At 65.3% G+C, this 42,125-nt stretch carries 31 protein-coding genes; 10 read left to right on the top strand and 21 right to left on the bottom strand.

The genetic code is table 11. The features are described 5' to 3' along the window. The 3 genes from CEY05_RS30335 to CEY05_RS30345 all read right to left on the bottom strand — a co-directional run. On the bottom strand, positions 1–3,280 hold a 3,280-nt coding region (locus CEY05_RS30335), incomplete at its 3' end, for a retention module-containing protein (RefSeq protein WP_088601251.1). 370 nt (positions 3,281–3,650) lie between these two features. Continuing rightward, positions 3,651–5,099 carry a short-chain fatty acid transporter gene (locus CEY05_RS30340; RefSeq protein ID WP_088601252.1) on the bottom strand — a complete coding sequence of 483 codons (1,449 nt, stop codon included), beginning with the start codon at positions 5,097–5,099 and terminating at the stop codon, positions 3,651–3,653. 50 nt (positions 5,100–5,149) lie between these two features. Beyond that, the gene (locus CEY05_RS30345; protein ID WP_088601253.1) at positions 5,150–8,800 is read right to left on the bottom strand and encodes a molybdopterin-dependent oxidoreductase; all 3,651 of its coding nucleotides are present in this window, start codon (positions 8,798–8,800) and stop codon (positions 5,150–5,152) included. Positions 8,801–8,963: 163 nt separating this feature from the next. On the opposite strand from CEY05_RS30345, the gene CEY05_RS30350 reads away from it, so the two are divergent. Further along, positions 8,964–9,881, top strand: a complete 918-nt coding sequence (locus CEY05_RS30350; protein WP_088601254.1) for a LysR family transcriptional regulator — start codon at positions 8,964–8,966, stop codon at positions 9,879–9,881. A gap of 285 nt (positions 9,882–10,166) precedes the next feature. Beyond that, positions 10,167–10,763, top strand: a complete 597-nt coding sequence (locus CEY05_RS30355) for a hypothetical protein (protein WP_088601255.1) — start codon at positions 10,167–10,169, stop codon at positions 10,761–10,763. A gap of 169 nt (positions 10,764–10,932) precedes the next feature. On the opposite strand, the gene CEY05_RS30360 is transcribed toward CEY05_RS30355, so the two are convergent. The 12 genes from CEY05_RS30360 to CEY05_RS30415 all read right to left on the bottom strand — a co-directional run bounded on the left by CEY05_RS30360 (position 10,933) and on the right by CEY05_RS30415 (position 24,996). Beyond that, positions 10,933–13,209, bottom strand: coding sequence for a phosphocholine-specific phospholipase C (locus CEY05_RS30360; protein WP_088601256.1), 2,277 nt, complete (start codon positions 13,207–13,209; stop codon positions 10,933–10,935). A 459-nt stretch (positions 13,210–13,668) separates the two neighbouring features. After that, positions 13,669–14,538, bottom strand: coding sequence for a LysR substrate-binding domain-containing protein (locus CEY05_RS30365; protein WP_088601257.1), 870 nt, complete (start codon positions 14,536–14,538; stop codon positions 13,669–13,671). A gap of 280 nt (positions 14,539–14,818) precedes the next feature. Next, the gene (locus CEY05_RS30370) at positions 14,819–17,107 is read right to left on the bottom strand and encodes a methylmalonyl-CoA mutase family protein (protein ID WP_088601258.1); all 2,289 of its coding nucleotides are present in this window, start codon (positions 17,105–17,107) and stop codon (positions 14,819–14,821) included. A gap of 3 nt (positions 17,108–17,110) precedes the next feature. Continuing rightward, positions 17,111–17,977: a Pnap_2097 family protein gene (locus CEY05_RS30375; protein ID WP_158219463.1), complete on the bottom strand. Its 867-nt coding sequence runs from the start codon at positions 17,975–17,977 to the stop codon at positions 17,111–17,113. Positions 17,978–17,991: 14 nt separating this feature from the next. Further along, positions 17,992–19,269 carry an MSMEG_0569 family flavin-dependent oxidoreductase gene (locus CEY05_RS30380; RefSeq protein ID WP_088601279.1) on the bottom strand — a complete coding sequence of 426 codons (1,278 nt, stop codon included), beginning with the start codon at positions 19,267–19,269 and terminating at the stop codon, positions 17,992–17,994. Positions 19,270–19,299: 30 nt separating this feature from the next. Beyond that, a complete protein-coding gene (locus tag CEY05_RS30385; protein ID WP_088601260.1) occupies positions 19,300–19,635 on the bottom strand; it encodes an MSMEG_0570 family nitrogen starvation response protein in 336 nt (111 codons plus the stop codon). Beyond that, positions 19,563–20,795 (bottom strand): MSMEG_0565 family glycosyltransferase, encoded by a 1,233-nt coding sequence (locus CEY05_RS30390; protein WP_088601261.1) that lies wholly within the window; start codon positions 20,793–20,795, stop codon positions 19,563–19,565. The genes CEY05_RS30385 and CEY05_RS30390 overlap by 73 nt, the downstream gene beginning before the upstream one ends. Beyond that, positions 20,792–21,859, bottom strand: a complete 1,068-nt coding sequence (locus CEY05_RS30395) for a sll0787 family AIR synthase-like protein (protein WP_088601262.1) — start codon at positions 21,857–21,859, stop codon at positions 20,792–20,794. The genes CEY05_RS30390 and CEY05_RS30395 overlap by 4 nt, the downstream gene beginning before the upstream one ends. A gap of 1 nt (position 21,860) precedes the next feature. After that, positions 21,861–22,400, bottom strand: coding sequence for an MSMEG_0567/Sll0786 family nitrogen starvation N-acetyltransferase (locus CEY05_RS30400; protein WP_088601263.1), 540 nt, complete (start codon positions 22,398–22,400; stop codon positions 21,861–21,863). 12 nt (positions 22,401–22,412) lie between these two features. Then, on the bottom strand, positions 22,413–23,483 hold the full coding sequence (locus tag CEY05_RS30405) for an MSMEG_0568 family radical SAM protein (RefSeq protein WP_088601264.1): 1,071 nt from the start codon (positions 23,481–23,483) through the stop codon (positions 22,413–22,415). Beyond that, positions 23,446–24,501 (bottom strand): Nit6803 family nitrilase, encoded by a 1,056-nt coding sequence (locus tag CEY05_RS30410; RefSeq protein ID WP_088601265.1) that lies wholly within the window; start codon positions 24,499–24,501, stop codon positions 23,446–23,448. Before CEY05_RS30410 ends, CEY05_RS30405 begins: the two co-directional genes overlap by 38 nt. 12 nt (positions 24,502–24,513) lie before the next feature. Beyond that, entirely contained in the window at positions 24,514–24,996 is a 483-nt protein-coding gene (locus CEY05_RS30415; RefSeq protein ID WP_088601266.1) for an MSMEG_0572/Sll0783 family nitrogen starvation response protein, read from the bottom strand. A gap of 407 nt (positions 24,997–25,403) precedes the next feature. On the opposite strand from CEY05_RS30415, the gene CEY05_RS30420 reads away from it, so the two are divergent. Then, positions 25,404–26,777, top strand: a complete 1,374-nt coding sequence (locus CEY05_RS30420; RefSeq protein ID WP_088601267.1) for a PLP-dependent aminotransferase family protein — start codon at positions 25,404–25,406, stop codon at positions 26,775–26,777. Between the two features lie 63 nt (positions 26,778–26,840). On the opposite strand, the gene CEY05_RS30425 is transcribed toward CEY05_RS30420, so the two are convergent. Together CEY05_RS30425 and CEY05_RS30430 are read right to left on the bottom strand one after the other, a co-directional pair. Next, complete coding sequence (locus CEY05_RS30425) at positions 26,841–27,770, bottom strand: oxaloacetate decarboxylase (protein WP_088601268.1); 930 nt, start codon at positions 27,768–27,770, stop codon at positions 26,841–26,843. 8 nt (positions 27,771–27,778) lie between these two features. After that, positions 27,779–28,774 carry a tripartite tricarboxylate transporter substrate binding protein gene (locus CEY05_RS30430; protein ID WP_088601280.1) on the bottom strand — a complete coding sequence of 332 codons (996 nt, stop codon included), beginning with the start codon at positions 28,772–28,774 and terminating at the stop codon, positions 27,779–27,781. A 157-nt stretch (positions 28,775–28,931) separates the two neighbouring features. Between CEY05_RS30430 and CEY05_RS30435 the strand changes: the two genes are divergently transcribed. Together CEY05_RS30435 and CEY05_RS30440 are read left to right on the top strand one after the other, a co-directional pair. Continuing rightward, on the top strand, positions 28,932–29,846 hold the full coding sequence (locus CEY05_RS30435) for a LysR family transcriptional regulator (protein ID WP_233161788.1): 915 nt from the start codon (positions 28,932–28,934) through the stop codon (positions 29,844–29,846). 160 nt (positions 29,847–30,006) lie between these two features. Further along, positions 30,007–30,318 (top strand): DUF2513 domain-containing protein, encoded by a 312-nt coding sequence (locus CEY05_RS30440; RefSeq protein ID WP_088601270.1) that lies wholly within the window; start codon positions 30,007–30,009, stop codon positions 30,316–30,318. 68 nt (positions 30,319–30,386) lie between these two features. Here the strand turns inward: CEY05_RS30440 and CEY05_RS30445 are convergent, their stop codons facing one another. The 3 genes from CEY05_RS30445 to CEY05_RS30455 all read right to left on the bottom strand — a co-directional run bounded on the left by CEY05_RS30445 (position 30,387) and on the right by CEY05_RS30455 (position 35,099). Then, a complete protein-coding gene (locus tag CEY05_RS30445; RefSeq protein WP_088601271.1) occupies positions 30,387–31,769 on the bottom strand; it encodes a hypothetical protein in 1,383 nt (460 codons plus the stop codon). Positions 31,770–32,008: 239 nt separating this feature from the next. Then, positions 32,009–32,989, bottom strand: a complete 981-nt coding sequence (locus tag CEY05_RS30450) for a tripartite tricarboxylate transporter substrate binding protein (protein ID WP_088601272.1) — start codon at positions 32,987–32,989, stop codon at positions 32,009–32,011. A gap of 253 nt (positions 32,990–33,242) precedes the next feature. After that, entirely contained in the window at positions 33,243–35,099 is a 1,857-nt protein-coding gene (locus CEY05_RS30455) for a phosphoenolpyruvate carboxykinase (GTP) (RefSeq protein ID WP_088601273.1), read from the bottom strand. Positions 35,100–35,468: 369 nt separating this feature from the next. Between CEY05_RS30455 and CEY05_RS30460 the strand changes: the two genes are divergently transcribed. From CEY05_RS30460 to CEY05_RS30475, 4 genes are all read left to right on the top strand, one after another. Continuing rightward, a complete protein-coding gene (locus CEY05_RS30460; RefSeq protein WP_088601274.1) occupies positions 35,469–36,488 on the top strand; it encodes a CorA family divalent cation transporter in 1,020 nt (339 codons plus the stop codon). 103 nt (positions 36,489–36,591) lie between these two features. Further along, on the top strand, positions 36,592–37,410 hold the full coding sequence (locus CEY05_RS30465) for a DeoR/GlpR family DNA-binding transcription regulator (RefSeq protein WP_088601275.1): 819 nt from the start codon (positions 36,592–36,594) through the stop codon (positions 37,408–37,410). Beyond that, the gene (locus tag CEY05_RS30470) at positions 37,407–39,005 is read left to right on the top strand and encodes a glycerol-3-phosphate dehydrogenase/oxidase (RefSeq protein ID WP_088601276.1); all 1,599 of its coding nucleotides are present in this window, start codon (positions 37,407–37,409) and stop codon (positions 39,003–39,005) included. The genes CEY05_RS30465 and CEY05_RS30470 overlap by 4 nt, the downstream gene beginning before the upstream one ends. 93 nt (positions 39,006–39,098) lie before the next feature. Then, entirely contained in the window at positions 39,099–40,097 is a 999-nt protein-coding gene (locus tag CEY05_RS30475) for an aldo/keto reductase (protein WP_088601277.1), read from the top strand. Positions 40,098–40,180: 83 nt separating this feature from the next. Here the strand turns inward: CEY05_RS30475 and CEY05_RS30480 are convergent, their stop codons facing one another. After that, positions 40,181–41,092, bottom strand: coding sequence for an AraC family transcriptional regulator (locus CEY05_RS30480; RefSeq protein WP_088601281.1), 912 nt, complete (start codon positions 41,090–41,092; stop codon positions 40,181–40,183). 149 nt (positions 41,093–41,241) lie between these two features. Here CEY05_RS30480 and CEY05_RS30485 point away from each other — a divergent pair, with 149 nt between their 5' ends. Then, the gene (locus CEY05_RS30485) at positions 41,242–42,075 is read left to right on the top strand and encodes an oxidoreductase (RefSeq protein ID WP_088601278.1); all 834 of its coding nucleotides are present in this window, start codon (positions 41,242–41,244) and stop codon (positions 42,073–42,075) included. The last annotated feature ends 50 nt before the right edge of the window (positions 42,076–42,125 follow it).

Below are 42,125 nucleotides of genomic sequence, written 5' to 3' on the forward strand. Positions count from 1 at the left end.
ACGTCCACGTACCATCGGACGTGATCGAGAACGTCCCGTGTTGACCTGCGGCGTTCGTCTGCGCGACAAATACCGCTTGGCCGGCGTCCGGATCAACGATATCTAGCTTGCCGCTGGTCGAAAGCGTCGTATCTTCCTTGACGGTACCAGCATCCGCACCTACTGCATGCGGGGTAATAATGGCCGCATCGTCCGTGCCATTGATCGTTACCGTGACCGACTTCGTGTCGGTTCCGCCGTGGCCGTCGTCCACCTTAACCGTATAGGTCTCTTGGATATGGTCCTTGGCGGTCAGCGATTGCGCTGCTGCATTGTCCAGCGTGTAGGTCCACTTGCCGGTTTGGTCAACCGTGAAGGTGCCGTAGGCGCCCTTCGCGTTGCCATCCACCGTCCAGGTGTGGCTGTCGTTCGTATCGGTGTCCTGCTGGCTGAACTGGCCCGTCGCCGTCTGCGCTGCGTCTTCCGTCACCGAACCGGCAGTGGCGCCAGCCGGAGCCGTGATGACCGGGGCATCGTTCGTACCCTGGATCGTCACCGTGATCGTCGCAGGCGTGCCGTCTGCCGACGTGACCGTGAACTTCTCGGTCATCGACTCGTTGACACCCAGCGCCTGAACCGCCGGGTCAGCATTGTTCAGGTTGTACGTCCACGTGCCATCAGACGTAATCGAGAACGTACCGTGTTGACCTGCTGCGTTCGTCTGCGCGACGAACACCGCCTGGCCAGCATCGGGATCCACAATGTCCAGCTTGCCGCTGGTCTGAAGCGTCGTGTCTTCCTTAACCGTACCGGCATCGCTGCCAGTCGCGTGCGGCGTGATGATGGCGCCGTCATCCGCACCATTGATCGTCACAGTCACCGACTTCGTGTCGGTCCCGCCATGGCCATCGTCCACCTTGACGGTGTACGTTTCCTGGATATGATCTTTGGCGGTCAGCTGCTGAGCCGCTGCATTGTCCAGCGTATAGGTCCACTTGCCGGTCTGGTCAACCGTGAAGGTGCCATAGGCGCCCTTCGCGTTGCCGTCCACCGTCCAAGTGTGCATGTCGTTCGTATCGAGGTCCTGCTGGCTGAACTGCCCCGTTGCCGTCTGCGTGGCGTCTTCGGTGACAGAACCAACCGTCGAACCTGCAGGCGCACCGATCACCGGCGCGTCGTTCGTGCCCTGGATCGTCACCGTAATGGTGGCAGGCGTACCGTCAGCCGACGTGACCGTAAACTTCTCGGTCATCGACTCGTTCACGCCCAGCGCCTGGACTGCCGGGTCGGCGTTATTCAGGTTGTACGTCCACGTGCCATCGGACGTGATCGAGAACGTACCGTGCTGGCCCGCAGCGTTCGTCTGCGCCACGAACACCGCTTGACCAGCATCCGGATCAACGATATCCAGCTTGCCGCTGGTCTGGAGCGTCGTATCTTCCTTGACCGTACCCGCGTCAGCGCCCACGGCATGCGGCGTGATGATGGCCGCATCGTCCGTGCCGTTTATCGTCACCGTCACCGACTTCGTGTCGGTCCCGCCATGGCCGTCGTCAACCTTGACGGTATAGGTTTCCTGGATGTGGTCATTGGCGGTCAAGGATTGCGCCGCTGCGTTATCCAGCGTGTACGTCCACTTGCCGGTCTGGTCAACGCTGAAGGTGCCATAAGCCCCCTTCGCATTACCATCCACGGTCCACGTGTGCGTATCGCTCGCATCCACGTCAACCTTGCTGAACTGGCCGCTTGCCGTCTGCGCGGTGTCCTCGGTCAAGGAGCCGACGTCCGATCCTGCCGGAGCAGTGATCGTCGGGGCGTCGTTCGTGCCCAGGATCTGGACCCTGACCGTGCTGGTCGTACCGTCGATCGTGGCGACCGTGAACGTCTCCGTACGCGTGTCATTGACGCCCAAGGCCTGCACCGCGCTGGCCGCGTTGTCGAGCGTGAAGCTCCACGTGCCATCGGTTCCCAAGGTAAACGTGCCGAACTGCGACTTGGAGGTCTGCGCCACGAAAGCGGCCTGGCCCGCGTCAGGATCGACCACATCCAGCTTGCCGCTGGTCTGGAGTGTCGTGTCTTCCTTCACCGTGCCGGCGTCAGCCCCCACCGCATGCGGGGTGATGATGGCGCCGTCATCGACACCATTGATCGTCACAGTGACCGTCTTCGTCGCCGTGCCGCCGTGGCCGTCATCGACTTGAACGGTGTAGGTCTCGGTGATGTGGTCCTTGGCGGTCAGCGGCTGCGCGGCCGCGTTATCCAGCGTATACGTCCACTTGCCGGTCTGGTCCACGCTGAACGTGCCATAGGTACCCTTGGCACTGCCCACGACACTCCAGGTATGGGTATCGGTAGTATCGATGTCCGTCTTGCTGAACTGGCCGCTCGCGGCCTGCGCGGCGTCTTCCGTCACCGATCCGGTGTCGGAACCGCTCGGCGCATCGATCACCGGCGCGTCATTGGTACCCTGGATGGTCACGGTCACGGTGCCCGTCGCGCCATCAGCCGACCGCACCGTGAAGCTTTCCGTCATGCTCTCGCCCACGGCAAGCGCCTGGACCGCGGGATCGGCGTTGTTCAACTGATAGGACCAGGTCCCGTCAGCGCCAATCGAGAAAGTCCCATGCGCGCCTGCGGTATTCGTCTGTGGGGCGAACACCTCCTGAGTCGGATCCGTGCTCAGGACCAGCAGCTTGCCAGTGGACGACAGGGTGGTGTCTTCCTTGACGGTACCTTCGCCATTGCCCGAAACCAGCGAAACGCTATTGGTCCCCGTCGTAGCGGGGCCGTTCGCAGCGGTGTCGTTCGTCGTGTCGGCGCCACCTCCGGTCGGCTGGAGTATTGTCTCTTCGGCACCAGCAGGACGCGGATAGGCCAGGTCCAGCGGCGTGGTCTGCTCCAGAATCCGCGCCAGGCGCACGAAACTGCTGCCGCCGGCATCGCCGGAACCGGCGGATACGAGCGCCGCGGTGGGATCCAGGGTGTCGAAAGGATCCTGGCCGGACTGCAGGGCCGCCAGCAAGCGGTCCGAATCCGTCCCTTGCGGGTTGGCCACGCTGGCTTCGCTCTTGTCTGCGCCGGCAGTCAGGTCTTGCGTCAGCGAAACATCCCTGTTCTCGCCGATCAGGATAGGCATCCCCCCCTCGACCTGCAGCGATACCGTCGCGCCAGGACCGGTCACGATCTCCGTATCCGGCGGTATGTGGCTGCCTACATGCAAGGCAGTCAGCGAGCCGTCAGCATTACGCATCCAGGCTTGGCCGGTGATCTGAAGAATGGTGGCGGGAAGGGTGTAGGCCATGAGGGTTACTCCAAAAGGATCTGGTGATCCTATGGATCCCTTACCCCCCGGGCATTGTCCTCAAGTACATGGTACGCAACGAATTTGTATCAATACGATATTGATCAGCACAAACCTGCGGGCTTAGCAGAAATTAATCGCAAATTTAGGAATAGCCTATCGCGTAGAAGCTACATGAAGGCAGTGATTATCTGTGCGAAAGTAGCCGGTACGACTCGTCTCACCGTGCGATACGACGGGAGTTTGAGATGTGTCAGGAACGGACTGGATGGGGCTTGTCCAGCCGGGCCGGTGGCGATCGATAGCCGCGCACCTGATTGCCCCGCACCTGATTGCCGCACCCCATGATCGGGGCGCGGCAATCGACCGCTTACGGCAGCATCGGCGGTTTGTAGTCGAGCGTGGACGCCAGCGCCCACAACATGATCAGCACGATAGGCGCATGCACGATCAATTGCGTAAACGTAAAACCGACCACGTCGCGCGCACGCACGCCCAGCACACCCAGCAAAGGCAACATCCAGAAGGGATTGATCAGGTTGGGCAAGGCTTCCGCGGCGTTATAGACGGTCACGGCCCAGCCCAGGTGGACGTGCAGATCATTCGCGGCCTGCATGACATAAGGTGCTTCGATGATCCACTTGCCGCCGCCCGAGGGCACGAAGAAGCCCAGCACCGCCGAATAGACACCCATCAAGGCGGGGAAGGACGCATGCGACGACACCGATACGAAGAACGACGACAGCATGTGCGTCAAAGTATGGCCGTCAGCACCAGCCGCCTTGGTCAGGATGAAGGCCACCCCGCCATACAAGGGAAACTGGATCAGGACGCCGCCCACCGACGGCACCGACTTGGCCACCGCGGCCAGGAAACTGCGCGGGCGCCAGTGCAACAACATGCCCAGCATCAGGAACAGGAAGTTATAGGTATTCAGATTGGAAATCGCCAGCACGCCATTCTTGGTGCTGAACTCGTTGTAGATCCAGATGCCGCCCAATGCCACGATCAGCAGGGTCAGGATCGGGCTGTACTCCATCCAATCCCCGGGACGCGAAGGCGGCGCGGCCTTCGCCACCGGCTGGCTGACATCCACGCCCAGGTCCTGCGCAGTGACGGCCTTGTCGCCGCGCGGGGTGGAATAGAACGCCACGATCAACGTGGCGATGGTCAACGCCACCGCGATTGCCATGGACTGCCACAGAAATATGGTCTCCGAAAACGGCAGCACCCCGGTGATCTGCAACAGCGACGGCGGCAAGCTGGCCGGATTGGCCTGCAATTGCGCGGGCGCGGAGCTGAGGCCCAGCGCCCAGGTCGCGCCCATGCCCATATACGCGGCGGCACCTGCCGCGCGGTAATCCATGCGCAGGTCCGTGCGGCGCGCCAAGGCGCGGGCCAGCAAGCCACTGAAGATCAGGCTGATGGCCCAGTTGAACAGGGACGTGGCGATGCTGATGAAAGCGATGAAGCAGATGGCGCCACGTGCCGTCTTGGGCAGGCGGGCCAGGCGCTCGATCAAGCCGGCGGCCGGCGGCGAAACGGCCACCACGTAGCCGGAAATTGCCACGAACGCCATCTGCATGGTGAACGGGATCAAGGACCAGAAGCCGTCGCCAAAGGCGATGCCCACTTTCTGCACCGGTGCGCCGATGGCGACGGCGCCCAGCGCGCACACCAGCACGGCAATGACCGCGAAGATGTAGGCGTCCGGGAACCACTTTTCCGACCAGGCGGTAACACCGGCGGCCAGGCGTTCCAGGCCGCCTCCCGATTCCGCTTCGGCGGGCGCTTGTTTGGCTAGAGCTTCAGTTTTCATGCATTTCCCCTTGGTTGTGTCCGTTGTTGCGTCATGCTTCGATAAATAATTCAAGCGTCAAGCACCAGATCCGCGACAGGCACGGCCTGGCAAGTCAGGCAGATGTCCGGATCCTCCGGCTCGGCCCCATGCAGATGGCGCACCTGTCCGCTGACGATGCGCACCGCACAGCTTTCGCACTGCCCCACCCGGCAGCCGCTGGGCAGGTTCAGGCCCTGGCTCTCGGCGAAGCTCAGCAAGGTGCCGCGTGCGCTGGTCCAGGTGGATGTCACATCGCCCGACCGCGCGAAGCGCACCGCATGAGTAGCGTCGCCGCCGAGGACCGGCGCGGGCGGCGACCTAAAGACTTCACTGAAGATATCGAATGCGGGTACGCCCCGCGCGATCAGGTCTTCGGTAAGGCTGCGCATCATCGCTTCGGATCCGCACATATAGAAACGCGCACGGCGGCGCAGCAGCGAATCGTCCACGCAGGCGGCGTCCAGCCGCCGGGCGCCGCGGCCATCCTCGGGCAAGGGATGGGCGTAGTAGTCCACGATCGTCAAGCGCGGCAGCCGCGCGCGCAGCTCGGCCAAACGCTCGGCATAGGCATGATGGCGGCCATTGCGGTTGGCGTAGTGCAGCCACACTTCGGGCAGTTCCCGCGACGCCCCCGCTTCCTGCGCCTGCGCGGCCAAGGTTTCCAGGTGCGCGATGAAAGGCGTGATGCCGATACCCGCGGCGAAACACACCAGCGGCTTGGGCGAACGCGTCGGTACGATGAAACTGCCGCCCGGCGCACCCAGGCGAACACTGTCGCCCAAGCGCAGTTGCTTGTGCAGATGGCCCGACATACGGCCGTGCCACGCTGCGCCATCCGTGCCGGTGCCGTATTGCCGGCGTACGGCAACGCGATACTCGCGGCGGGGCGAGGTGGCAGGCGAAATCGCGGATCCGACCAGGGAATAAGCGCGCAGCAGCTTCTCCGCCGGACCGGCAGCGACTTCGATGGTGACGTGCTGGCCCGGTTGATAGTCGGGCAAGGTCCCGCCATCGGCGGCGGTGAAAGTGATTTCGAGCACGTCGCGCGTGCGGGGATAAAGATGGCTGACGACGAAGGCGCGCGTGCCGGTCCAGGACCGACGTTGCGGATCGACCGAGGCATCGCGCTCCAGATCGCAGGGAAAGGCCCGCATCGGAACCGACCCGCTGACGGGGTCTGCCTGCGCGGCCGTGATCAGGGCGTTGTAGTTGCTGCCTGAAACGCCGCCCGGCGCCCGCACGGCATAGCCTTCCTGCCCTATCTCCGGGCACGGTTGCCACCAGCCGTAGTCCGCCACCACTACATCGTCATTAAGGTCGTCATCGACCAGCGCAACGAAGCGGGCCTGTCCCACCGGCGTGGCAAGCCGCACCCAATCACCGTCGACGATACCCTTGCGCGCCGCCAGCCCGCGTCCCAATGCCGCGCGCGGCAACGGTGCCCGCTTGCGCAGGGACACCAGGGACCGATGCTGGCTGTGGCAGTAGTAGCCGCTTTTCGCCGAAGTCAGCACCAGCGGATACTGGCTGCCGCCGGCTTCGGCCGGCGACGCCGCGTGGACTGGCATCGGTGCGTAACCGTGGCGCAGCAGACGTTCGGAATACAGTTCGACCCTTCGCGTTTCCGTGGCGAAACCGGTGACCGGCTGCGCGCGTGGCACAGCCGTGGCGCCGGCCAGGGGCCAACCGGCCCGCCGCGGGCGGTCTGGTCCTGCGGCGTCCGGCAGCGCGTACTTTCGGTCACTGCCGCGCAGGGCCGGACTCAAGGTTCCTCCGGCCGCTCGCAGGTCCGCGACCCGGATACCCAAAGGGGCAAGGATGTGGTCCCAGCCGCGCTCCAGGCTGCCATCGAAGAACAAGTTGCCCATGCCCAGGCGGCAAGCCAGGTCGAAGACGATGTCATTGTCCGAGCGTGACTCGCCTCGGGGCGTCACCATGCGGGGACGCAACTGGATGCGCGACTCGGCCGCCTGGTTGATCTCGAATCCCACGCGCAGCCCTTCGCGCTCCCACGGCGTATTCACCGGCAGCAACACGTCCGCATATCGCGCACTCGGCGTTTCGAACAGGTCGAGATGGACGTGGAATTCCAGTGCCCGCAATGCGGCTTCCGCCATCTCGACATCGCCTTGCGAGGCAAGCGGATTGGAGCCGAAGCCGAACAGGGCACGCACGGGATAAGGCTGGCCTTCCAGGATGGCCTTGTACAGATCGCGGGCAGTGACCCAGCCATTCGCAGGCGGCCCCAAGGGGCGCTCCGCCAGGCCCAGGGCCTTGGCGCTTTGCGCAGGGCTGATGAGGTCCAGGCCATTGACCTTGTTCACGGCATGCCGCGCGTACTGCCGGTTGCCGCCCGGGACATCGAAGCTGCCCGTCAAGGCATGCAGCACCGCCACGGCTCTTTCGGTCTGCGTGGCGTTGCTGTGTTGGCCGATGCCCGTCCACGCGTGGTAGGCGACCGGGCCGCTGGTCGCCAGCAGGTCGGCGGCCGCCAGCAAGGTCTCCGGCGGCACGCTGGTGATTTCCGCTACGCGCGCCGGGGTGTAGGCGGACGCCTCCCGTGCCAGCAGCGCCAGGACGGGCAGGCAGCGTACGCCGCGGCCATCGTGCAAGGGAATGTCGTAGGCGCCGCTCAGGGCGTAGTGCGCGCCGCCCTGGTCGGCCGCGGCCAGGCGGGTGTCATAAGGCGCCGGACCGTCAAGGTCGCCGCGCCATGCGACGAAGACCGGCGTGGGCGTCGACTCGTTCGTAGTGCCGGACGCGGCGTCCGAAGCCACGTCGTCCGAAGCTGCTTCGTCTGGAGCCGTGAAACCAGCCCGTGGCCCAGCGCCCGCAACAGCGCCGGCCGATTTGCCGCAAGGCACGTCATCCCAAGCCACATCCTCGGCCCGCAGGAAGTGCCCCGTGTCAACGCGTACCAGCAACGGGGCGTTGGTCCACTCCCGCACGAAAGCGGCGTCGTAGCGTTGTGTGTCCAGTAGCTGATGGATCAGGCCCAGCGCCAGCGCGGCGTCGGTCCCGGGACGTACCGGCAACCAGGCGTCGGCTTGTCCGGCCAGCGCGGTGCGGCGAGGATCGACCACCATCAGCCGGGCGCCGCGCGCACGGCCGACACCGATGGCGTTGGCCTGGGCCAGCCAGGTGTTGGTGGGATTGTGGCCCCACAGCAGAATCAGGCCCGCGCCTGAGTAATCCGCCACCGGCATGCCGCTGCCGTACGTGAAGGCGTGGGCAAAATCCTTGTGCCAGTTGCAGATTTCGGTCGCGTAGCAGATGTTGGGACTGCCGAAGGCGCGCACGAAGCGTTCGATCCAGTCGATGCTGTCGGACAGCGGCGTGCCGGAGGGGGTGGTGACGCTAAAGGCCACGGCTTCCGGCCCGCTCTGGTCGCGGATTTCTCCCAGGCGCGCCGCCACCAGGGTCAGCGCTTCTTCCCAGCTGATACGTTCCCAGCCGGGGTCGGCATCCCCTTTGGGCCGGGTACGGCGCATGGGATGCAGAATGCGATGGGGGCTGTGCACCAGTTCCGGCGCGGCGCGGCCCTTCATGCACATGGCCTGCCCGGTAGGGTGCGCGGTGTCCGGCACGACACGCAGCAGCGCGTCGTGGTCGACGATGTTGCGTGTGCCGCAACGTGAACGGCATAAGGTGCAGTAGCCGCTGATCTCGATTGCGCCCATTTTCCCCGATGCCTGAACGTCTTTCTTCGAACCCACATGCTAGGACCAGGCGAGCGATATTGCTAATATAAATTTTTGAAGGCAGATTATTGAGATAATCGATATCGCCTGCCAAGCCGCAGCACCGCGCCGCTGGGCCGCTCCACCGTTCTTGAAGGACGCCATGCCTACCCCCATTACCCTGCGTCAGTTCGAATACTTCCTTGCCCTGGCTGAAACCGGCCAGGTTTCCAAGGCGGCGCTGCGCTGCAACGTTTCGCAGTCGACCATGACCATTGCCCTGCGCAATCTGGAAGACTCGCTGAACGTGCCGCTATTCGTGCGGCACGCCAAAGGCTTGCGCCTGACCGACGAGGGTGAACGCTTCGTGCGTCACGCGCAGAACGTGACCGGGGCCTTCGATCGCGCGCTCGACGACATGCGCGCGGCGCCCGACGAAGTCAGCGGCAGCCTGCGGCTGGGCGTCACGGAAACGATCTCCGCCTACCTGATGCCGGCGGTCATCGCCGCGGTGGCACAACGCTTCCCCAATCTCAGCCTGCAGGTCATGGAGCTGGAACGCCACGACGTGGAGCAACGCCTCCTGCGCGGCCAGCTGGACCTGGGGCTGGTCATCGTCTCCAACCTCACCCGCTTCGACAAGCTGCAATACGACACCATGCTGCGGTCGCCGCGCCGCCTGTGGACGCATCCGGACCACCCGCTGCAGCAGGCCGGCAAGGTCACCCTGCGCGACGTGTCCGAAGCCGACTACATCATGCTGGACATGGACGAACACATAGAAACCGTCGGCAAGTACTGGGGTCGCTATAGCCTGGCGCCCCGCGTGCGCTACCAGAGCCGCTCGCCGGAAGCGGTGCGCAGCCTGGTGGCCCTGCAGCAAGGTGTGACCATCCTGTCCGATCTGGTCTACCGCCCCTGGTCGCTCGAAGGCCGTCGGATCCTGCGGCGCGATATCAGCGATGAAGTACCCACCATGGACATCGGTGGCGTCTGGCCCAAGCGCAGCGGCCTCGGGCGCAGTGGCGAATTGCTGATGAACTTCCTGCGAACGTCGATCAAGGCCCTCGCCAACGCCTGAGGTGGCGACTGCGCCGCCCGCAGCCCCCGGAACTGACGAAGTCGCCCCTGCGCTCGCGGCGGCAATGCTCTGCACCAGACCAGCGCGTTACTAAGAGTAACTTAGCCACCCCTGGTTTTCCCTTATTCGCACGCTTCCTACTGCGCAATCCTGGTCAACCCAGCAGTCACGGTGTCGCGAATCGTTACGTTATGACCCGTCCCAATTTACAGAATGCAAATTCCGCAGCTTATTGCTGAGCTACATTCATCCGCGATTCAGCATCGATCACAGGAGAGCACGGAAATGAAGCAAGCGCCGTTGATGGAAGACTTGGTATTCGTCGAAACCAAGCGCATCGTGTATTGGTTGGGATTTATCGGCATCTGCACGACCGTCCTCGGCATCTACGCCCTGATGAAGATGACGGGCAACACCTGGTTCGCGGTCTTCCTGCTGGTGTGCGGCCTGTGGACGCTCTCTTCCGCTGTGTTGAACGCCACCAGCGCCAAGGGTCCCATCTTCATCCTGAAGAAAGACGGTATCTGGTTCGTGAACAGCGAAGGCCTGCTGCCCTACGACATCATCGGCGACATGCAGGTGGAGCGTTATAGCTCGCTGATGCAGCCTCAACGCAATATGTCGTTCACCATCGCCCCTGAGGACAAGGACCGCGTGCCGGAATTCCGTGGCATGAGCGGGCTGGGCCTGCGCCTGAGCCTGCTGTTGTGGCGCACGGGCGCCCACAAGGGCCGTGCCTTCAAGCGCACCATGGTGGTGTTCCGCTACAGCGGCTTGAAGCTGGACAACGGCGAAAGCGTCGACACGGAAATGATCGAAGAAGAAATCGCCCGCCGTATCAATGTGTCCGAGCCGACCGTCGTGGCCGCGCCCGGCTATTGAGTCCAAACCCGGGGCTTTGCATTGGCGCCCTGAACCAGGCGCCGGAACCAGCGCCCCGAGCCAGGGTCCCGAACCCAGGCCCCAGACCACCCCACAAAAAATCGCGGCCTCCGAAGAGGCCGCGATGCCATGCAAACTCAACGCAAGCTCAACACCCGTCTAGCGACGATTATCGAGCGCCGGTCCCCATCGCGGGGTCCGTGACCGAGTCCTTCCCGATCTCGATGCGTCCAGCGAAGCGGCGCTGGAACGATGCAGCTCCCGTGCAAGTCACGAGGAAATCGTACCAGTTGCTGCTATCGCCCAAGGCCCAGCTCAACTCCCCTACCTGGCCAGGCTGCACCGTCGCCGTCCACGGGCCATCCGTGCGATAGGCCTTGGCGGCCGCGGTGAACGTCGTCGCGGTGCTGCCGTTGTTGTACAGCTTCACCACCACCTGGGCCGGATCGCACACTTCATAGCAAACCTGGATCTCGGGACCGCCAGCGGCCGTCTGTTCGTTCAGATTACCGACGAACTCGCGGTGATAACCATTGGCGCCCAGCACCCACAGATCGTAGGCACCGCTGTCTCCGACCGGCACCGTCCACACGCCGCTGAGCGACTTGCCCGCTTCCACTACGTAGCGACGGGGCGCCACGTCCAGATGCTTCTTGTCGTAGACGTGGAACACCGCGCCCACCGTACCGTTGTTGGCGAACTCCAGGGTCACCGTGCTGGCGCCGGCGGCGACGTGCGCAGTGGTGTGCAGTTCATAGGGCAGCGCGCGCGACGGGCGCGATCCGGCCTCCTGCACCGGCAGCGCCGTGCTGCTGGTCGCGGCCGGAATCGGCACCGCCGTCTTGGCGGCCTGGGCCGCCGCCAAGCTGTCCGCGGTGGCCTTGTCGGTTCGGCCGGACAGCGTTTCCAGCGCATCGACGTTGGGGCTGACGAAGTTGAAGCACGACGTCAGGTCACCGCAAACCGCACGGCGGTACTTGCTGATCTGCGGTTCGGCCACGCCGAAACGCTTTTCCAGGAACATCAGCGTCGAGGTGTGATCGAAGACCTGCGAGTTCACGTAACCACCACGGCTCCAGGGCGAGACGATCCACATCGGCACGCGCGGGCCAGGGCCGAAGGGCTTGCCATCGACGGCCGGCTGGGTGGCGTCGATAGGCGCGTAGTTGTGATATTCGACCGCCATGTCGGTATCGGCCAGCGTGGAACCACCCGCGACGCTGCCGTCGGCGAAATGCGAAGGCGCGGTCGGCGGCGGCAGGTGATCGAAGAAGCCGTCGTTCTCGTCGTAGTTGATCAGCAGGACCGTCTTGCTCCACACCTCGGGGTTGGAGGTCAACGCGTCCAGCACTTCCTGCACATACCAGGCGCCCTGCGTGGGGCTGGAAGGACCAGGATGTTCGCTGTAGATCGACGGCGGGATGATCCACGACACCGAGGGCAGCTTGCCGTTGGAGATGTCTTCGCGGAAGGTCTCCAGGAAGCCGTAGGGCATGGTGTTGTGGAAACCCTTGGCCAGCGGGCTCAAGGCATCGTCGATGGCCGGATCGTAGAACGCGCCCGCGGCATTGGGGGCCGTGTTGGCGATGTTGCCGTTGACGTACACCGGGCGACGCGCGACCGGCATATTCTCGATTTCCTTGCGCCAATGACGGAAGCCCATCATCTCGTTGCAACCGTAGTTGTCGATAAGGCTCTGGTAGACCTTCCACTTCACGCCGGCTTTTTCCAGGCGATCGGCGTAGGTGGTCCACGTCCACCCGGCGGTCGATGCGCCGATGTCGTTGCCGCCGTTGAACTCGTTGTTCAGGCCCGCGGTGGGCGTATAGGCGCCGCCGGCGGGATCCGTGCCATTGGGGCCGTTGGTACCGGTCCAATAGAACAGACGGTTGGCGATAGTGCCCGTGTGCATGCCGCAGTGGTAGTGATCGCACAGCGTGAAGGCGTCGGCCAGCGAACGCTGGAAAGGCACTTCGGCGGTCTCGTAGTAACCCATGGCCAGCGGCTTCTTGGCGTCGGGCCAGTTGCTCATGCGGCCTTGGTCCCAGGCCGCTTGCGAGTCCAGCCACGTATGCGGCGTGCTGCCCGCGCGAATGGCGTTGCCCGCGGCTTCGTCCAGGTGGTAGGGAATGATGGTGCCGGCGCCCGGCGTCGCCGTGCCGGTATAGGTCTGGTAGAAAACGTTGGGGGTAGTGGCCGTGGGGATGGGGAAGCGGTCGCCGAAGCCACGTACGCCCTTGAACGTACCGAAGTAGCTGTCGAAGGAGCGGTTCTCCAGCATCAGCATCACGACGTGCTCGACGTCGTTGATGGTGCCAGTGACGTTGTTGGCCTCGATGGCCAGGGCGCGGCGGATGGCGGGCGGGAAGGCGTTGAGCGCCATGGCCGCGGCACCGGTGCCGAGCGAACTTTGCAGAAATCTGCGTTTCGAAGGATTGAAGCTCATGCTGTCTCGTGTCACCTGGATCGTGCACATGCATCGTGCACTTGAGTCTGCGTCACCGCCTGGACAGGCGGAGGAGAAATCGGAGGTATCGGCCTCAAGGCGCCGGCGCGCAATGCGTGGTAGTGCATTGAGCTGGCGTCGAAGTGTCCGGCGGTGCCGGGTCGGTCGGCGTGGTCGCCGGCGGAGTATCCGAATCGTCATCGTGCGAGCTGCCGTCGAAACAGCCGCCCAAGGTGACGACCAACGCGAACCCGCACACGAGCCGCACTACTGTCATTGGTTTCAAATTTGCACCCCATTCATATGGCAAACCGACGGCATGGCTCCGTCGGGCGTGCACATTGTGGAGATCAGGCAAGACGTGGAAATGTCATCCAGGCAAAGCCTGCCTATGGGGCTATCAGTGATTTGTGGGCTCTGTTCCCAATGGCAACGGGAGTGACGCGAAGTTACGCGCGCTCAATGCTGCGATGCATTCGGCAGGCTCGCGATGAACGCCTCCGCCAAGGGCATCGAAGCGCGTTCGCGCATGCAGTAGAGGTATACCCGCAATACGGGAGGATCGGGCTCGATGGCCACCGTGCGCAGGTTCTCGTCCTGCGGCACGTCGCGCACGGGCATCAGCGTACAGCCCAGATTGTGCTGCACGGCCCGGCAGATCATCTCCCGGCTGCCCATTTCAAGTACCGAGCGCGGCCGCACGGCACGCGCGTTCATGGCCTCTTCCATCAGGTTGCGAGTCCACGAGCCCTGCTCGCGCAGCAGCAGCGTGTGGGAGGCCAGGTCGTGCAGCGCGATCTGGCCACGGCCGGCCAATGGATGGGCCCGGTGCGCCACCAGGACCAACGGATCGGTGGCGATCTCGCAGCGCAGCAGGCGGGGATCGTTCAGGGGTTCGGACGCCACCGCCAGATCGACCCGGGAATCGAACAGCGCCTCCAGCATGGAGCGCGAATTACCGACTTCGATGCCGATGCTGGCGTCCGGGTACTGCTCGCGGAAGCCGCAAATGATGGACGCGATGTAGTTCGGGCCGGTGGTGCCGATGTGCAGTGAACCCGCCAGCAGTTGCTTGCCGTTGCGCAGTTTGAAATCGATGTCGTGCTGGATCTGCATCATCTGCCGGGCCAGCGGCATCAACTCCGTACCGGTGCGTGTCAGTTCCAGGCGGCCGCCACGGCGATGGAACAACTCCACGCCATAGCTGGATTCCAGCTGCTGGATGCGCGAAGTCACCGTGGGCTGGCTGACCTGCAATTGTTTCGCCGCCGCCGTCATGCTGCCCTGACGCGCGGTTTCGTAGAACGCAGCCAAGAGGAAGGGAAGCAAGGAATGCACGGGCACGGCGTCACGGGCAAGGCCGTGGCAGGTAAACGAAAGGGACGCCGTGTTATAGCGCCCGAACTTGACACTGAAATGAAACCCGGCTGTCTAAATGCTGACAACGTCAACGGACCTCCCCCGCGCCCGCATCCTGCCGGGCAACGGGACAAGCGGGGTTCGTGTTCCCGTCTCTCCCGCATTGCGGTGCCGGCTTGACCGTGCCGAAGACGCGCACCGTGAACCCTAGCGTCGAGACGTCTTGCGCAAGCTGAGCCAAATGGCCCAGTCATATCTGCGTATGACAATGGCGCGACAGCAGGGCAGCCAGGGCCAAGGCGATTTCCGGCATCGGGGTGCCCGGGCCGAAGATCGCCCTGACGCCTGCAAGCCGAAGCGATGCGTGATCAGCTTCGGGGATGACCCCGCCGGCCAGCAGAGGAAGCCGGTCCAGCCCGACCTCGCGCAGGCAAGTGGCCACCCGCGGCAGTAATTCACGATGGGCGCCCGCGAGGGTGGACACCCCTAGCGCAGCCACGCCCAGCTCTCGCGCAAGGCGGGCCGCCCCTTCCGGGGTTTCGAACAGTCCCCCCATATACACACGGAACCCGGCGTCGGTCAGCGCGCCGGCCACCGCCTTGATGCCACGGTCGTGCCCATCCTGGCCCAGCTTCACCAACAGGATGGAAGGCGCAGTGCCTTCAGCCTTCAGGCGTGCCACGGCTTGCCGTGCCCGCGACCAGTCCTCATCGCCGAATCCAACGCCGGCGTGGGCTCCGGCACCACCCTTTTGGGCATCTCCCGGTTCAGCACCATCCTGTTCGGCGCCACCCCTACCGCGGGCGGCCGCATAGACGCCCGCCACGAAGTCGCTGCGCGGCCGATGACGCGGCCAGACACGTTCGAGCGCCGCCGTGCACTCGCCCACCGTGGCATCGGCCGAGAGCGCCGTCATCACGGCTTCCAGAAGGTTGCCGGTGCCCGACCGGGCAATACGCGCCAGGTCGTCGAGTGTGCGTGCGACGGCCGCTGGGTCGCGGCGCGCGCGCAAGGACGCCAGGCGGGCCATCTGCTCCGCCCGCACCGCCGCGGCATCGATGGCGCGGGTGCCGGCGGCCCTGGCCGACGTGGGTGCGCCGCCACCATCGCGAAGACCGGCGGAACGCACCGTGCCTCGTAGCGCCACATGCGCGTCCCCGGGAAGATCCTTATGCAGGTTCACCCCCACTATGGGCCGCGCCCCGGTGTCGATTCGCGCCTGGCAGCGGCTGGCCATGATATGGATCCGGCGCGTCAGCCAACCTGAATCGAGCGCGGCCAGTACCCCACCCTCCTCGTCGATTTCCCGCATGATGCCGCGCACGGCCTCGCAGGTGTCCGCCGTGAGCGACTCCATCATGTACGATCCCGCCCACGGATCCACGACGTCGCGCAGACCCGTTTCCTGCTGCAGGATCAACTGCGTGTCACGGGCGATACGCGCAGCTTCGTCGCCAGGCAGTGCAAGCGCCTCGTCGAACGCGTTGGTGTGCAGCGATTGCGTTCCACCGAAAACCGCGGCCATGGCCTCGACCGTCGTGCGCGCGATGTTGTTCAGCGGCGTCTGCGCGGCCAGCGACCAGCCCGAGGTCTGGCAATGCATCCGCATGGCCAGACTTCGGCTTTGGCGCGCACCATGCGCGGCCACCATTTCCGCCCACAAGACGCGCGCGGCCCGCAGCTTGGCGATCTCGCCATAGAAGTCCATGCCGACGCCGAAGAAGAAACTCAGGGTGCGGCAGAAAGCATCGACGTCCAGCCCCCGCGCCACGAACGCGCGCAGGTATTCGCGCGCATTGGCCAAGGTCAGCGCCAGCTCCAACGTTCCGTCCGCGCCGGCTTCCTGGAAGTGATAGCCGGAAATGGACATGGCGTTGAAGCGCGGCATATGCCGGGCGACGTATTCCACCACGTCGGTAGCGATACGCATCGAAGGCGCCGGCGCGTATATATAGGTGTTGCGAACCTGGAATTCCTTCAGGATGTCGTTCTGTATCGTCCCCGACAGCTGCGCCGGGCATAGTCCCTGCGCTCGCGCCGCCAGGATGAAACAGCCCAGCACCGGCAGCACCGCGCCGTTCATGGTCATCGACACGGATACCTTGTCCAGCGCGATGCCGTCGAACAGGCGCCGCATATCGTCCACGCAATCGATCGCGACGCCGGCCAGTCCGACGTCCGCCTGCGCGGCGGGATGGTCGGAATCGTAGCCACGGTGCGTGGGCAGGTCGAACGCCACGGACAGGCCCTGGGCCCCGCCCGCCAGCAGGTCGCGGAAAAACGCATTGCTGGCCTGGGCGCCGGCAAAGCCGGCATACTGCCGCAGCGTCCACGGCTTGCCCGTGTACATCGACGCATAGGGACCGCGCAGATAAGGCGCCTCTCCGGGCAGGCTGTCCAGATGCGGCAGCCCGCGCAGGTCTTGCGCGGTATAGACGGCCTTGCGCGGATTGCCGCGCGGGGCGTGGGCCTGGATTTGGGGTGCGCCGTGGGGTCCGCCGTGGGGTCCGCCGTGGAGTTGGGCATCAGCGTCGTCCATGGCTCACTCCCTCCCCAGCCGAGCGCGCCGCTTGCGGGTTCGTACCTCCGCGATCGGGTGTCCATCCGTCACGCGATACAGGGCCATATGATGGACCAGGCCGCCATCCGCCGTGTTCTCCCAGTGCAGGCAGCGCACCATGACATCCTCGCCGATGTTGACGTTACCGAAGTAGTCCACCTCGCGCGCGATTGTCACCAGCAGTTTGGCGGGCCGGAAGAAGTGCCATTCGGCCCGGTCCACCCATGCCGGGAAGCTGGCGAAATACATGAAATTCGCGCCGTTGAAGTCGTTGCCGGGACAAGGCGAGCCCAGGTATTCCCCCTGCCCCGTGGGCACCGCGACCGCCGGCCGGTCGCGCAAGGCGGCGGCCTGCTGGCGACGCTCCCGCGTGTCGGCAACCAGCCGGGCGGCGGTGTCCGGCGACGGTGCGCCCGCCGCCGTGGGCAGGCTGGCCGCCGACTCGACGCTGGCGCGGCCGACGGAGCGATTGTCACGCAAGGACTGGCGAAAGACAAAGGCCGACAACATCCGCAGGCGGGCTGACGGCGTCGCCTCGCCCGCCCGGTAAAGCGCCTGCTGGCTGCAGAACTGCGCCCTTCCCGCCGGCGCCAGTTCCCCATGCAGCTGGAAGACGTCGTTTTCCGCGATACCGTCCAATTCACTGGCGACCAGGCGCACGGCGGTGAATGCCGCATAAGCCTTGTTGCCGGAGGCATCGCGGAAATCCGGACGCGACATGCCATGGGCCTGCGCCAAGCGCTCCCAATGCAGGTCGCCGCATTCCTTCCAGAGCCAGTTTTCCGACAGGCCCGCGTAGGCCAAATGCGGCATGCCCGCGCAATAAGACCGTAGACGTGGTGCTTCCATTGCCATTTTCCTCGTCACGCCGCCAGGGCCGCGGCCCCGGCCGCCGTCGCCGCCTGCTCCGCGATGACGTGGGCCAGATGCCCCGCGTCTCGCGCGATGCCGGAAAACCGTCCCGAACCCCAGGTATGCAGCCACGGCAGGCCCAGGAAATACAGCCCCTTCTGGCTCGTCACCCCGCGCCGGTGCACCGGTTGTCCGCGCCCATTGAAGACCGGCGCGTCGACCCAGGCGAAATCCGGCTGGAAGCCGATGCACCAGAGGATGCTGCCTATCCCCGCGGCGCTCAGGTCCAGGCTCGTGCGTTCCGCCTGGGGCGCCCACACCGGCTCGTACACCGCCGCGGGCGGCGCCGCGATGCCCTGCGCGGCGATGTGCTTGTCGATGGCCGCATTGATGCCGTTGTAGGTCCGGTCGGCGCTGTCCAGGTGCTCGGCCAGGTTGGGAGCGAAGTGCACGGACGTCCCGGTCACGTCGGTCAACTGGCCGTATAGCTGCATCCCTTCCAGCGCGAAGCGGCGCAGGTCGATGTCGCGGCCGCCTTCACGGCCGGTGACGTAGTGGTTGGTGTTGTCGCGCACGCCCTCGCGCAGGGGATGCTGGTCGACGGACATGTCGTAGTAGTTCATGTCGGCCAGCCAGTCGACCACATCGCGGCCGCGATAGAAACGTGCGCAGCGCGGTGCGTCGCCAGTTGCCAGGTAGACCTGGCGCCCGGCCAGATGCAGGTCCTCGGCGATCTGCGCGCCCGACTGCCCTGAACCGACCACCAGCACGCCACCCGGCGGCAATTGGCCCGGATTGCGATACTGGTTCGAATGCAGTTGGGCGACGGCAGCCGGCAGTCTTTCGGCGGCGCGGGGAATGATGGGAACCGTGTAGCCGCCGGAGGCGACCACCACCTGCCCCGCCCGGAAGTCCCCCGCGCTGGTGCGCACGTCATAGAAACCGTCATCCTGCTGCTTCACGTGCAGTACCGTAACGCCTTCCACGGCGGGCGCGTCGACCTTGCCGATGAAGCCATCCAGGTATTCGATGATCTCGGGGCGGGTCATGAAGCCGTGCGGGTCCGCGCCCTCGTAGGGATGTCCCGGCAGCGCGCACTGCCAGTTGGGCGTCACCAGGCTGAACGCATCCCAGCGCTGCGTGCGCCATGAGTGCGTCAAAGTGTGCTTCTCGATGACGATGTGCTCGACATCCAGGCCGGTCAGGTAATGGCTGAGCGACAGCCCCGCCTGGCCGCCGCCGACGATCGCGACGGGGTAGTAGGGAAGGAAATTCGGTGTAGGGGACATGGTGTTCACAGGGTTCGTCAAGACTGGCTGTCAATAGGCGTCGCCAAAGGCGAGGACGGTGACGGTTCCGGGACGCTGGCCGTCATCCTCGCCCTGGTCGGCGGAGCGACTGGCATCACCGTCGGCGTGGTCCGTGGCCAGTTGCTCCAGCGTCGCCAACTGGTCCATGGCGCGCGAGCAGGCGAAGCCGTATTTCTGCCTCACCCGCTCGCTGGCGATCTCCAGCGCCGTCCGCATCGAGTGCATGAAGACCTCGACGGGATAAGCGCCGCCGACCGCGACGTAATCGCGGATCACGAGTGAAGGTGAATAGCAGTCCGTTTCCTGGCCATCGGGCCAGCGGATGCGGAAGGACATGGCGGGCATGTGAGACTCCGATGAAGTTGGTAAAGCGTCAGGTGCCGGCGCGCGCTCGCTTCCCAGGAATAGCGCCGCAACAGCGGCTCGGGCGCCGGACGGAACGCCAGGGCCCGCAGCATGGCCGCTGCGATGGCGTCTGGATCCTCCGGGTCGGTGAACAGCACCTCGGATTCCGACAGGTGTTCCGTGAACGGCGGACGCCGCGACACCACGGCAGGCGTGCCGCAGGCCAGCGCTTCCAGCACCGCCAGGCCGAAGCCCTCGCGCAACGAGGGCATGACCAGCGCATCGGCCAGCCGGTACAGCGCCGGCAGCACGCCGTCAGGTAAGGGGCCCGTCAAGACAACGTCGCGCGATTGCACCGGCTGGCCGTCGATAAAGGCCGTGGCGGGCCCGTTCAAGCCATCCAAGGCTGCATGAAAACGTTGCGCGTAGGCATCGTGATCCAGCAGGCTGGCGCCTCCCGCGATGACCAGCCGTGCGTCCGCGTGCACCGTGCGCACCCGCGCATACGCCTGCAGGATCGCCAGGGTGTTCTTGCGTTCCTCCACGCCGCCCACTGCCAGGAACAGCGGACCGCCCGGCGCGATACCCAGGCTGGCCGCGATATCGGCATCTCGTACCGGCGACATCACCGGATGGAACACGCGGCGGTCAACGCCGTTGGCAATGCGTTGCGCCTCGATGCCATGGTTCGTTCGCAGATGATCGATCCACGTATCGCTGACGCAGCAGACCATCGTTGCTGCGCGGAACGCCCGCAACTGCCATGCGCTCAGTCGAGCGTCGTCGAAGTCGTCGAGGTGGTGTACGGTCCGCACGAAGCCAGGGATGACACCGTCGTCGACCAGGTCCGCCAGCGCATTGCCGCTGATACTGTCCTGTGCGTGCAGCACATCGTAGTTTTCAAGAGCGAGCACGCGGCGCAGGTACGTGACATAGGCGTCGATGCGCGCCCGCACCATGGGCACCATGCCGGGTTCGTGCGGCATGACGGGAGCAATGGCCGTGCGGCACCGCGTGGTACGGAAGAAGGCTGCCCCGTCGGCGGCGGGCGCCATCACGGTGACATCGTGGCCCAGCGCGGTCAGCGCGTCGCCCAACTCCAGCGCGTGCACCACGCCGCCACGCGGGTTGACCGAATGCGTGAGCAAGGCGATCTTCATGCGGCGCTCCCACAGACGGCGTTTTGTCTGGTTGCGTGTCCGGCCGTGGCTCGGGCTTCGGCCGTGGCTTCGGCTTCGGTGCCATCGGCGCCGGCCGTGCAGCCCATCAACGGCGCGGTCGCGAAGTCCCACAGCAGTGCCTGATCGCTGCCCGTGCGTAGCCAGGCCTCGGGCCCATCGGTCACGCGCCCGCACGCCGCCGCGGCGATGCCGCGATCCGCGAAGCGCGCCAGCACTTCCTCGGTCGAGTCCGGCGCCACGCTGAGCACGAAGCCATAGCTGGGAAAGGACACCAGCCAGCGCAGCAGGTTCACTCCCGGCGGACGCGGGATGCAGTCCACGTCGATCACCGCGCCTGCCCCTGAGCATTCGAGCAGCATCAAGGCCGTGCCGACGGCACCCGCCATGCTGATGTCCTTGCCGGCCAGGCACAGCCCCGCCTCGGCCAGCGCGGGCAGGATTTCCAGGTCGCCCCGCAGGCGCTCACCTGGCGCGGACGTCGAAGCGTTCCAATACGGGAAAGGTTCCTGATAAACCCCGCGCAGGTCCACGGCCATGACCAGGTCATCTCCCGGCCGGGCATCGAAACTGGTGATCAGGTGCCGCGCCCGTCCCAGGACCGACACGGCCAGTTGTCCCTTCTCGCTGCGGGTGTTGCTGTGGCCGCCCACAATGGGCACGCCGTACGCCGCCGATGCGGCCGCCATGCCGCGCAGCACCTCGTCCGCGGGTTCCATGCCACGGCTCCACAGTGCGTCCACCACCGCCAGCGGCCGCCCGCCCATCGCATAGATGTCGCTGACGTTGACCATGACCCCGCAGTAGCCCGCGAACCAGGGCATGCGCGCGATGAAATCCTCGACGAAGCCCTCGATCGCGAACAGCAGGTAGCCGTCGCCGTCGGCCAGCGCGGCGCAGTCGTCCCCCAGTCCGGTCGCCTGGCCCGCTGCGCGCCAGCCGGTGGACGAATGCTGGCCAAGCGCACCCATCACGGCGGCGATGTCCCGCTTATGGGCGAACCCCCGGCTCTCCAGCAGCGCGGCGACGATAGTTGCAGGAGTCATGTCATGATCTCCGCGCATGGGCCACGAAGCCTTCCGTCATGCGATGGAAAGGCGGGTAAGCGGCCAGGTCGGCACGCATCAGGTGATGAGGACGGTCGCGTAACGTCTCCTGGGCCAGCGACTCCCACCTCAGCTTGCGGAAGAGGGGAACGTTCTGGCTTTGCACATGGGCCAGGAAAGTGTCGCAGCCGATGGCATTGGCGCTGCTGACCGCCAGGCGGATCAAGGCCGCGCCCAGACTGCCGCTGCGACGGAAGCCCCGGTCCACCGCCAGGCGCGATCCCCACCAGCGGCCTTGCGGGTCGCGGTGGATGCGCACCGTGCCCGCGACCGTATCCGGCATGCCCGCGACGCACGCCAGCGCCACCAGCAAGAGGGCGTCGTCATCGATGGGATCACGATCGTCGCCCTCGAAGATTCCCTGTTCTTCGCAGAAGACCGCACGCCGCAGGCTGTGGGCCTGGCGGCGCTCCCAGTCCAGGGTGGCATGCTTGACACGAAACTCGACGGGGCGAAACAGGCAGGAAAGCTCGCTTTGCATCTCGGTGCCCGCTCACAGTTCGTACAGCGACAAGGAAGAACAGGCGCCGCACTTGCCGCAGCCCGCCTTGATGTCCGAGGACCGCATGGACGTTTCCGCCACACGCCGCCCCAGCGGTTCCAGGATCTTGCGCATGAATTCGGCGCCAGGTGCCGGATGGTCTTCCAGGGGCGTACCGCTGATGGGAACGAAGGGCACGACAAAGGGATAGACACCCAGCGCCAGCAGGCGGTCGCACATTGCCAGGATGGCCTCGGGCGTATCGCCCAGCCCGGCCAGGATGTACGTGCTGACCTGGCCTCGGCCGAAGATCGCGACCGCGGCTTCGAAAGCGCTGAGATAGCGTTCGACCGGCACGCTGGCCTTGCCCGGCATGATGCGCTGGCGTACCGCCGGCGTAACGGCTTCCAGATGCATGCCCAGGGTATCGATGCCCGCGTCGCGCATCCGCGCGAACCACGCGTCGTCGTCGGGCGGCTCGCACTGCCCCTGGATGGGGATGTTCACCGCGGCCTTGATCGCCGCGGCGCTCTCGCACAGGATGGCGGCGCCGCGGTCCGTGGCGTTGGGGGTGCCCGTGGTCAGAACCACGTGCTTCACGCCGTCCAGCAACACTGCCGCGCGCGCCACTTCGGCCAATTGAGCCGGCGTCTTGCGCGCGATGGTGCGCCCCGCCGCCAGCGACTGGCCAATGGCGCAGAACTGGCAGGCCTTGCGCCGGCTTTCGTAGCGGATGCAGGTTTGCAGGACGGTGGTGGCCAGCACGTCCGAACCATGCAGGGTCGCGATGTGCGAATAGGGTACGCCGTCGAGCGTCTGCATCGCATAGAAGCGCGGCGCCTTGGGAAAGGACAGCGTGGCGATGGGGATGGTGCCGCGCATCAGCGTGCTGCGGCCCTGCTCATCCGGCGCCTGCGCGACGAAAGGCGAATTCCACGCGCTGGAGGTATGTACCGGCACCATGAAGGCCCGTTCGCCCACCATCACGGCCTTGTGGTCCGAGGGGCCCGCGCCGCCGCGCCGGCTGGCGGCGCCGGCGTTCGGGTCAAGCAGCCGCAGGCCGGATGACTGCAATTCCGTCATCAATTGCCGGCTCGCCGGCGGCAGGAGTTCCTGCGTTTCCATGGTTCACCTCAGGTAGAAACGTAATGTCGGGGACGGCATCCCCGTGCATGGGAAAGGCAGGCCGGGCCGGCCTGCGGTCGATGGCCAGGCTCAGCAGCTCCGGCCGCGCGTAGTGGCCCACGCTGTCCATCATGCGTTTGCGCTTGATGATCAAGCCCAGGTCGAGATCCGCCACGAGCATGCCCTCGCCCTCGCGCAGCGGCGGCACCACGTGGTTGCCTTCCGGCGATACGATGGCCGTATTGCATCCCCCGCGCAGCGCCTTCTGCAACGCGGGATCGGGCGTGATGGACTCGATCTGCGCATCCGTCAGCCAGCCCGTGCTGTTGACCACGAAGCAACCGGACTCCAGCGCGTGATGGCGTATCGTCACCTCGATCTGGTCGGCGAAGATCGGACCGACCATGGAACCGGGGAACTGGCTGCAATGGATCTGCTCGTGCTGGGTCATCAAGGCGTAGCGGGCGAGCGGGTTGTAGTGTTCCCAGCAGGCCAGCGCGCCGATGCGGCCGGCTTGCGTGGACACCACCTCCAGCCCGCTGCCATCACCCTGCCCCCAGATCATGCGCTCATGAAAAGTGGGCGTGATCTTGCGGCGTCGCTGCACCAGCCGGCCGTCGCCATCGAATACCAGCTGGGTGTTGTAGAGCGAGCCGTGATCGCGCTCATTCACGCCCAGCACCACGACGATGCCGTGCTTGCGAGCCCGTTCGGATACAGCCTGCGTGACCGGCCCGGGCACGGCCACGGCTCGCTCATACAGCCGCATGTGATCGGCGCCGGATTGCACGGGCGGCTTGACGAACGAGAAGTACGGGTAATACGGCACGAACGTCTCTGGAAAGACAGCCAGTTGCGCTCCCTTGCCGGCGGCCTCATCGAGCGCGTCGAGCACCTTGTGCAAGGTGCCGTCGGCGCGCTCGAAGTCCGGCGCCAGCTGGATGGCGGCGGCGCGAATGACGCGATTCTCGGACATGCTCGTTGGCCCTCAAAGCGTCCAGGTATCCAGGATGAAAGCGTTGTCGCGCCGATGCAGCAGCACGAGGTCCAGCACATCCAGCGGATTGATCGGACGTATGCCTTCGATCAATGACGGCTCGCCGTGCCCGTACAGGGCCTGCAGCGCGAAGCGGCAGGCGTAGACCTTGCCGCCTTCCTCCATGAATTTCTCGATCTGCTTGTTGAAATTCTGGTGTCCCGGGAAGGCTTCGTCGCCCAGAGTGGGGAAGCCGCGCTTGACGCCCAGGGTCACGCCAGGGCCGTACAACAGCACCGAGGTATCGAAGCCCTTGCGCTTGAGCCGCGTGGCCTGCAGCAGATTGACGAAACCGATGGAGCCTTCGAAGGCCACGGTATGGAAGGTGACCAGCGCTTTCTCTCCCGGCTGGGCCTTGACGTCTTCGAATACCTTCTCTTCGTAATCGACCAGGAAATCGCCTTTCTCATGAGCGGGCTTGTTGACGGCGGGCATAGTGCATTCTCCGGAAGGATGAGGGACGGCGCGGTGTTGCGCACCCTTTCCCTCTTGCAACGTGCATGCCATCAGTTGCCGTGAAAAATGCAATCAACGTCCAATCAAACTGGCGTGGGCCAACCTCGCGGCGCCATCGCGCGCACCGTTTTCGTGTCTTTGCGCAGCGGGTTGTCGAGCTTGCGCCATGTCCCTCGCACCATAGCCGTGCAAAGCATGGCGCAGCGCGATCCTGGTTGGTGCATGGCGCGTGTTCATGGGCAGGCCGCGCACAAGCGAACCGCCGTGCACCGGGCTACGCAAGTGACGCGCGGTGTGCCAACATAGAAAAAAGGCCCGTAGGTAAGGCGTTATAGCCAAGGCCATATACGCAAGGCGCGACTTCTTCCGCATCGGGACTCCGGCACATGGTCTATTCCACACATCACTGGCTTGCCCGCTTCGAGCAAAGCGAAAGACCCGCTTATCTGTTGCTGGCGGAGTTGATCGAGCAGGACGTCGGCGCGGGCCGCCTGTCGTCGGGCGACCGCCTGCCGCCGTTGCGGCAACTGGCCGAGACGCTGAGCCTGGACTACACCACGGTGGCGCGCGGATACGCCGAGGCACGCAAACGCGGCCTGGTCGATTCGCACCCCGGCGCCGGCACCTACGTCAAAGGTGGCAATCCCTCGCTCGCATCGCGCGGCGGCATCAGTGCGGAAATGAGCATGAACCTGCCGCCCGAGCCCCGCTCACCCGCCCTGCTTTCGCGCATGCGCGAAAGCGCGGCGCGCATATTCACGGAGGACGACTTCTACGGACTGCTGCGCTACCAGGAATTCGGCGGCACCACGGCCGACCGCGATGCCGGTGCGCGCTGGCTGCGCCGCCAGTTGCCCGGCGTGCGCGGCGAGGACGTACTGGTCTGTCCCGGCATACACAGCGTGCTGCTGGCGCTGGTGGCCCAACTGGTGCCGGCGGGCGAACTCATGTGTGTCGAAGCGCTGACCTATCCGGGCATCAAGGCCATCGCCACGCAGTTGGGCATCAAGCTGTTTCCGCTGCACATGGACAAGGACGGCCTGAGCGCCGCGGCGTTCGAAGAGGCCTGCAAGGCTTTGCAGCCCAAGGCGCTGTATTGCAATCCGACGCTGCAGAATCCCACGGCGGCGACGCTGCCGGCGCGCCGGCGTGAAGAGATCGCCGATGTGGCGCAGCGCTACAACGTCGCCATCATCGAAGACGATCCCTACGCCATGCTGCCTTCGCAGATGCCCGAGCCCCTGAGCCTGCTGGCGCCCGAAATCAGCTACTACGTGACAGGGTTCTCCAAGTGCCTGGGCGCAGGCGTGCGCATCGCGTACGTGAAGGCGCCCGACGCCATGCGGCAGCGCCGGCTGGCGGCGACCTTGCGCGCCTTCACCGTGATGTCGTCGCCCGTGACCAACGCGCTGGCCACGCGCTGGGTCAATGACGGCACCGCCGAGGCCATGCTGGAAGCGGTGCGGGCGGAGTCGTCGGACCGCCAGGAACTGGCGCGCAAGCATCTGCAGGGCCTGCGCCTGCAGACCGACCCGGAAGGCTTTCACCTGTGGCTTGAATTACCTTCCGGCGTCGCGCCGCTGGCGTTTGCGCAACGCATGCGCGAACGGGGCGTCTGGGTCGTCGGCAGCGCGGCGTTCGCGACTGATGGCAATCCGCCGCAAGCGGTGCGCGTCTGCCTGGGCGGCGCCATGAGCTGGTCGGAATGCGCGGAAGGACTGCAGCTGCTGGCGCGCGAGCTGCGCAACGACGAAGACTAGGCTGCACCGGCTTCGGTCAGCCGGCCACCGCCCGTCAGGTCCTGGCCCAGGGGCGGCCCGCGATCAGACGTGGCCAACGTCCAATAGTACCGACTCGAACGCGTGCTGCGCCTCGGCTTCCATGAGCGTTGGCAGCAAGGCCGCGCCGCGCACGGCGGCGAGTGCGGGTGCAGACGCCGGCGGGCTCGCGGAAGCGCCGGCCGCCACTGTCCGCAAAGCCCGCAATGCGTCATCCATGCCTGCCGTGGCCGCGCCCGGCAGCAGGGTCGTCAGGCTGATGCGCCTGACCCCCAGCTCACGCAAGCGCGCCAGCGGCACGCGCCCCGCGGACGCTGCCGGCGCTAAGCCGGTGCCGGCACTGATCGTCACGGGAATCCGCAACGCGCGGACCAGGCCATCGATCTCCTCTTCCCCGCGCGGCGCCATGGGCAGGATCAGATCGGCGCCGGCTTCCTCATAGGCCAGCACCCGCGCCAGCACGTCGCCCACGGGCTCGACCGCGCACGCATCGGTGCGCACGATGACGAGGAAATTCCCGTCCCGGCGCGCGCGGCAGGCCGCGCGTATCTTGCCGCACATCTCCGCCACGCTGACCACTTCCTTGCCCGCGCCGGTGCCATGGCGGCGTGGCACGACCTGGTCTTCCAGATTGACGCCAGCCGCGCCGGCCTCTTCGAACAATTCGACCGTATGGAACACGCCGCGCGCATTGCCATAACCGGCATCGGCATCCGCGGTGATGGGGATACCCGCCACGCGTACCAGGCGGCGACAGTGCTCGACGCTCTCCGCCAGGCCCAACAGGCCGATGTCCGGCTGGCCCAGCAAGGCCATGGCCAGCATGGCCCCGCTGATGCAGGTGCTGCGATAGCCGGCACGCTCGACCAGCCGCAGGCTGAAGACATCGTGCACCGCCGGAGCGATGATGAAGGACTCTTCCTGCAACTGGCACCGCAATGTGGCGCGCTTGGCAGCGGCATCGGGAATCGACATCACGGCCGTCATTCCTTGGGCATGCTTTCGGCGAGACGGCGCAGCGTGGCTTCGCGGCTGTCGATCAGGCTGGTCCATTCGGCGCCGCCCAGGTAGTCCAGCACCGGCGCGTCATTACCCGCCTTGCGCAGGTATTCGGGATCGGCGAGCGTCGCCTTGATCGCCGCATCCAGCTTGGCGACGATAGCGGCCGGTACGCCTGCGGGAACCGCGAACCCGCGCTCGGCCGGCATCACGTCGTCGAAGCCCTGCTCGCGGGCAGTGGGCACATCGGGGAAGGAGTGTGAGCGTGCGTCGCTCATCTGCGCGATGACCTTCAAGGGCACGGCCTCCTTGCCGGGGTCGGGCATTTCGCCCGTGGTCACGGCGGCGAAATCGATGTAGCCGCCCAGCAGCGCCGTCTTCGACTGCGCCGTGCCGTTGTAGGGGATGTCATTGAGCTTCACGCCCGCCACGTTCTGCAGTTGCAGCAAGGCGAGATGGCCATTGGTGCCCACGCCGTTATGGCCGATCGACAGCGAACCAGGCTTCGCCTTGAGGGCGGCCACGACATCGCCCAGCGTGTTGTAGCGGCTGTCCTGCCGCGTGACCAGGATGGTGGGATCGGACAGCACGCGCGCGACCAGTTGCAGCTTGCGCGGGTCGTACTGCGTTTTCTTGTACAAGGGTACGAACGCCATGGCCGGAAGGTTGACCACGCCCAGCGTATAGCCGTCGGGGTTGGCGCGCGCCACCGACGTGTTGGAGATTTCGCTGGCGGCGCCAGGACGGTTGACGATGACGAAATTGGCCTTGCCGCCAAGATATTTCTGGATGAAGGGCATCATCGTGCGCGCCATGATGTCCGTTCCGCCGCCGGCCGCGAATCCCACGTAGACCTGGATGGGATGATCCTCGGGCCATTCGGCCAGGGCGGGCGCGGCACTCAGCGCCAGCAGCAGAGCCGCCGCGGCACGCAGGCGCCGGGGGGCCGGCATGGAAAGTCGAGACAGCGTGGTTCGCATGGTTTTCCCCTCATAGGAATGGATGCGCGGAATGGATGCGGGCGTGGCCCGGGCCAACCGCGCTGAGCCTTGATTGCCCGTGCCAGCACGATACGCAGCGTCGAGCCATTCAAAAAGCGACTTATTTTCACTGCCAGGCAGTCGCAAAACGAATACCATGGCAGCCATGACACTCAAGCAGCTCGAAGCGTTCTACTGGGCGGCCACGCTGGGGAGCTTTTCCCTGGCAGCCGCACGCCTGCACGTCACGCAGTCATCCCTGTCCAAGCGGATCGCCGAACTGGAGGACGATCTGGCCACTGCCCTGTTCGACCGTACGGGCCAGCGCGCCATCCCCACCGATGCCGGCCTGCGCCTGCTGGACCATGCGGCACACATGCTGGAGGTTGAAACCCGTATCCGCAGCGACCTCGGCGGCGGTCCCGTGCGCGGCTCCAGCCGCTTCGGCATCAGCGAGCTGATCGCCACGACCTGGTTTCCCAACTTCGTCGCACGCGTCCAACGCGAACATCCCCATCTTGCGATGGAGCCCCAGGTCGATCTCACGAACGGACTGCTGCGCAAGCTGGAGCGCGGCGAGCTGGATTTCGCCATCATCCCCGGCCCGGCCGCCTCGGCCGCGCTGGCCAGCGAGAAGATCGGCGAACTGGAGTACTGCTGGATGGCCGCGCCGCAGCGCCTGGCGAAAGGAACCATGTTGAGAGCGCAGCATTTCCAGGAGCATCCGGTGATCACCCTCAGCCCGGAGGCCGGCTTGGCACAGGCTTTCGAACGGTGGCTGGCCGCGCAACAGCTGCAAATACCGCGCGCCCTCACCTGCAACAGCCTGACGGCCCTGATCGCGCTGGTCACGGCGGGCCTGGGCATCAGCTTTTTCCCGCGCCGCTATGTGGAACCGTATGTGCGGGCCGGCAAGCTGGTGGAACTGGCGAGCGACCCGCCGCTGCCCCGTCTCACCTACTGCTTCCACTGGCGCGCCGCCGACACGCGGATGGCGGTGGCATCGCTGCGCCGGATCAGCCGCGAAACCGCCGACTTCACACTCACCGCGCCGCTCGTTCCCGCTCAGTAGCCGGGTAGCGCCATTTTGTCCCGCTGCGCCCGCTTGCGTCTCATGTCGGCAACAGGCATCTGGTATGGTTGCGGATAGCGCCGTGCTGTCGCGGTAGCGGTGCGCTTACCCCCGGTTTTCCGCCCCTGTTTTTTTGCCTTATCAGGCACGAGGTGTCCTCATGCAACGCGATTTCGATCTAGTAGTCACCATTCTCGGCGCGTTCCGCGACGCCGAAGCGTCGACGCTCACCGGCCAGGAAGTGACCAAGGCCGTGCAGGAACTGGCTGAAGGCGACCTGCCCGCCGCAATGGTCGAGCATCATCTGGAAATCCTGGCCGACGCCGGCCTGGCCAAGAAGCTGACCGAAGGCACCACCGGCCAGGACGCCGTCTGGCGCATCACCTGGAAGGGCTACGATGCCCTGGAACAGGACGACGAAGACGAAGAGGAAGAAGAGGAAGAAGACGACCTCGACTACGACGAAGAGTAAGTCGCGGCGGCCTGCCCCGCCCTCTGTCGCGTAGTACGAACCGGCCCTTCACGGGCCGGCTTTTTTTTTTATTTCTCGGCGGTGCAGTACTTCGGATTCTTGAGCGTGACCGCATTCTCGGCATGCCCGTCGTCCAGCAGTTGGATGTAGGGGCATCGCATGGACTTGCCGTTGATCTCGACGGACTCCATTTGCACCGCCTCCGAGTACTCGTGGGAGATTTCGCCGTTACGCGTATCGCGCAGGTAGACCTCCATATGCACCCGGTCCCAGGAATCGGGCGGTTCCGACTGGCAGGAAGAAGGATCGCGCGGCAGCAGCCGGTCACCGACGTTCCAGGTAACGTCTGGGTATTCGACGTGGCCATTGTGATAGGTCGGCATCACGTAGCAATAGCTGATCTTGCCCTTGCTACGCACAGGCTGGAAAAAGCTCTCGCCCTGCTCGACCTGGACCAGCTTCCCACCTTGCCACTTGGCGACAGTGACGAAGTGATCGCAGCAGCCATTGCGCTGGAAATCCCAAACCAGTTTGTTGGCGGCGTCGAAGTTGGGCGAGGTCATGTCTTCCATGGCAGCGGTGACGTCTTCCATCTTGCCCGTGCCGGGCTGGTACAGCCAGGCGCTGGTGGGAATGTTGGGACCGGCCGGCAGGAACTGGGCCAGCGTCAGGTCCGGCCAGCCATCGAAATTGATGTCCGCCGTCTCCGGCACGAAGATGCGGCAGGTGCCTTGCGAATCCGTCGGCAGTGTCTGCACCAGCTTGCCATCCTTGTACAGGCGGACCTGGGTCACATGCGGCACGTCGGTCGCGCAGTCGCCTGAGGGATCGGGCATGCGGTCCGCGGCGAGGCGGATTTCATAAGGAAAGGCGTGGCCGCCCGGCGCGGTATTCAAGGTCAGGGGCAGGCTGCGCTTGCCATCCGGGCTGGCCCAGGTACCCGTCCAGCCGGCGCCATCGGTACGCATGTCCCAGCGTCCTGTCACGGGCTTTTCCTTGCCGGCGGCGGTCTGGTCGTATTCCTGGATGGCCACGCCATTGGCCTGCCAGCTGCCATCGAGCCGCAGCTTCAATATCTTGTTGGAATCGCAAGGCTCATAGCAGTAGTTGCCGGACACGTGGTCGGCGACACGCTGCAGTTCAACGCGAATATTGCGGTTGGCGATCTTGCCCTGGTAGGACGCCGACCAGGCGGGGAACTCCACAGCGGGAGATTTGGGCATGGTCGTCGTCGCGGGCGGGACCGCAAGCGGCGCAGCGGCGGGAGCGGGAGCCGCGGCCGGAGCCACAGCCGGCGCATGGGCGTGAGCTGCCGTGCCTGGCGACTGCGCGTGCGCGACCGGACCCGCCAGCACGGCGGCGCCCAGCAGCATCAGCCTGGCACAACGGCTGGCGCGGCGTATCGAAGCAAAATCCCGCCAGGAACGGCGGCGCGAGATCGGGTTGCTCATGGTGACTCTTATCGTTGTGGTTGAGCATGGGGATATATCACGCCCACATTGCCGAGAGTTCGACAAATTGTCAGCGGTGCTACGGACGCCGCCGTGTTTCACGGCGACAGTCATCTCGCTGAATGCAAATGGGCGCCGAATCGGCGCCCATTATTGGCTCGCAGGAAGCGCGGTCCGTTGCGTGAAACGGCTGGGCCCAGGCAGGCGGCCCCAGCCCTTCCGACGCGCAGTTCGCCTGCTTACTTCTTCGCTTCAGGCTTCAGGATGTCATGCCACTTCTGCGTCTGGTCGGCGATGAAAACCTTGAAATCCGCCGGCTTGTTGCCGCCGGCATCCGCGCCTATGGTTTCCAGCACCTTCTTCATCTGCGGATCCTGCAGGATCTGCACGACGTCCTGGTACAGCGTCTTTTGCACATCGGCCGGCGTGCCGGCCGGTACCATCAAGCCGTACCAGGTGGAGAAGGTGTAGCCCGGCAGGCCCGCTTCGTCGATGGCCGGAATGCCGGGGAAGAAACTGCTGGGCTTCTCGCTGCTGACGCCCAGCGCGCGCACGGTACCGGCCTTGATCTGCGCGATGGCGGAACCACTGGTTTCCAGCGCCATCTGGATCTGGCCGGAGATCAAGTCGGCCATCATGGGCGCGCCGCCCTTGTAGGGCACGTGCGAGATGTCGATCTTGGCCATGGAACGGAACAGCTCGCCCGCCAGATGCTCGGTGCTGCCGATACCGGCCGAACCGAAGTTCAGCTTGCCCGGGTTCTGCTTGGCGTAGTCGATCAGCTCCGGCACGGTCTTCACCGGCAGCTTGTTGTTGACGATCAGCAGGTTGGGCGAGGACGCGACGATGGTGATCGGCGCGAAGTCCTTCTGGAAGTCGTAAGTGAGCTTGTCATAGGTCGACGGCGCGATGGTATGCGCGATGGTGGCCAGGAACAGCGTATAGCCGTCCGGCTGCGCACGCGCGACATAGGCCGCACCGATGGTGCCGCCGGCGCCGGCGCGATTGTCGACGATGACGGGCTGCTTCAGCTTTTCGCTGAGCATCTGAGCCAGGGGACGGCCCACCATGTCCGTGGTGCCGCCGGGCGGGAAAGGAATCACCAGGGTGATGGGCTTCTCGGGCCACGCGGCCTGGGCGCCGGTAGCGGCGGCACACAACACACCAGCGGCCAGCAGCTTCGCCAATGACGACGGTGCAGGCGATATGCCGAATTTCATTTTTTTGGCTCCTCGAGCGGGGTACGCGATCGTTGATCGTTGTTGGGACTTCCGATGGCTGTTCCGCCATTCAGGAAATCAAGTAATACGCGAACCTGCGGGCGGATTGTATACCGTGGTGTGCGGATGGCATATCGCCTGGGAGGGTGCGCCTCGCGTACAAACGCTGCTTGCGGCTGAAATCCGGCAACGAATGGCAAAAAAAAACGGGCCGCACATTGTGCGGCCCGTCTTGTCCTGCCTGATCGTCGGATTACGCCGACAGCCGTTCCTCGATCTTCTTCTTGGTACGCGGCAGCGCGGCCGGCAGGCCTTGCTTGAGCTGTTCGAACAGCTCCGCGTGCAATTCCAGTTCCTTCTGCCAGGCCTGCTTCTCCACCGAGCTGACCAGGTCGAACTGCGCGCGACTGAAGTCCAGGCCCTTCCAGTCCAGGTCTTCATAGCGCGGCGAGACGCCGAACACGTGTTCCTGGCCTTGCGCCTTGCCTTCGATACGGCCCAGCATCCACTTCAGCACGCGCATGTTCTCGCCGAAGCCCGGCCACACGAACTTGCCATCCGGACCCTTGCGGAACCAGTTGACGCAGTAGAAGCGCGGCAACGTGGCGCCCGTTTTCTCCAGCTTCTCGCCCAGCTCCAGCCAGTGTTGGAAGTAGTCGCTCATGTTGTAGCCGCAGAACGGCAGCATGGCGAAGGGGTCGCGGCGCACCACGCCTTGCTGGCCAGCGGCCGCGGCGGTGGTTTCCGAACCCATGGTGGCAGCCATGTAGACGCCCTCTTCCCAGTTGCGCGCCTCGGTCACCAGCGGTACGGTGGTGGAGCGGCGGCCGCCGAAGATGAAGGCATCGATGACCACGCCTTCCGGGTTTTCCCATTCGCCGTCGATGGACGGGCACTGCGAAGCCGGCGCGGTGAAGCGGGCGTTCGGATGCGCGGCCTTGCGGCCGGTTTCCTTGCCGATGGCCGGCGTCCAGTCCTGGCCTTGCCAGTCGATCAGGTGCGCGGGCGCCTGCTCGGTCATGCCTTCCCACCAGACGTCGCCATCGTCGGTCAGCGCAACGTTGGTGAAGATGCAGTTGGCGTTCAGGGTGGCCATGGCATTGGGGTTGGTCTTCTCCCCGGTGCCCGGTGCCACGCCGAAATAGCCGTATTCCGGATTGATCGCGTGCAGACGGCCATCCGCGCCGGGTTTGATCCAGGCGATGTCGTCACCGATGGTGGTGACCTTCCAGCCGTTCAGGCCTTCGGGCGGAATCAGCATGGCGAAATTGGTCTTGCCGCAGGCCGACGGGAACGCCGCCGCGACGTGATGCTTGCGTCCTTCCGGCGTGGTCACGCCCAGGATCAGCATGTGTTCCGCCATCCAGCCTTCGTCGCGGCCCATGGTCGAAGCGATGCGCAGCGCGAAGCACTTCTTGCCCAGCAGCGCGTTGCCGCCGTAGCCGGAACCGTAGCTCCAGATTTCGCGGGTGGCGGGGTAATGCACGATGTACTTGGTCGGGTTGCACGGCCACGGCACATCGGCTTCGCCGGCGCCCAGGGGCTTGCCCACGGTGTGCACGCAAGGCACGAACTCGCCGTCCGCGCCCAGCACGTCGTACACCTTCTTGCCCATGCGTGTCATGATGCGCATGCTGACCACGACGTAGGGGCTGTCGGTCAGTTCCACGCCGATGTGGGCGATGTTCGAACCCAGCGGGCCCATCGAGAACGGCACCACGTACAGCGTGCGGCCACGCATGCAGCCATCGAACAGGCCGTTGAGGGTCTTGCGCATTTCTGCGGGCGCGGCCCAGTTGTTGGTGGGGCCGGCCTCCTCGGCCTTGTCGGTGCAGATGAAGGTGCGGTCTTCGACACGCGCCACATCGCCCGGATCGGACAAGGCCAGATAGGAATTGGGACGCTTCTGTTCGTTCAGCTTGCGCAGCGTGCCGGCCTGAACCATCTGCGCACACAAGCGGTCGTTCTCTTCCTGGGAACCATCGCACCACACTACGCTGTCAGGTTTGGCGAGCGCCACGAACTCCGCCACCCAATCGACCAGGCGCCGGTTCTGCACATAAGTTGGCACATTCAGCGCGGCCTGGGGGCCATCGACGGGTCGGTTCATAGGTCTCATCTCCAGTTGATTTATAAAGTAGGCTTAAAACAGGGACAGGCTTGTGCCTGAATAGAAAAATCTGGACCCTGGCGGCTATCCGGTGCCGGCTCAACGTTTCGCCATGTGGCATGTGGGTTAGACGGCCATCATACCCGCGCCGCGCGCGGCGCCGTCAACCCGTCCACATGGCGGAAACAGGGGAAACCCCCATGCCGAGCCCTGCTGCCCGACGCGCGTGCCCGCGAGATTAAACGTGATCAAGCGAGATTCCGGTGTCAATTTGGGGCAACTCGTCACGAAATTGTCACCCTGCACGGCTATTTGTGTCGGCGTCGAGCGCCATCCGACGCACGAAATAATTCTGAAGAATTACCCCTCATGAATCTGCCTGCCGCTCAAAGCCGGTTGCTTTCCCTCTCCGCCGGCCCGGGCGGATTGATATGCGCCTTCCGTTTCCAGCCCGATATGGCCCCGGCCCGGCTCAACTGGAATGAAGTGCAGAACGCCCCGCCGCCAGGGTCCGGGGCTTTCCACTGGATACACGCCAAGACCGCTGACAGCCGCATCCAGGACTGGCTGGAGCATGGCGCGGATGTGCCTGAGGAAGCCCGCGCGTTTCTCGCCGGGCGCGATACGCGGCCCTGCCTGCATATGTCCGAAGACGGTGTGCACGGCCTGCTGGTGGATCTGAAGATGGACGCCGAGGCCGAGGACGCCGAAAAAGGCGTACTGCATTTCTTCATGAACGATGGCTTGCTGATCACCGTGCGCACGCGGGCGCTGCAATCCACCGACCGGCTGCGCCGGCGCGTCGAGGACGGCCGTGGCTATGGGTGCACCACCTCCTTGTTCGGCGACCTGCTGGAATGCCTGGCCGAAGGGTATGCCGCCCGCGTGGAAATGCTGACCGACGAGGTCGACGACATCGAAGCTTCGGTGTTGTCGGACCGCCGTGAACGCGACCGGGGCGCATTGAGCGCGGTGCGGCGGCAGTTGGCCGACCTGCGCCGGCAGATCCATCCTGAACGCCATATGTTGGGACGCCTGCCGGCCATGCGCCATGCCTGGGCCGAGCCCGAGGCGCTGGATCACCTGGCCCAGGGCGTGGACACGCTCAGCCATCTGGCCGCCGCCATCGATGCGCTGTACGAGCGGGCCAAGCTGCTGCAGGAAGAAATCGCGGCGCAGATGTCGGAAGAGATGAACCGCAACCTGCTGGTGTTGTCGGTACTGACCGCGATGCTGATGCCGGCCACGCTGCTGTCCGGCATCTTCGGGATGAACGTGGCCGACCTGCCCGGCTTGCAGACTCCCGGCGCGTTCTGGTGGATCCTGGGCGGCATGGTGGCGCTGGGCCTGGGAACGCTGGTATTCCTGAAGCGGCTACGGCTTTGGTGAAAGGGCGGCCCCGCGCGGCAAACAGTGCGGGACGCCAAAACGAACTCAAACGATCATACAAAAGCGTCTTTCTTTTTCGTTTTTGTTGCTTTATGATCGTTTCATGACATTAAATCCGCGTCAATCCGCCCTCATCGACGCCGTCCGCGAAAGCGGCGCGGCGACGATCGAATCGCTTGCCCAGCGCTTCGGCGTCACGCTGCAGACCGTGCGGCGCGACGTCAATCTGCTGGCCCAGGAAGGCCTGCTGGCGCGCTTCCACGGCGGCGTGCGGATCGAGGCGTCGACCACCGAGAACATTGCCTATCAGCAACGCCAGGCCCTGCACGCCGACGCCAAGCGTCGTATTGGCCTGGCCGTGGCCCGCCACATCCCGGAAGGCTGCTCGCTGATCCTTAATCTCGGCACCACCACCGAAGCCGTGGCCCGCGCGCTGACCCAGCATCGCGGCTTGCGTGTCATCACCAACAACCTGAACGTCGCCGATATCCTGGCGCCCAACCCGGACTGCGAAGTCATCATCGCGGGCGGCACGATGCGGCCGGGCGACCGCGGCATCATCGGCGAAGCCACGATCGAATTCATCCGCCGCTTCAAGGTGGACATCGGCGTCATCGGCATCTCCGGCCTGGAAGCCGACGGCACCTTGCGCGACTATGACCTGCGCGAGGTCAGCGTGGCGCGCGCCATCATGGCGCAGTCGCGCGAGGTCTGGCTGACGGCCGACAACAGCAAGTACCAACGCCAGGCCCTGGTAGAGCTGGCCAACGTCTCCCAGGTCCACCGTTTCTATACCGACCAGCCCCCGCAAGCGCCGCTGGCGCGCGTGCTCAAGCAGGCCGGCGTGCGCTGCGAAATCGCCAACGCCCCGGCCGACGACACCGCCGCAGCGACCGCCAACGCGCTCCCCGTACAGCCATGAAAATCGATCCCAAGCCCATCACTCCCCCGTCGCGCGACCGCATCCTGGCGCAACTGGACTCCGTCGAACCGTGGGACGTCATCGTCATCGGCGGCGGCGCCACCGGACTGGGCACCGCCGTGGACGCGGCAGCGCGCGGCTATCGCACGCTGCTGGTGGAAGCCGAGGACTTCGCCAAGGGCACCTCCAGCAAGGCCACCAAGCTGGTGCACGGCGGCGTGCGTTACCTGGCGCAGGGCAATATCAGCCTGGTACGCGAGGCCCTGCATGAACGCGGCCTGCTCGCGCGCAATGCGCCGCACGTGGTGTGGCCGCTGGGCTTCGTGGTACCGGCCTACAACCTGCTGGACCAGCCCTTCTACGGCATCGGCCTGAAAATGTACGACCTGCTGGCCGGCCGCCTGAACCTGCAATCCAGCCGCCTGCTGTCGCGCCGCGCCACCCTGGCCGAAGCGCCGACCCTGGCGCCCAGCGTCGGCGGCCACAACCTGCGCGGCAGCGTGCGCTATTTCGACGGCCAGTTCGACGATGCGCGCCTGGCCGTCAGCCTGATGCGTACGCTGTTCGACCTGGGCGGCCTGGCGCTGAACTATCTGCGCGTGACCGGCCTGTCGCAAAGCAAGGGCCGCATCGACGGCGTCACCGTGCGCGATGGCCTGAACGGTGCGGAACTGATGCTGCGCGCCCGCTGCGTCATCAATGCCACCGGTGTGTGGGTGGACGAAGTGCGCCACATGGAAGACCGCAGGGCACCCGTGATGGTGGCGCCCAGCCAGGGCGTGCACCTGACCCTGCCGCGCGACTTCCTGCCTGGCAACCGCGCCGTCCTGATTCCGAAGACGGACGACGGCCGCGTGCTGTTCGTGGTGCCATGGAACGGCCATACCGTCGTCGGCACCACGGATACCCCGCGCGCGGACCTGCCGCTGGAGCCGGATGCGGCGCGTGAGGACATCGATTTCATCCTGGCGACGGCGGGCCGCTACCTGAACCGCCAGCCCACGCGCGCCGATGTCACCAGCGTGTGGTCCGGCCTGCGCCCCCTGGTCAAGGCGACCGGCGTGGGCAACACCAAATCGCTGTCGCGCGAGCACACCATCCTGGTATCGAACGGCGGCCTGATCACCGTCACCGGCGGCAAGTGGACCACCTATCGCCGCATGGCGCAGGACGTCATGGAAACGGTGTTGCGCGAACAGATGCTGCCGCACACCTCCAGCCAGACCCAGAACCTGCGCCTGCACGGCGCGGGGAATATGTTGCCCGCGCAGGAAGCCCCTGGGTCCACGGATGCCTACTACGGCGTCGACCTGCCCGCCCTGCGCGCCCTGCCCGGCGCCGACCGCATGCTGGTGGCGGCCAGCGGCCTGACCGAGGCGCACGTCCGCTATGCCGCGCGCTGCGAACTGGCGCGCAGCGTCGAAGACGTTCTGGCCCGCCGCAACCGTGCCCTGTTCCTGGACAGCCGCGCCGCGCTGCAAGCCGCCCCCGAAGTGGCCCGCATCCTGGCCGAGGAACTGCATCGCGACGAATCCTGGCAAGCCAGGACGCTGCAGTCTTTCGCCATCACGGCCGCGCAGTACCAGTTGGATTGATGCATCTGAGCAAATAGCTAAACGTCAGTTAGCGGGGCGTAGAATCGTTCGCGTTCCGCGGCGCTGGCCGCATATGCTCTGGAGATGTGCGCGATGGCTATACCCAAGATCCAATTCGGCCGCACCGGCCTGAAAGTCTCCCGCCTGGCGTTGGGCACCATGACCTTCGGTCTGCAGACCGAGGAGTCCGTCGCCAAGCGCATCCTCGACAAGGCCACCGACGGCGGCATCAATTTCCTGGACACCGCCGACGTCTACCCGCTGGGCGGCACGCTGGACACCGTCGGCCGCACGGAGGAAATCGTCGGCCGCTGGCTGCAAGGCCGCCGCCAGCATTACGTCGTCGCCACCAAGGCGGTCGGCGTGACGGGCCCCAACGATTGGGACAAAGGCGCTTCTCGCAAGCACCTGCTGGACGCCATCGACATCTCGCTCAAGCGCCTGCAGACCGATTATGTCGACCTGTACCAGCTGCATTCCGACGACGACAACACGCCGCTGGATGAAACCATCGAAGCGCTGGACGTCATCGTGAAGTCGGGCCGCGCGCGCTATGTGGGCGTGTCGAATTTCCTGGCGTGGCGCCTGGCCACCGCGCTGGGGCGCGCGGACTTCCTGCGGCTCACGCGCTTCATCAGCGTGCAGCCGCGCTACAGCCTGCTGTTCCGCGAGATCGAACGGGAACTGCTGCCGCTGTGCCAGGCCGAAAGCCTGGCCGTGATTCCCTATAACCCGCTCGCTGGCGGCCTGCTGACCGGCAAGCACAAGGCCGGCAGCGCGCCGGCCGAGGGCACCCGCTTCACGCTGGGCACGGCCGGCGGACGCTACCAGGACCGCTACTGGAACGACCGCGCTTTCGAAACCGTGGCGCAGTTGGGCAAGCTGGCTGACCAGGCCGGCGTGCCCTTGACCCGTCTGGCCCTGGCCTGGGTGCTGGCAAATCCCCTGATCACCGCGCCCCTCCTGGGCGCCAGCAAGCCCGAACAACTGGACGAGACGCTGGCGGCAGTGGACTACAAGCTGGATGCGGACCTGAAGGCGGAGCTGGACAAGCTGACGCATGAGTATCGCTATGGCGATTCGGTAAGGTAAGTCTTGGTACGGTAAATGCCGGTGGCAGGCAGCGCCCGACGATACGGTACGGTGCCGCCCTGCCCCACGCCGCGCCACCGTCATCAATGCGACGAAACGAATTCCGACCCCGCGTGGGCCGGCGGCACGGCGAAGCTTTCTCGCATGCGCCGGGTTTCCGCAGCGGGGGTGCGGCCGAACAGGCGCTTGAATTCGCGATTGAATTGCGAAGGACTGGCATAGCCCACGGCATTGCAAGCGGCCTCCACTGTCATGTCCTGGCGCACCATCAACAGCCGCGCCTGATGCAGCCGTGTCGACTTCACATACTGCATGGGCGACGCGCGCGTGATGGCCTTGAAATGGGTGTGGAAGCTGGGCACGCTCATGCCGGCTGCGCCCGCCAGCACAGGCAGATCGAGATCCTGGGCGTAATGGGCGTGGATATGCCGCAGCGCCTTGCCTACCTTGCCGAAGCGCCCCTGCATGGCCAAGGCCGCACGCAGCGCATCGCCTTGCGAACCGGTAAGAATGCGGAAATACACCTCCCGCAGTAGCGCGGGCCCAAGCACCGCCGCGTCCAGCGGGCGGTTCATGGCTTCCAGGAACCGCAGCACGGAGCCGCGCAGATCCGCATCCATGGGGCTGGAGAACATGCTTTGCGGCGTGTCGTCCCGCACGGGCCTGCCGTGCCGGTCGATCTGGATCGTCAGCTCGGTCGCCAGCTGGAAGTCCAGGTGCAGATAGATGGCCAGCAGCGGATGCGCCGGCGTGGCGTCGGTTTCCATGGTGAAAGGCACGGGCACCGCCACGGCCAGGTAGTGCTGTTCATCGTAGACATACACCTGGTCGCCGAAATAACCGCGCTTGCGCCCCTGGCAGACGATGACGATGCCGGGATCGTAAAGCACCGGCGTACGCGCCAATGCACGATCGGAGCGCAGGATGCGGACCGAGGGCAACGGGGTCAGGTTGTAGCCCTCCTCCGGTGCCAGCGCGCCGAGCAGCGTCGCCATGCGCTGCTGTTCGAGTGCGGAGGCCTTGGCTTGCCGCTGAATCGGTTCCATATTCATAGGAATAGGCAGAATTGAAAGATTAATACACCTTAAAGTGCGCATACAGGATAACTATTATGCAGTCTCTGGTTCAATTTTTGGAGACTTGCATGAATTCTGGCAAAACCATCCTCATCACCGGCGTCAGCAGCGGCTTCGGGCGCGCCCTGGCGGAACAGGCCCTGGCGGCCGGGCACCGCGTGATTGGCACCGTACGTAACGAACAGGCCCGGACGGCGTTCGAGGCGTTGGCACCGGGCGCTGCCCATGGGCGCCTGCTGGACGTGACGGACGTCGATGCGGTGCCCGCTGTCGTCGCCGGCATCGAAGCCGATATCGGTCCGGTGGACGTCCTGGTGAATAACGCCGGCTACGGCCACGAAGGTGTGATGGAGGAATCGCCCCTGAGTGAAATGCGGCGGCAATTCGACGTCAACGTGTTCGGGGCCGTGGCCATGATGAAAGCCGTGCTGCCCTTCATGCGCGCGCGCCGGCGCGGCCATATCCTGAACATCACCTCGATGGGCGGTTTCATCACCATGCCGGGCATTGCGTATTACTGCGGCAGCAAGTTCGCGCTGGAAGGGATTTCCGAAGTGTTGGGCAAGGAAGTCAAACCCCTGGGCATCGCGGTGACCGCCGTGGCGCCGGGGTCCTTCCGTACCGACTGGGCGGGACGGTCCATGGTGCGAACGCCGCGCTCCATCGGCGACTACGATGCGCTGTTCGAACCTGTCCGCCGTGCGCGCGAAGAAAAGAACGGCAAGCAATTGGGGGATCCGGTGAAGGCCGCCCAGGCCATGCTGGCCGTGATCGCCAGCGCCAATCCGCCCGCGCACCTGCTATTGGGCAGCGATGCCCTGGAGCTGGTGCGCGGCAAGCTCGCGGGCATGGCCGAGGAAATCAAGGAGTGGGAAACGCTCAGTCGGTCCACGGATGGCTGAGATAGCGGCGGGTGGCAGGAGGCAGGAGGCGGGTGGCGGGTGGCGGGTGG

The organism is Achromobacter sp. HZ34 (assembly GCF_002209485.1).
Classification (GTDB): domain Bacteria; phylum Pseudomonadota; class Gammaproteobacteria; order Burkholderiales; family Burkholderiaceae_B; genus Bordetella_C.

Bases quoted from the DNA above. Each gene is read 5' to 3' on its own strand.
- CEY05_RS30460 (WP_088601274.1), top strand. From the start codon at position 35,469: ATGAATCTGCCTGCCGCTCAAAGCCGGTTGCTTTCCCTCTCCGCCGGC.
- CEY05_RS30360 (WP_088601256.1), bottom strand. From the start codon at position 13,209: ATGAGCTTCAATCCTTCGAAACGCAGATTTCTGCAAAGTTCGCTCGGC.
- CEY05_RS30465 (WP_088601275.1), top strand. From the start codon at position 36,592: ATGACATTAAATCCGCGTCAATCCGCCCTCATCGACGCCGTCCGCGAA.
- CEY05_RS30375 (WP_158219463.1), bottom strand. From the start codon at position 17,977: ATGGAAGCACCACGTCTACGGTCTTATTGCGCGGGCATGCCGCATTTG.
- CEY05_RS30385 (WP_088601260.1), bottom strand. From the start codon at position 19,635: ATGCCCGCCATGTCCTTCCGCATCCGCTGGCCCGATGGCCAGGAAACG.
- CEY05_RS30395 (WP_088601262.1), bottom strand. From the start codon at position 21,859: ATGACTCCTGCAACTATCGTCGCCGCGCTGCTGGAGAGCCGGGGGTTC.
- CEY05_RS30425 (WP_088601268.1), bottom strand. From the start codon at position 27,770: ATGTCGATTCCCGATGCCGCTGCCAAGCGCGCCACATTGCGGTGCCAG.
- CEY05_RS30480 (WP_088601281.1), bottom strand. From the start codon at position 41,092: ATGGCGACGCTGCTCGGCGCGCTGGCACCGGAGGAGGGCTACAACCTG.
- CEY05_RS30455 (WP_088601273.1), bottom strand. From the start codon at position 35,099: ATGAACCGACCCGTCGATGGCCCCCAGGCCGCGCTGAATGTGCCAACT.
- CEY05_RS30405 (WP_088601264.1), bottom strand. From the start codon at position 23,483: ATGACGGAATTGCAGTCATCCGGCCTGCGGCTGCTTGACCCGAACGCC.
- CEY05_RS30435 (WP_233161788.1), top strand. From the start codon at position 28,932: ATGGCAGCCATGACACTCAAGCAGCTCGAAGCGTTCTACTGGGCGGCC.
- CEY05_RS30350 (WP_088601254.1), top strand. From the start codon at position 8,964: ATGCCTACCCCCATTACCCTGCGTCAGTTCGAATACTTCCTTGCCCTG.
- CEY05_RS30380 (WP_088601279.1), bottom strand. From the start codon at position 19,269: ATGTCCCCTACACCGAATTTCCTTCCCTACTACCCCGTCGCGATCGTC.
- CEY05_RS30390 (WP_088601261.1), bottom strand. From the start codon at position 20,795: ATGAAGATCGCCTTGCTCACGCATTCGGTCAACCCGCGTGGCGGCGTG.
- CEY05_RS30340 (WP_088601252.1), bottom strand. From the start codon at position 5,099: ATGAAAACTGAAGCTCTAGCCAAACAAGCGCCCGCCGAAGCGGAATCG.
- CEY05_RS30440 (WP_088601270.1), top strand. From the start codon at position 30,007: ATGCAACGCGATTTCGATCTAGTAGTCACCATTCTCGGCGCGTTCCGC.
- CEY05_RS30355 (WP_088601255.1), top strand. From the start codon at position 10,167: ATGAAGCAAGCGCCGTTGATGGAAGACTTGGTATTCGTCGAAACCAAG.
- CEY05_RS30450 (WP_088601272.1), bottom strand. From the start codon at position 32,989: ATGAAATTCGGCATATCGCCTGCACCGTCGTCATTGGCGAAGCTGCTG.
- CEY05_RS30400 (WP_088601263.1), bottom strand. From the start codon at position 22,400: ATGCAAAGCGAGCTTTCCTGCCTGTTTCGCCCCGTCGAGTTTCGTGTC.
- CEY05_RS30445 (WP_088601271.1), bottom strand. From the start codon at position 31,769: ATGAGCAACCCGATCTCGCGCCGCCGTTCCTGGCGGGATTTTGCTTCG.
- CEY05_RS30485 (WP_088601278.1), top strand. From the start codon at position 41,242: ATGAATTCTGGCAAAACCATCCTCATCACCGGCGTCAGCAGCGGCTTC.
- CEY05_RS30415 (WP_088601266.1), bottom strand. From the start codon at position 24,996: ATGCCCGCCGTCAACAAGCCCGCTCATGAGAAAGGCGATTTCCTGGTC.
- CEY05_RS30345 (WP_088601253.1), bottom strand. From the start codon at position 8,800: ATGGGCGCAATCGAGATCAGCGGCTACTGCACCTTATGCCGTTCACGT.
- CEY05_RS30475 (WP_088601277.1), top strand. From the start codon at position 39,099: ATGGCTATACCCAAGATCCAATTCGGCCGCACCGGCCTGAAAGTCTCC.
- CEY05_RS30410 (WP_088601265.1), bottom strand. From the start codon at position 24,501: ATGTCCGAGAATCGCGTCATTCGCGCCGCCGCCATCCAGCTGGCGCCG.
- CEY05_RS30420 (WP_088601267.1), top strand. From the start codon at position 25,404: ATGGTCTATTCCACACATCACTGGCTTGCCCGCTTCGAGCAAAGCGAA.
- CEY05_RS30430 (WP_088601280.1), bottom strand. From the start codon at position 28,774: ATGCGAACCACGCTGTCTCGACTTTCCATGCCGGCCCCCCGGCGCCTG.
- CEY05_RS30470 (WP_088601276.1), top strand. From the start codon at position 37,407: ATGAAAATCGATCCCAAGCCCATCACTCCCCCGTCGCGCGACCGCATC.
- CEY05_RS30370 (WP_088601258.1), bottom strand. From the start codon at position 17,107: ATGGACGACGCTGATGCCCAACTCCACGGCGGACCCCACGGCGGACCC.